Below are 55212 nucleotides of genomic sequence, written 5' to 3'. Positions count from 1 at the left end.
GCCGACTGGCCGGGCAAGGACTGCGGCATGTTCAACCAGGAGACGAACACCTGCGTGCAGGCCCAGTCGAACTATTGATCCAGTCCGTGGGCGGTCGCGCCGCCCCCTTTTTTTCCGGGAACGCACCCATGATCCGCCCGCTGATCGCACTGGCCCTGACGCTGCTTCTGGCCATGCCCGCCAGCGCGAACCCCGCCCTTGAAGCGGTCATCGCCGACAATCTGGACCAGATCGAAAAGCCGTCCCGCCGCACGGTCGAACCGCTGGTGGCCCAGATCGCCGCCACCGGGCCGGAAGGCCTGGCGCTGCTTCAGGCCTGGTCGGGCCGCGCGCTTGGGGTGACGGATGACGGGCGGCTGCTGATCGTCGATGGCGACACCGCCACCGATGCCGTGACCGGCGCGGCGGTGACGGACGCCGAGCCCAAGATGCTGCGCCCCAATTCCGGCGTGCGCGGCGTCATCGAATCCGCCCTGGTCGCGGGCGAGATTTCCAGCCCCGACCCCGCCCGCCGCGCCGCCGCCCTGGCCAGTATCGCCCGCGACGGCACTGCCGAACACCTGGCGGCCCTGCGCGCCGCCCCGGCGGAACCCGATCCCATCCTGGCCCGACAGCGCCAGCGTGTCACCAACCTGCTGGCGATCCGCTTCGATGCAGAACCTGCCGCCCGGGTCGCCGCGATCGAGAGGATGGCGGGCGATGTGGGCCTTGATTTCCGCGCGGCGCTGAACCCGCTGCTGGCGACCAGCCGCATCGCCGCGCCCGCCGAGCCGGACGCCAACATCGCCCGCGAGTTGAGCATTGGCGCGGACGACTTCCCGCGCGATGCCGCCATCGCCCTGCTGACCAGCCAAGGCGTCCTGCAACCCCGCCTGACCCCCGCCGATCAGCGCAACGCGCTTGCCGCGAACGTCACGGGCGGCACCGTTGGCGGCATCCCGGTCGCGGATCTGTTCGATCCCGCCGCCCGCGACCGCGCCTATGAGGCGCTGGAGGCTTCTGGCGCCGTTCCCCCCGCCGCAACCGAGGCCGAGGCGGATGCCGCCCTCGAGTCCCACCGCTTCTTCGAGGTTTATGCCGAACCGAACCCCGACGTGACCGACGCCGCCCGCGCTGCCCAGACCCGCGCGCAGGTGCGGCTGGCCGCGATGACCGGCATCGACCTGGGGCTGGACGCGCTGTCGCTGGCCTCGATCTATTTCCTGGCGGCCATCGGACTGGCGGTCACCTTTGGCGTGATGCGCGTGATCAACATGGCGCATGGCGAATTCATCATGATGGGCGCCTATACCGGCTATGTGGTCCAGACGCTGATCGCGAACCGCACCCTGTCGCTGGTCGTTGCCCTGCCTCTGGCCTTCGCCGTGACCTTCGGGGCAGGCGTTGTGCTTTACCGGCTGGTCATCCGCCACCTGGCGCACCGTCCGCTGGAAACCCTGCTGGCGACCTTCGGCGTGTCCATCGCGCTCCAGCAGCTTGCCAAGAACATCTTCGGCACCCAGGCCCGTCCCCTGACCGCCCCGGCCTGGCTGGAGGGCGCGGTCACGATCAACGACGTGATCTCGATATCCTCAATCCGGGTGGCGATCTTCGTGCTGGCGCTGCTGTTCCTGGGCCTGTTCCTGTTCATCATGAAGCGGACCCGCCTTGGGCTGGAGGTCCGCGCGGTGACCCAAAACCCCGGCATGGCGGCATCCATGGGCATCAACCCCGACCGCATCGCGATGATGACCTTCGGCCTGGGATCGGGCATCGCGGGCATCGCGGGCGTGGCCATCGGACTGTTCGCGCAGGTCACGTCCGAACTGGGCCAGCAATACATCGTGCAAAGCTTCATGACCGTGGTCGTGGGCGGCGTCGGCAACATCTGGGGCACGCTGGCGGGGGCCGCGCTGATCGGCGGGCTGTCCAAGGTGATCGAGTTCCTGAACCCCGCGAACACCCTGGCCGCCCAGACCTTCATGATCCTCTTCATCATCATCTTCATCCAGTTCCGACCGCGCGGCATCATCCCGCAGCGCGGCCGCGCGGCAGAGGCGTGACCCCATGACCGAAAAGCTGACCCGGCAGCCCTTCATCCTGCGCAACCCACAGGTCCTGGTGGTGCTGGCGGTGCTGGCGGTCTTCACCGTCGCCGTCACGCTGCTGAGCCAGGCATATGGCAGCGGCGTCATCCCGACCTCGACCGTCAAGGTGCTGGGCAAGACCCTGTGCCTGGCGCTTGCGGCGGTGGCGATGGATCTGGTCTGGGGCTACCTGGGCATCCTGTCGCTGGGCCAGATGGCCTTCTTCGCCCTTGGCGGCTACCTGATCGGCCAATGGCTGATGTATGCGCGCACGGAATCCATCGTCGCGGCCAGCTTGGCCCAGAACCCGATCCCGCCCACGCCGGCCGAGTTGCAGGAAGGCGTCGCCAACCAGATCTTCGGCGTCGTCGGATCGGCCGATCTGCCGCTGGTCTGGTCCTTCGCCCATTCGCTGCCGATCCAGCTGCTGCTGGTTCTGGCCGTGCCCGGCCTGCTGGCCCTGGTCTTCGGCTGGCTTGCCTTCCGCAGCCGCGTGAACGGGGTCTACCTGTCGATCCTGACCCAGGCGATGACGCTGGCGCTGGCCCTGTGGCTGTTCCAGAACGACAGCGGCTTTCGCGGCAATAACGGATTGTCGGGCCTGCAGAACATCCCGGGCCTTGACGGCATCGACCAAGCCACCCTGTCGGTCTGGTTCCTCTGGGCATCGGCCCTGGCCTTAGCACTGGCCTATGTCCTGGCGGCCTGGCTGGTCAGCGGCAAGTTCGGCAGCGTGGTCCGCGCCATCCGCGACGATGAAACTCGCGTGCGCTTCCTCGGCTACCCGGTCGAGGGCTTCAAGCTGGTGGTCTTCACCCTGGCCGCGATGATCACCGCCGTCGCGGGGGCGCTGTATTACCCGCAGGCCGGGATCATCAATCCGGCGGAACTGATGCCCATCGCCTCGATCTATCTGGCGGTCTGGGTGGCGATCGGCGGGCGCGGCAGGCTTTACGGCGCCATCATCGGCGCGGTTGTCGTGTCGCTGCTGTCAAGCTGGTTCACCGGCGGACGGGCACCCTCGATCCACCTGCCGGGCTATGTGGTCAACTGGGTGGACTGGTGGCAGGTGGCGCTTGGCCTCAGCTTCGTGCTGGTCACGCTGTTCGCGCCCAAGGGCATCGCGGGGATCTTCGATCGCTTGGGCGGCATCCTGCCCCCGCAGCGGCATGGCCGCGACCTTGGCCCCGACCAGGGCGCATTGCAGGAACAGGAGGCCAAGGCATGAGCGCGCTTCTTGAGGTGGACAGCATCTCGGTCAGCTTCGACGGCTTCAAGGCCATCAACAACCTGTCTTTCAACATCGGCGAGGCGGAGTTGCGCGCCGTGATCGGCCCCAACGGCGCGGGGAAGACGACCTTCATGGACATCGTGACCGGCAAAACCCGCCCCGATGCGGGCGACGTCAAATGGGGCACGCCGCCGAAATCGCTGCTGCGGATGAACGAGGCGCAGATCGCGCGCGAAGGCGTGGGGCGCAAGTTCCAGCGGCCCACCGTCTTCGAGGACCAGACGGTGGCCGACAACCTGACCATGGCGCTGAAGGCCAGCCGCAACCCCTTTTCGGTGCTGGGCTGGCGGCCGTCCGCGGCATCGGACGACAAGGTGGCCGACCTGGCGTCCGAGGTGGGCCTGGCCCAGCAGGTCGGCCGCAAGGCGGGCGAGCTGTCGCATGGCCAGAAGCAGTGGCTGGAGATCGGCATGCTTCTGGCGCAGGAACCGCGCCTGCTGCTGGTCGACGAACCCGCCGCCGGGATGACGCTGGCCGAACGCGAACAAACCACCGCGCTGCTGGTCAGGCTGGCGCAGACGCGGGCGGTCGTGGTGGTGGAACACGACATGGACTTCGTGCGCCGCCTGAACTGCAAGGTGACGGTGCTGCACCAGGGTTCCGTGCTGGCCGAAGGGTCGCTGGATCATGTGACCCGCAATCCCGACGTGATCGAAGTCTATCTGGGGCGATAGGACATGCTGGAAGCCAAGAACCTGACCCTGCATTACGGCGGCAGCCAGATCCTGCACGGGATCGACATCGCCGCGCGTCCCGGTTCCGTGACCTGCGTGATGGGCAACAACGGCGTGGGCAAGACATCCCTGATGAACCTGCTGGCCGGGCGGCATCCGCGAACCGGCGGCACGATCCGCTTCGACGGCAAGGATCTGGGCCGGATCACCGCGCAGCAGATGGCGCGGCGCGGAGTGGGCTATGTCCCGCAGGGCCGCGCGATCTTTCCCATGCTGACCGTGCGCGAGAACCTCGAGACCGGCTTCGCCTGCCTGCCCCGCGATCAGCGCCGAATCCCGGATACGATCTTCGACAGCTTTCCCGTCCTGGCGGAAATGGCGCATCGCCGCGGCGGCGACCTGTCGGGCGGCCAGCAGCAGCAGCTTGCCATCGCCCGCGCGCTGATCACCAGGCCGCGCGTGCTGCTGCTGGACGAACCGACCGAGGGCATCCAGCCCAACATCATAGCAGGTATCGGCCGGGTCATCGCCGCGCTGCGCGACCAAGGCGACATGGCCATCGTCCTGGTCGAGCAGTTCTTCGACTTCGCCTGGGATCTGGGGGACGACTTCCTGGTGCTGGAGCGGGGCCGCGCAGTGATGTCCGGCCCCAAGGCCAGCCTGCGGCGCGCCGACCTGCACGCCCGGCTGGCCGGCCACGCGGCGGCCTGATCAGCGCGCCGCCTGCCCCCGCAGCAGGTCGACCGCCAGGAAGAAGGCCAGGCTGACCCCCAGCACCGGCAGCGCCCAGCCAAGCGCCGCCGCAAGCGCCGCCCATGCCAGTTGCTGGCCGGGCGACAGGCGCCGCCAGCTTGCCCACAGCGGTTCTGCCGGCTTGGGGCGACGGGTCCACCACATCCGGTAGCCATAAACGATCGTGACCATCAGCCCCAGGGCGACCGCCGCCATCAAGGCCTGGTTCGGGATGCCGAACAGAACGCCCATATGCGCGTCGATGCCCCAGCGGATCAGCTTGGGGATCAGCGTGAAGTCCGCAAAATCGGCGCGGCTGGTGATCCTCAGCGTGTCCGGGTTGATCGCCACCGTATCGACCTGCGTGGGCCAACTGCGGTCATATTCGCGCACCACCCATGCCTGATCGGGCTTGGGCAGGCGGATTTCCATCATCGGCGAATCCAACCCGCCCGCGCGGGCGGCACCGGCCACCGCGTCCAGCCCCTCCAGGCGGTCCTCCCTTGCGGCGGGGTCGTGGGACATGTGCGCGGCGTGATCGCCATGTCCCGCATGTTCGCCCGCGGGATCCGCAGCCCCGTCAAGCGCCGCACTGGCCGAGGGCGTGACCCAGCCCAACTGGCCGCGCAGCGCGTCGATCCGCGCGCCGCCCTGCTGGGACCAGGTCAGCCCGGTCACCGACACGAACAGCAGAACCACCGACAGCACGGTGCCGATCGTGCCATGCAGCCAGCGGCGGCGCTGCGGGGACGGCATTTCGGCCAGCCTGCGACGTCTGCGCGGCCCCGTCGCCCACAAGGCGACGCCGCCCAGCACCGCCACCCACAGCCAGGACGCGGCCAGTTCGCTGTAATACCGGCCCAGGTCGCCCAGCAGCATGTTGCGGTGCAGGTAGTCCAGCGTGGTGCGGAACGGCAGGATCCCCGAAGTGCCATAGGTCGTCAGGTCGCCCCGCACCTCCAGCGTGACGGGGTCGACGAACAGCGTCCGGTTCTCGGACGGGCCAAGCGCGGGGTCCGAAAACATGATCCGCGTGGTCCGGCCCGGCCCGGTCGCCGGGCGCACGGCGGATACCGCCAGGTCGGCCCCCAGGGCCTCGCGCGCGGCCCGGGCCTGGTCGGTCAGGCTGCGCGGCGTGCCGGCAGAATCGGTGAACAGCGCGTCGCGATAAAGCCAGGTCTCGATCTGCGGGGTCAGGACATAAAGCAGCCCGGTCAGGGCGGCGACGAAGATGAAGGGGCCGACGAACAGCCCGGCATAGAAATGCATCCGCAGCAGAAAGGGACGCAGCGTGGTGCGGGCGGCATCGGCCCGCGGGGTATCGATCAGATGTGTCATGGATGGAACCTGAAAGGACAAGGCTGTGCCGCCCGTTTGGGGCGGCGGCGTCATTCAGGTCAGGGCCGGTGGTCCGCGCTTGGGGAGGGCGGGATCGCGGGCCCGCCCCTCGGCCCGTCGGATCTGGGGCAGCACGATGCGGGCCAGGATCCGCTGGTCGGCATCTGTCAGCGACGGGGCGACCGCAGGCAGCCCCGGCGGCGCGGTCAGGTTGCACAGCGGGCAATGACCATCACCGTGGCCCAGGTGGCCCGCGCCGTGGTCCTCGCACAGGATGTCGTCCAGGCTGACGCCCGACAGGACCCAGGCCTGAAGCCGCAGGTCCATCTCGGTCGGGACGGGACTTGCGGAAAGGCCGGTGGCCAGGGCAAGCACCGTCAGGGCCAGAAAGGCCAGGCCGAGGATCCGGGGTGAACGCTTGCGCCGCATGACCGTGGCGATGCCAGATCCCGCGCGCTCCGCGCAAGGGTCAAGTTGCCGCAAGGCCTATCGCTTGCGTTCCCAGCGGCCGCCTTCCTCGGACCAGTATTCGGCGGCCACCCCCGCGCCGGTCAGCGCCCGCCACTGGTCACGGGCCCGGGCGGTGGCAGCCCCGTCGCCACCGTCGAAGATGATGCAGGTGCGGGTCAGCGCCTGGCATTCGGCGGGCGCGACCTCGGCCCCGTCCAGCGCCATCAGGCAGGCGGGGCCGTTCGCGGCCCCCTGGCCCGCCACCGTCAGCAGGACCGGCTGGCGCGAGTCATGCGGCCCGCCCGCCAGCCCGTGCGGCAGGAAACCGTCGCCCTGCCACAGATGCAGGTCCAGCCGCTCCATCCGGGCCGGATCGGTGCCGCGCAGTTCCACCTGCCAGCCCGCCGCCAGCGACTTGCCGATCAGCTGCGGCAACAGGCTTTCGGCGGGCGAGCGGGTCAGGTGATAGAACAGCGCGTTGCCCATCGGGCCTATTTCGCCTCGTAGCGGTCGCGGATCAGGCGGTCGAGCGTCATCACCCCCCAGCCGGTCGCCCCCTTGGGCGCAAGATCGGTCGCGCCGGGCGGCAGCGCCACGCCCGCGATGTCGATATGCGCCCAAGGCTGGCCCTTGCGGATGAAGCGTTGAAGGAACTGCGCCGCCGTGATCGACCCCGCCGCACGGCCGCCGGTGTTCTTCATGTCGGCCAGGCGCGACTTGATGAGGTTGTCGTAGGGCTGGCCCAGGGGCAGCCGCCACGCGCCCTCGCCTTCCGCCCTGGCAGCGGACAGCAGGTTGTCGGCAAGCGCGTCGTCATTGGCAAAGACGCCTGCGTTGTCATGGCCAAGCGCGATGATGACGGCCCCGGTCAGCGTCGCCAGGTCGATCACGGCAGGCGGGTTGAAGCGCGTCTGCGCATACCACAGCACGTCGGCCAGCACGAGCCGGCCTTCGGCATCGGTATTGATGACCTCGATCGTGTCGCCCTTCATCGACTTCACGATATCGCCCGGGCGCTGCGCCTTGCCGTCGGGCATGTTCTCCACCAGGCCGACCAGGCCCACGACATTGGCCTTGGCCCGGCGCAGGGCCAGCGTGCGCATGACGCCCGCCACGACCCCCGCGCCGCCCATGTCCATGGTCATCTCCTCCATCCCGGCGGCGGGCTTGATGGAAATGCCGCCGGTATCGAAGACGACGCCCTTGCCGACCAGGGCCAGCGGCGCTTCGTCCCCGCCGCCGTTCCAGTGCATCACCACGACCTTTGACGGGCTTTCCGACCCCTGCCCCACGCCCAGAAGCGCGCGCATTCCCAGTTCGGCAAGCTGGTCTTCCTCCAGCACCTCGACGGTCAGGCCGATCTCCTCCATCGCCTTCAGGCGGTCGGCGAAATCGGTGGTGGTCAGGACGTTGGCCGGTTCGTTGACCAGGTCGCGGGTGAAGAACACGCCCTCGGCCACCGCCGCGGCGTCCTGCGCGGTCCTTGCCAGCGCCTCGGGATCCTTGACCATGAAGGTCACGCGGGCCTTTTCCGACACCGGCTCGTCCGGCGCCTCGGGTGCGCTGTCGGCCTGGGCGTCGGCCATCACCGCATTGTCGGCCTCGTGCGTGACGCTTTGCGGAATGGGGTCGGCGCCCGCCTCCTGCCCGTCCTCGGACGGCTTCGTCTGATAGACCGAGAAGTCATAGCCCCGCAGCGCGATGCCAAGCGCGATCTCGCCCGCCAGCTTGTGCCCGCCCGCCAGCACCAGCGTATGGGTCTTGCCCAGCTTGGCGCCGATGGCGGCGCCGGCCTTGCGCGCCTCGGCGATGGTGGCCCCGCCCGGCAGCGCCACCAGCGTCAGGGCCTCGGCGGCCATGCCGGCCGGGAAGGCCAGCTCCAGCGCCGCGCCGGGCTTCAGTCCCTTGCCCGCCTTCGACTCCAGCGCCCGCTGCGCGGCCTCGCGCGCCGCGCGCGGCAGGCCCGAGGGCAGCCTGCCCCCCGGCTGGACGATCATCGCCACCCGGCCCTCGTGGCTGGCCAGCCGGTCGGCGGCGATTTCGGTAAAGGTAATCTCGACGGGGTGGGTCATGGCGTCCTCATCTTTCGCGAAGTGCAGCCTAGTCGGCCCGCGCACCCTTTTCCAGAGCCGCCCTTGCGGCTAAGCAGGACGTGACCGCAGCCCCCGACATGCCTCCAAGGACAGCCCCGCGACATGCCCCGGATCGACCGATACATCCTCAGCCAGTTGCTGACGCTGTTCGGCTTTTTCGCGCTGGTGCTGGTGTCCGTCTATTGGATCAACCGCGCCGTCAGCCTGTTCGACGACCTGCTGAGCGACGGGCAGACCGCCCTGGTGGTGCTGGAATTCACGGCGCTGACGCTGCCCCTGGTGATCTCGGTCGTGCTGCCGGTCGCGGCCTTCGCGGCGACGGCTTACGGCGCCAACCGGATGTCGGGGGAATCGGAGCTGGTGGCCATGCAGGCGGCGGGGCTGTCGCCCTGGCGGCTGGCGCGGCCGGTGCTGGTCTTCGGCGTCTTCGTGGGGGTGATGGTCGCGGTGCTGGTCCACGGGCTGGTGCCCATGGCCCGCGCGCGCCTGGCCGAGCGGCAGGCGGAACTGGCCCAGGACGTGACCGAGCAGTTCCTGCGGCCCGGCACCTTCCAGTATCCGGCCGAGGGCATCACCCTGTTCATCCGCGACATCGCCAGCGACGGCCGCCTGCTGGACCTGTTCATCGAGGACGCGCGGGATCCGGCCAACCAGACGATCTACACGTCCGAAGAAGCGCTGGTGGTCCGCGCGGACACCGGGCCGGTGCTGATCCTGCTCAGCGGCATGTCGCAGAACCTGCGCCAGACGGACGAGCGCCGATCGCTGGCGGTGACGCGGTTCCGGGAATTCAGCTATGACATCGGCGCGATGCTGACCGGCGGCGCGCGAAAGGGCCGCGACCTGCGCGACTATGGCACCCTGCGGCTGCTGAACCCCGATGCCGACCTGCTGGCCGCGACCGGCGCCAGCCCCGCCGACGCCAGGCGCGAGGCGCATGAGCGGATCGCCCAGCCCCTCTTGTCGCCCATTGCCGCCATGATCGGCTTTGCGACGCTGCTGATCGGCGGCTATTCGCGCTTCGGCGTCTGGCGGCAGGTGTTGTGGGCGATCCTCGGGCTGATCGTGGTGCAGTTCCTGACGAATGCGGCCGCCAACCAGGTCGGGCGCGATCCCGGCCTGTGGCCGGTCCTGTACCTGCCCGCGCTGATCGGCGCGGCGCTGTGCTGCGGGCTGCTGTGGGTGGCCGCCAAGCCCCGGCGGCTGCGGCACGGTTCGCATCGGGGGGGAACCGCCGCATGATCCTGGCCCGCTATGTCGCGCGGCGCTTCCTGCGGTCCTTCGTGACCATCGCGGGCGTGTTCCTGCTGATCCTTCTGCTGATCGACATGATCGAGATGATCCGCCGCTTCTCCGACCGCGACATCGGCCTGGGGGGCGCCTTCAGGCTGGCCGCGCTGAACGTCGCCTCCAGCTTCTACTCGATCCTGCCGCTACTGACCGTGCTGGCGGGGATCGCGCTGTTCCTGAACCTTGCCCGCACCTCCGAGATGGTGGCGATCCGCGCCTCGGGCCGGTCGGCGTTGAAGGTGGTGACCGCGCCCGCCGTCACGGCGGTCCTTGTCGGGGCGCTGACGGTCGCCTTCCTGAACCCCCTGGTCGCCGTCACCGGCGCGCGCTTCGACGAGGCCGTGGCCGATATCGAACGCGCCAGCCGCCAGACGGTCTCGGTCGGCGACAGCGCCGTCTGGCTGCGGCAGGCCGTGGTGGAGGGGGCCGAGGAAGCAGGCCAGATCGTCATCCGCGCCCGCCGCGCCAGCCCCGATGCGACGACGCTCTATGACGCGACCTTCATGGTCTTCCACGAAACCCGCGGTCCCGTCCGGCGGGTCGAGGCGCGCGAGGCCCGGCTGGTTCCCGGCAAGTGGGACCTGACCGATGTGCGCGACTATCCCCTGACCGAGCCGAACCCCGAGGCCGCCGTCAGCGCCGTCGCCCGGATGGATCTGGCCTCCGACCTGACCGCTCAGCGCATCCGCGAGGGCTTCGGCCGCCCCGAGGCCGTGCCGGTCTGGCAATTGCCGGGCTTCATCGCGGGCCTGGAACGGGCGGGCTTTTCGGCGGCGCGCCACAAGGTCTGGCTGCAGATGGAACTGGCGCGGCCCTTCCTGATGGCCGCAATGGTGCTGATCGCAGCCGCCTTCACCATGCGCCACATGCGCGGGCGCAGCACCGGAGGCGCGGTGCTGCTGGCCTTCGGCGCCGGGATCGGGCTGTTCTTCCTGCGCAACCTGGCGCAGGTTCTGGGCGACAACGGGCAGGTGCCGCCCCTGCTGGCAGGCTGGACGCCGCCGCTGGTCGGGGGGCTTCTGGCCATGGCGATGATCCTTGCGCGGGAGGACGGATGAACGGCCACAAGCTGAAAGGCTGGGCATTCGGGCTGGCCCTGCTGCCGGGCATGGCGCTTGGCCAGACGGTCCTGAGCCGGGATCCGGGCCTCGGCGCGGGCAGTCTCGGCGGTCCCGGAACCTTCGAGTGGAGCGACGAGGCCGCCCTGGCCCCGGCCGCCACGCCCCTGGGCAACGACATCCTGGGCGACCGCACCCCCGAGGCCGCCGAGCTTCAGGCCGCGGCCCCGGATGTCGACGTGACCCTGCCCGGCCGCGACACCGGCGGGCCGGCCGACGACGCGGCGACCGTTCTTGCCGACAGCATGGTGCTGCAGGGCGACCAGACGCTGATCGCGGCGGGGGGCGTGGTCGTCTGGTACCAGGGCGCGCGGCTGGTGGCCTCGCGCATCGTCGTGGACGGCGTTTCGGGCAACCTGACCATCGAGGGTCCCATCCACCTGTCCCGCCCGGGCGCCGCCGACCCGGAAGCCGAGGCGGTGCTGATCGCCGACAGCGGCCAGCTTGACCGCGAATTGCAGGACGGCATCATCCGCGGCGCGCGGCTGGTGCTGGCCCGCGAATTGCAGCTTGCGGCAACGGAACTGACGCGGACCGGAAACGGACGCATGACCAACCTGCGCCATGTCGTGGCGTCCTCGTGCCAGATCTGCGCCGGCGACCCGACGCCCTTGTGGGAAATCCGCGCCCGCAACATCACCCATGACGCGGAAACCCGGCTGATCACCTTCGACCATCCGCAGTTCCGCGCCTTTGGCATCCCCCTGGCCGCCGCGCCCTTTGCCCTGACCGCGCCCGACCCCACGGTTGAACGCCGCACCGGTTTTCTTAGGCCGGAATACCGCACCACCTCGAACCTGGGCTTCGGGATCAAGCTGCCCTACTTCATCACCCTTGGCGATCATGCCGACCTGACGGTCACGCCCTATGTCGCGGCCAGCCGGACGCGGACGCTGGAACTACGCTATCGCCGGGCCTGGGCCAATGCCGTGACCGAATGGAATGGCGCCATCACCCGCGACGACATCGAGCCGGGGGAGACGCGGGGATATGTCTTCGGCAATGCCCTGGTCGACCTGCCGCGCGGTTATCGCCTGGGGGTGCAGGTGCAGGCCGCATCCGACAGGGGCTATCTGCTGGACTACGACATCACCGAGGCCGACCGGCTGTGGAGCGGCTTCACCCTGGACCGCATCACCCGCGAGAGGCTGTTCTTCGGGCGGGTCGGAAACTATCACTCCCTGCGGGACGACGAGGACAACAGCACCTCGCCCGCGCAGGTGGCCGACGTGATCTGGCAGCGCCGTTTCACCCCACGCCACATCGGCGGGCAGGCATTGCTGGAATGGTCGGTCCATGCCCATCGCCGCCCCTCGGACCAGGATCAGGTGGGGCGCGACATGGCCCGCGCCTCGGTCGGGCTGGACTGGCAGCGCAGCGAGATCCTGCCGGCCGGCGTGGTCGGCGCGGCCTTGGCAAGCATCGACACCGACATCTATCGCATCGTGCAGGACAGCCGCTATGACAACCTGGTGGCCCGGGCCACCCCCACGGCAGGGGTGGAACTGCGCTGGCCGCTGATCGGCGGGGCGGGGGGCGCGACCCACATGGTCGAACCCGTGGCGCAGATCCTTTATTCCCCGCCCGACAGCGACGACGACATCCCGAACGAGGACAGCCCCCTGATCGAGTTCGACGAGGGCAACCTGTTTTCCGAAAACCGCTTTCCCGGATGGGACGCGCGCGAAAGCGGGCTGCGCGCCAACCTGGGCGTGACCTGGACGCGAATCGACCCCACGGGATGGTCCCTGGCCCTGACCGGCGGCCGCGTCCTGCGCGCCGAGCCGGACGAGGCCTTTCCGGAAGGCTCGGCCCTGTCGGGAACGCGGTCGGACTGGCTGGTCTCGGCGCAATACGACAGCGGCACCGGCCTTGCCATCGCCAACCGGGCGCTGTTCGACGACAACCTGGACATGTCGCGCAACGAATTGCGCCTTGGCTGGCTGCGCGAGGACCTGCAACTGTCGGCAGGCCATCTGTGGCAGGATGACGACAACCAGGACGAGGCCGAGCTTTCCGACATCAGCGAACTGGCCGCCAACATCGGCTGGCAGATTCGCGAGGGCTGGTGGGGCAGCGCCGAAACCCGCTATGACTTCGTGGCCGACCGGGCGCAGCGCGCATCGCTGGACCTGACCTATCGCAACGAATGCCTGACGGTCGAGATGGGCGTTTCGCGCCGGTTCACCAGTTCGGACAGCGTGCGGCCGGAAACCAGCGTCGGACTGTCGTTCCGGCTGGGCGGCTTTGGCACCAGTCAGGAAGACTTGCCGGGCACGGTGGCGCGCCGGTCCTGCATGCGCTAATCTCCGCGCCAACAAACGATAGAAGGGGCAGCAGATGCGGCATTTCCTTTCCGGCTTCGCCCTGGCGGCAGCCCTGATGGCAGGCGCGCCCGCGCCGCTCCTGGCGCAGAACCTGTTCGAGCCGGTGATCTATATCAACAACGCCGCCATCACCCGGTACGAGGTCGGGCAGCGCCAGCGCTTCATGCAGATCCTGGGCGCGCCGAACACCACGGCCGAGGACGCGCAGAAGGCGCTGATCGACGACCGGCTGCGCAACCATGCCGCCCGCCAGCTTGGCATCGAGCCGACCGAGGAAGAACTGCAGAACGGGCTCGAGGAATTCGCTGCCCGCGCCGGCATGTCCGCCGCCGAATTCACCGCGGCCCTTGAAGGCGCAGGCATCGAGTCCCAGGCCTATCGCGATTTCGTCAGCGCCGGCCTTGTCTGGCGGTCGGTCATCCGCCAGCGCGTCGTGCCGCAGATCGACGTTTCGGACGCCGAGGTGGACCAGGAACTGCGCAAGCAGGTCGAAACCCCGGTCCTGTCGCGGGTGCTGATTTCCGAACTGATCATCCCGGCCCCTCCGGGGCAGGAACAGCAGGCCATGAACCTGGCGCGGCAGATCGCCGGGGCGAACCTCGGCTCGGACGAATTCGAGGCGGCGGCGCGGGAATATTCCGCCGCCGAATCGGCCCAAGCGGGCGGGCGGCTGGCCTGGGTGAACATCGACAACCTGCCCCCTTCCCTGCGCCAGGTCATCGGCGCCCTGCAGCCCGGCCAGACGACGCAGCCCCTGACCGTCGAGGGCGCGGTCGTCCTGTTCCACCTGCGCGACAGCCAGGGCACGCTGCGCCCCGGCGCGACCGAACAGGTCATCGACTATGCGACGCTGCGCCTGCCCTCGGCCGCGGATGCGGCGGCCCTGGCCGCGCGGACGCGCAGTTGCGACGATCTTTACCTGCAGGCAGGCCCGCAGGCGGCGGCGCAGGTCCAGCGCCAGACCATTTCGCAAGGCGCGATCCCCACGCTGATCGCCACGCGGCTGGCGACGATGGACCGGGACGAGGCCGGCGTCGTCGATTACGGCAATGGCGCGGATCTGGTGATGCTGTGCTCCCGCCAGCCGGCGCTGGTGGCGGATATGGCGGATGACGTGGCCACGACCGCCCTGCCCGACGACGGGGTCGAGGCCGCGGTGCCGAACGCCGACGCCCTGCCGACGCGCGATGCGGTCCGGGACGAGATCTTCAACCGCAAGGCCAATGCCGGGGCCGAGGCCTATCTGGCCGAGCTGCGCGCCCAAGCCGTCATCCGCCGCCCGTGACGTCGCCGACATGACCCTGGGCCGCATCATCCTGACCTGCGGGGAACCGGCGGGCGTCGGCCCCGAACTGGCCCCGCAGGCCTTGGCCTCCGGCGTGGATTTCGCCTGGATGGGCGATCCGCGCCACCTGCCTGCGGGAACGGCCTTCATGGAAATCGCAGCGCCCGGCGATACGGTGCCTGCGGGCCACCTGCCCGTGCTGCGCCACGACTTTGCGGCGCCTGCCGTGCCGGGGCGTCCCGACCCCGCCAACGCGGCAGGCGTGATCGAGGTCATCGCCCGCGCGGTCGATCTGGCGATGCGCGGACAGGCCGCCGGCATATGCACGCTGCCGATCAGCAAGCAGGCCCTGAAGGAAGGCGCAGGTTTCGCCTTTCCGGGCCATACCGAATACCTGGCCCATCTGGCGGGCGATGTGCCGGTGGCGATGATGCTGGCTTCCACCACGGTGACGCCTCCCTGCCGCGTGGTGCCCGCGACGATCCACATCCCGCTGGAGGACGTGCCCGCCGCCCTGACCGATCAGGTCCTGGAACAGGCGATCCGCATCACCCATGCCGCGATGATCCGCGATTTCGGCATCCCCGCGCCGCGCCTGGCGGTCGCAGGCCTGAACCCCCATGCGGGCGAAGGCGGCAGCATGGGCCGCCAGGAAACCGACCGCATCGCCCCCTTGCTGGACCGGCTGCGGGCCGAAGGCTTCGACCTGACCGGCCCCCTGCCCGCCGACACGATGTTCCACGCCCCCGCCCGCGCCCGATACGACGCGGCGGTTTGCGCCTATCACGACCAGGCGCTGATCCCGATCAAGACGCTGGATTTCGCGGGCGGCGTGAACGTGACCCTGGGCCTGCCCTTCATCCGCACCTCGCCCGACCACGGCACCGCCTTCGACATCGCGGGCCAGGGGATCGCGGATGCGGCCTCCACCATCGCGGCCCTGCGCATGGCCCGCGACATGGCACGGTCGCGGCCATGAGCACCATCGACAACCTTCCCCCCCTGCGCGAGGTGATCGCCCGCCACGATCTGCGCGCCAAGAAGCAACTGGGCCAGAACTTCCTTCTGGATCTGAACCTGACCGCCAAGATCGCGCGGCAGGCGGGCGACATGAGCCAATGCGACGTGCTGGAAATCGGCCCCGGCCCCGGCGGCCTGACGCGAGGGCTACTGGCCGAGGGAGCGCGGCACGTCCTGGCCATCGAAAAGGACGCCCGCGCGCTGCCCGCGCTGGCCGAAATCGCCGACCGTTATCCGGGCCGCCTGACCGTGATCCACGGCGACGCGCTGGAGATCGACCCGCTGGCGCACCTGACCCCGCCCATCCGCATCGCGGCGAACCTGCCCTATAATGTCGGCACCGAACTCTTGATCCGCTGGCTGACGCCCCCGGACTGGCCGCCTTTCTGGCAGTCGCTGACGCTGATGTTCCAGAAGGAAGTCGCCGAGCGCATCGTTGCCGCGCCCGGCAGCAAGGCCTATGGCCGCCTTGCCCTTCTGGCGCAATGGCGGTCGGATGCGCGGATCGTCATGACCCTGCCGCCCGAGGCTTTCGTGCCCGCGCCCAAGGTCCATTCGGCGGTGGTCCATCTGACGGCGCTGCCCGCGCCCCGCTATCCGGCGGATCCGGCCATCCTGTCGCGGGTCACGGCCGCGGCCTTCAACCAGCGCCGCAAGATGCTGCGGGCATCGCTGCGGGGCCTGCATCCGCAGATCGAGTCGCTGCTGGACCAGGCGCAAATCCCCCCGACCGCCCGGGCCGAGGAGATCGACCTGGAACGGTTCTGCGCCCTGGCCCGCGCGCTGCAGGCCGCAAGGGACGCGCAATGAAAAGGGCCGCTGGCTGATCGCCGCGGCCCCGTTTCCTTATTCCTCGCTGGCGGCAGGCGTTTCCTCGGCCTTTGCCTGATCCTCGGGCGCCTTGCGCCGCCGCGGAGCCCGGGGCGTTGCCGGTTTTTCGGCCCTAGGCGCGCGCGGGGCGCGGCTGCGGGCGGGCTTGGCCCCGGATTCCGGCGTCTCGACCGGACCCGCGGCTTCCTCCTCGGAGGTCGTCACGGCATCCGGCAGGCCCTCGGGCTGCAACTGCAGCTCGGGCTGCGGCGCGGGGGCCGGTTCAGGCTGCCGCGCGGGCCGGTCATCCTCGCGTTGTTCGGCAACGGGTGCGGAACGCGGCTGTTCGCGGCTGCCCTGGTCGCGGGCACCCTGGTCACGTTGCTGGTCACGATTGTCGCGATAGCCGTTGTCGCGCTGACCATTGTCGCGCCCGCCGTTTTCACGACCGCCGTTCTCGCGCGGGCCATTGTCCCGGCGGCTGTCGTCGCGTCCGCCCTGGTCGCGTCCGCCCGCCTCACGATATTGATGGCCGTTATTGCCGTTCGGCTGGCCTTCGCGGCCTTCCTCGCCATCCTGGCGGCTCTGGTGGAACTGCTGGCGCTCGGCCATTTCGCGCTGCGCCTCGCCCAGCATCCGGGTGTAATGCTCGGCATGCTGCAGGAAGGCCTGCTCGGCCACGCGGTCGCCCGACAGCTGCGCGTCGCGGGCCAGCGTCAGGTATTTGTCGATGATCTGCTGGGGCGTTCCGCGCACCTTGCCCTCGGGGCCCGAGCTGTCGAAAACGCGGTTGACGATATTGCCAAGCGTACGCTGGCGGTTCGACTTGTTGCGCGAGCGGGATTTCGATGATCTCATCAGTCTGTCTGTATATGGTTCCAGTGTGATCTGGGTTTCCAGGGATCTGGACGGCTTCGCGGGCGGCAGCGGCGGCGCGGGACGCGCTTCGCCGTTCAACCCGCGCCTGTGCCCGAACGAACGCATCCACGTTCCCCAGGAAACCGGCTTTTCCAGGCTGACCCGTGCGCGGGCATCGCTGCCCCCTGCACAAGGGCGACTAATCACGCCAAAGGCAGGCTGACAAGCGAAATCGTGTGGCAGCCCTGCAATTCCCGGCTTTCAGGCCGGAAACCGCGCCAGGACGACACGATCGCGCCCGTCCAGGTCGGAAATCACCCTTGTTTCCGCTCCGGCACCTGCAAAGAGGATCGACACCGCCGACCCTTGGGCCGGACCGATTTCGACCAGCACATGCCCGCCGGGATTCAGGTGATCCCGCGCCCCTGCCGCGATGGCGTGATAGGCGCTCAGTCCGTCCGCACCGTCGGTCAGGGCTCCATGCGGTTCCCATTCCCGGACATCGGGGGCGAGTTCCGCCATTTCCGAAAGCGCGATATAAGGCGGGTTCGAGACGATCAGGTCGAAGCGGCCTGTCACCCCCTCATACCAGTCGGCCAGGACAAAACCCGCCGTCACACCGATGATCTGGGCATTGTCCCGCGCCACGTCAAGGGCCGCGCCCGAGATGTCGGTGCCCAGTCCCACGGCCCCCCGGCGCGCCGCCAGAAGCGAGATCAGGATCGCCCCCGTCCCCGTCCCCATGTCCAGCACGCTGTTCCAGGGCAGATCCAGCGCCGCCTGGACCAGGACCTCGGTTTCAGGGCGCGGGTCCAGCGTGTCGCGCGTCACGCGGAACCGATGCGCGTAGAAGTCGCGGAAGCCCACGATCTGGGCTACCGGCTGGCGTGCGGCGCGGGCGGCAAGGCCCTGGTCCAGCCCGGCCAGTTCTTCCGCCGTCAAGGCGCGATCCAGAAGCCGCAGCCGCCCGGGCTCGACCACCAGGACGGCGGCCAGGATCCGGTCGGCGTCGCGCGCCGCGCCCTCGATGCCGGCAGCCGCCAGGCGCCGGGCGGCACCGGCGCGTGCCTCGGGAAGCTTCATGCTTCGGCAGCCAAACGCGCGGCCTGGTCATGGGCGGTCAGCGCGTCGATGATCTCCCCCAGGTCGCCCGCCATGATCCGCTCCAGCGCGTAAAGCGTCAGGTTGATGCGGTGATCGGTCATCCGCCCTTGCGGAAAGTTGTAGGTGCGGATCCGTTCGCTGCGGTCGCCGGACCCGACCTGGGACTTGCGGTCGGCCGCCCGTTCCGCATCGGCGCGGCTGCGTTCCATGTCGTAAAGCCGCGCGCGCAGCACGGCCATGGCATTGGCGCGGTTCTGGTGCTGGGACTTTTCGCTGCTGGTGACGACGATCCCGGTCGGCAGGTGGGTGATGCGCACGGCCGAGTCGGTCGTGTTCACATGCTGCCCGCCCGCGCCGCTGGCGCGCATGGTGTCGATGCGGATGTCGTTGGCGGGGATGTCGATATCGACCTCCTCGGCCTCGGGCAGCACGGCCACGGTCGCGGCGCTGGTATGGATGCGCCCGCCCGATTCGGTCTCGGGCACACGCTGGACGCGATGAACGCCGGATTCGTATTTCAGCCGGGCAAAGACGCCCTCGCCCTCGACCCGCGCCACGGCTTCCTTGACGCCGCCCAGTTCGGTTTCGGTCAGGTCCAGCATCTGGAAGGACCAGCCCTGCTGTTCGGCATGGCGGCGATACATCGACAGCAGGTCGCCCGCGAACAGCGCGGCCTCGTCCCCGCCCGTGCCGGGGCGGATCTCGATGATGGCCGGGCGCGCGTCCGCCGCGTCCCTGGGCAGCAGGGCAATGCGCAGCGCCTGTTCCAGCGTGGGCATCTCCTCGCGCAGCCGGGCCGCCTCGTCCTCGGCCAGTTCGCGCATCTCGGGATCGGCCAGCATGGCCTCGGCCTCGGCCAGGCCGTCGCGGGCCGCGCGCCAGCGGGCGATCTGGTCCACCACGGGCTTCAGCTCGGCATATTCGCGGCTGATGCGGGCGATCTGATCAGGGGCCGCGCCGGCATTCAGCTGCGCTTCGAGAAACTCGAACCGCTGGACGATCTGGGACAGGCGATCTTCGGGCAACATGGCGGGGGATTACCCGCGCCGCGTCCAGCCGTAAAGCGCGATCAGTTCGGTCGCCACATGCGCTCCCGCGATGGCCGTGGCCCCGGTCGTGTCATAGGGGGGCGAGACCTCGACCACGTCGCCGCCGATCAGGTCCACCCCCGCCAGCCCGCGCAGCAGCGCCGCCGCCTGCCAGCTTGCAAGCCCGCCCCAGACCGGCGTGCCGGTTCCAGGCGCGAAGGCCGGGTCCAGCGCGTCGATGTCGAAGGTGATATAGACCGGGCGGTCCCCGATCACCTGCCGGATCCGGGCCAGCGTGGCATCCACCCCGTCGCGATGCACGCCCGCCGCGTCCAGGATGGTCACGCCCAGCGTGTCAGGGTTCTCGGTGCGGATGCCTACGCTGACGCTGGCCTGCGCGTCCACCGCGCCCTCGCGGATCGCCTTGTAGAGAAACGTCCCGTGGTCGATCCGGCCGGGATCGTCGTCCACCCAGGTATCGGAATGGGCATCGAACTGGATCAGCGCCACGGGGCCGCGCCGGGCCGCCACCGCGCGCAGGATCGGCAGGGTGATGGAATGGTCGCCCCCCAGCGTCACCGGGGCCGCGCCCGCGTCCAAGATGGCGCCGACATGCGCCTCGATCCGCGCCGGCACCTCGCGGGTGTTGGCGTAGTCGAAGGCCATGTCGCCGTAGTCGATCACCGTCAGGGCCGACAGCGGATCATAGCCCCAGCCATAGGGCGGGTCATAGGGCTGCAAGGTCGAGGCCTCGCGGATGGCGCGCGGGCCGAAGCGGGTGCCGGGGCGGTGCGTCACGGCCTGGTCGAAGGGGATGCCGGTCACCGCCACGTCCACGCCCGCCAGATCCTTGGCATAGCGCCGCCTCAGGAAGCTGGTGGCGCCGCCAAAGGCGTTCTCGAAGGACAACCCGCGCGGGTCCCTTCGCGTAAAGGCCTGATCCACCTGGTTCTTCGCATCTTCCAGCGCCATCGCCGTTCCCCGCCATTGCCTGCCGCCATGGTGGCGCGGCGGGACGCAAGCCGCAAGCGCCCCCGCCTGATCTGCATCAGGGGGCGCCGCCCCCATCGGCCAGACCTCGTCCGAGACATCGGGATTGCTCTGGCAGGCTCCTCAAGGCGTGCCGGCGCCCGAATCACCTTGCATCCGCAGCATTCGCCGCTATAAGGCCGCATCCTTCTGCCGAGATCTTGCAACCGGCGCAGCCTCTCGTGACGGGTGCGGAAGGGTTGGCCCGTCGATGAAATGCGCCTGATAACCGAAAGGGATGCCATGCCTCTGTACGAGCATGTGCTGATCGCCCGCCAGGACCTGTCGAACACGCAGGCCGAAGGGCTGATCGAACATTTCTCGACCGTGCTGGCCGACAACGGCGGCCGCGTGATCGAAAACGAATACTGGGGTGTCCGCACCCTGGCCTACAAGATCAACAAGAACCGCAAAGGCCACTATGCCTTCCTGCGTTCGGACGCGCCCTCGGCCGCCGTGCAGGAGATGGAGCGCCTGGCCCGCCTGCATGACGACGTGATGCGCGTCATGACCGTGCGCGTGGACCAGCACGAGGAAGGCCCCTCGGTCCAGATGCAGAAGCGCGAAGAGCGCGGCGAGCGTGGTGACCGCGGCGACCGTGGCGACCGCCCGCGTGGCGACCGTGGCGACCGTGACCGTGGCGACCGTGACCGTGGCGACCGCGGCGATCGTGGTGGTGACCGCGGCGAGCGCCGCGAGCGGACTGAAAGGATCTGATCATGGCCAACAAACCGTTCTTCCGCCGCCGCAAGGTTTGCCCCTTCTCGGGCGAGAATGCCCCGGCGATCGACTACAAGGACACGCGCCTGCTGCAGCGTTACATTTCCGAACGCGGCAAGATCGTGCCCTCGCGCATCACCGCCGTCTCGGCCAAGAAGCAGCGTGAGCTGGCCCGTGCCATCAAGCGCGCCCGCTTCCTGGCCCTGCTGCCCTATGTCGTGAAGTAAGGAAACGGGGACATGCAAGTCATCCTGCTGGAACGCGTGGCCAAGCTTGGCCAGATGGGCGAAGTCGTCCGCGTCAAAGAAGGCTACGCCCGCAACTTCCTGCTGCCGCAAGGCAAGGCGCTGCGCGCATCCGAAGCCAACATCAAGTCCTTCGAGAACCGCAAGGTTCAACTGGAAGCGCAGAACGCCGAATCCAAGGCCGAAGCGCAGAAGATCGCCGACAAGCTGGACGGCCAGACCTTTGTGGTCATCCGTTCCGCGTCCGACGCCGGCGCGCTTTATGGTTCCGTGACCACCCGCGACGCGTCCGATGCCGCGACCGAGGCGGGCTTCACGCTCGACCGCAAGCAGGTCGTGCTGAACCAGCCGATCAAGGAACTGGGCCTGCACGAGGTCAGCGTCGTGCTGCACCCCGAGGTCGAGGCGACCATCGTGCTGAACGTCGCCCGTTCGGCCGAGGAAGCCGAGCTGCAGGCGCAGGGCAAGTCGATCCAGGACCTGGCCGCCGAGGCCGATGCCGCTGCCGAATTCGAGATCGCCGAACTGTTCGACGACATCGGCGGCGCCTCGAACGACGAAGACGGCGACCGCGGCTGAGCCGGCCCGCGCACGCAAATATCAGGACCGCGGCGGGAAACCGCTGCGGTCCTTTTTTCGTTCCGGTGCAAATTGTTTCCCATCGGAACCAGACGTATCATGGACTTGATGATTGGTAGCCGTCCCTGGACGGAGCTTTCCCATTTCACCCGGGGTTATCAGATGCCGGACCCGTTGAGCCAGCTTCTTGCCAGCCGCGCATGGCTGATGGCTGACGGAGCGACCGGGACCAACCTGTTCAACATGGGCCTGCCGTCGAATGTCGCGCCCGAATTGTGGAATGCCGACCAGCCCGATAAGGTGCGCAGCCTGTACCGGGATTCGGTGGCAGGCGGGGCCGACCTGTTCCTGACCAACACCTTTGGCGGCAATGCCAGCCGCCTGAAGCTGCAGGGCGCGGCGCATCGCGTGCGCGAACTGAACCTGGCGGGCGCCGCCATGGCGCGCGACATCGCCGACGCTTCCGGGCGCAAGGTGATCGTGGCGGGCAACATCGGCCCGACTGGGGAAATCATGGCCCCCATCGGCAGCCTGTCCCACGCCCGCGCGGTCGAGATGTTCCACGAACAGGCCGAGGCGCTGAAGGAAGGTGGGGCCGATGTGCTCTGGGTCGAGACCATCAGCTCGGCCGAGGAATTCCGCGCCGCCGCCGAGGCCGCGCATCTGGCCGACATGCCCTGGTGCGGGATGATGAGCTTCGACACCGCGGGCCGCACCATCATGGGCGTGACCTCGGCCCAGCTCTCGGCGCTGGTGGAACGCCTGCCGAACCCGCCCCTGGCCTATGGGGCGAATTGCGGCGTGGGGGCGGCGGACCTTCTGCGCACGGTGCGCGACTTCGTCGCCTCGGGCAACGAACGGCCGATCATCGCCAAGGGCAACGCCGGGATCCCGCACCTCGAGGACGGGCACCTGCATTACGACGGCACGCCCGCCATCATGGCCGATTACGCCTGCCTGGCGCGCGACCTGGGGGTGCGGATCATCGGCGGCTGCTGCGGGACCACGCCCGCCCATCTGCGCGCCATGCGCGAGGCGCTGGAAACGCGTCCCGCAGGCCCGCGTCCCTCGCTGGAGGAAATCGCGGCGCGCCTTGGCGGGTTCAGCTCGGTCGGGGGTTACTAGAACTTCGGTCCTGGGCTGACAGTCAGCGGCCCGCGCGCTAGACCATGGGCATGACACGACGACATCGCATGACCCGTCCCTTCGTGGCAGCCAGGGTTCTCGTCAGCCACCGCCGTTCGCAGGCCAGCGATTTCATCCTGGCGCTGTTTCTGGCGGGGATCGCGGGGGCCTCGAACGCGGGCGGGTTCTTCGCGCTTGGGCAATACACATCCCACATGACCGGCTATCTGTCGCAGGTCGCCGACAGCCTGGTGGCGGGCAACCTGCTGATCATCGCGTCCGCGCTGCTGGCGATTGCTGCCTTCACCACGGGCGCGGCGTTCAGCACCTTTCTGGTCAACTGGGCACGGCAGCGGATGGGGCGGCGGCAATTCGCATTGCCTTTGGCGGTGCAGGGCGCCTGCCTTGGCTGCTTTGCCTTCGGCGGCATCTTCACCGCCCCGTCGGGTCGGTTGTTCGCCTTGGCCTGCCTGTGCTTCATCATGGGGATGCAGAACGCCACGATTACCAAGATTTCGGGTGCACGGATCAGGACCACGCATGCCACCGGCATGATCACCGATATCGGCATAGAATGCGGCCGTGCGCTCTATCGCCTGTTCCAGCCGCATAGCGCGGTGCGGGCGGATAGGGCGAAACTGCGCATCCTTCTGTCCCTGGTGGGAACCTATGTGCTGGGCGGCATCGTTGGTGCCTTGGGCTATGCGGTAGCGGGGTTCTATTTCTCGTTGCCGCTGGCGGCATTGCTGCTGGCTCTGGCGATGCCCGCCTTTGCCTCGCCACCCCGGCGGCGCCGGCACGGCGTCCACCGACCAGGAATCCAACCGCAAAGGCCAGGACCATGACCGAGCAACGCGACAGCAGGACGGCCATCGGCCGCGGCCTGATGAACAAGTGTCCGAACTGCGGCAAGGGAAAGCTGCTGCGCGGATATCTGGGCGTCCCGGTCGAATGCGAGGTCTGCCACGCGCCCCTGGGCCGCTATCCGGCGGCCGATGGCCCGGCCTTCTTCACCATGACGATCATGCTGCTTCTGCTGATCCCGCTGCTGGGCTTTACCTGGGTGCTGTTCCGCCCTTCGCCGATGATGCTGCTGGTGATCACCGGGCTGGTGACGACGATCGTGACGCTGATCCTGCTGCGCTTCGTCAAGGGCGCGTTCATCGGCTATCTTTGGGCCAAGAACGAACAGGACCGCGGCGCCTGAGGGCCGAAGCCTAGAACAGCGACAACTGTTCGCCCGCCTTGGGCGGCGCGCCGAAGCAGCTGCAATCCAGTGGCGCCGCATCCTTGTGATAGCCAAGCCGCCTGCGCGCCAGGCGAAAGCGTTGCAGCGCCAGATCGGCCTCGATCCCCTGTCCGCGAAAACGGTGGCCAAAGCGCGGATCGTTGTCCTTGCCGCCCCGCATGGCCTGGACCCGGTTCATGATGTGCGCGGCCATGCCGGGGCGGTGGCGGTCCAGCCAGTCCCGAAACAGCGGCGCGACCTCCAACGGCAGGCGCAGGGGGATCATGCTGGCGGTGGTCGCGCCTGCCTCGCGCGCGGCGGACAGGATCGCCTCGATCTCGGGCTCGGTCAGGACGGGAATCACGGGGGCGACCATGACCCGCACGGGGACGCCCGCGGCCGCCAGGTCGCGGATCATCCGCAGGCGCGTCGCGGGCGCGGGCGCGCGGGGCTCCATCGCGCGGGCAAGGCCCGGGTCCAGCGTGGTGATGCTGATGCCGACCGCCGCCATGTCCTTGGCGGCCAGTTCCGCCCACAGGGCGATGTCGCGCAGCACGGTCTGGCCCCGCGTGACCAGCGTCACCGGATGGTTCCAGTCCGACAGCACCCGCAGGATCCCCGGCATGATCGCCAGCTTCGATTCGACCGGCTGATAGGGATCGGTGTTCGTGCCCAAGGCGATCGGCGCGGGGCGATAGGACGGCCGCGCCAGTTCGCGCGCCAGCAGGTCGGCCGCGTCCGGCTTGGCGGTGATCTTCGTCTCGAAATCCAGGCCCGGCGACAGGCCCAGCCAGGCGTGGGTCGGGCGGGCATAGCAATAGATGCAGCCATGCTCGCACCCGCGATACGGGTTGATCGAGCGGTCGAAGGAAATGTCGGGCGAGCTGTTGCGCGTGATGATGCTGCGCGGTCGTTCCGTCACGACCTCGGTTCGCAGCAGGCTGCCCTCCTCGGGGATGTCCCAGCCGTCGGATTCGCGGCTCCTTCGATGCGCTTCGAACCGCCCTTCGGGACGGCTGGCGGTGCCTCGGGCCTTCAGGCGCTCGTCGGGGTTGCGGGGCGGCAGCATGTTGTCATGTTAGAACAAGTCGCGAACATATGCCAATGTTTTGCCGGTTGATGTTCCCGCCGCCTGCCCGCATCCTGCCACCGACCCAGCTTCAGGAGGCGTCATGGCCGACGACTACATCCCACCCAAGGTCTGGACCCAGAAGGCTGCCAATGGCGGCCAATTCGCCAGCATCAACCGCCCCGTGGCCGGCCCGACCCACGACAAGGAGCTGCCGGTGGGCCAGCACCCCCTGCAGCTTTATTCGCTGGCCACGCCCAACGGGCAGAAGGTCACCATCATGCTGGAGGAGTTGCTGGAAGCGGGCCTTGACGCCGAATACGACGCCTGGCTGATCCGCATCAACGAAGGCCAACAGTTCGGCAGCGGCTTCGTGGCGGTCAATCCGAATTCCAAGATCCCGGCGCTGGTGGACCATTCGGTGACGCCGCCGCGGCGGGTCTTTGAATCGGGATCCATCCTGGTCTATCTGGCCGAGAAGTTCAGGGCCTTCCTGCCCGCCGATCCCGCGGCACGGACCGAGGCGATGAACTGGCTGTTCTGGCAGATGGGCTCGGCCCCCTTCCTGGGCGGCGGCTTCGGGCATTTCTACGCCTATGCGCCCCTGAAGATCGAATATGCCATCGACCGCTACACGATGGAGGCCAAGCGTCAGCTGGACGTGCTGAACCGCCACCTGGCCGACAGCCGCTTCATGGCGGGCGAGGAATACTCCATCGCCGACATGGCGATCTGGCCCTGGTACGGGCAGGTCGTGGCAGGAAAGCTTTATGGCGACGCGGCGACCTTCCTGGATGCGGGCATCTATGCCAATGTCCGCCGCTGGCATGACGAGATCGCGGCCCGTCCCGCCGTGCAGCGCGGGATCATGGTCAACAAGACCTCGGGCGAGCCGTCGGAACAGTTGTGGGAACGCCACGACGCGTCCGACTTCCAGACGCGGACGCAGGACAAGATCGGAACGGAATGAAAAAAGGGGGCGTTGCCCCCCTCCTTCGGACTCCCCCATGATATTTCCGGTCCGCCGCAGGCCTGCCTTGGACAACAAGTATCCTCGGGGGTCCGGGGGTGGAAAACCCCCGGCCTTCGTCCAACGGATCAGTTCCGCGCGCGGTCGACCATCTTGCCCTTGGAAATCCAGGGCATCATCTCGCGCAGCTTGGCGCCGACCTGTTCGATCTGGTGTTCGTCGTTGGCGCGGCGCGATGCCTTCAGTGTCGGCTGGCCAACGGCGTTCTCCAGCATGAAGTCGCGCACGAACTTGCCGCGCTGGATGTCCTCCAGCACCGCCTTCATGCGGGCCTTGGTTTCCTCGTAGGGCAGGATGCGCGGGCCAGTGACATACTGGCCGTATTCCGCCGTGTTCGAGATCGAATAATCCATGTTGGCGATGCCGCCTTCATAGATCAGGTCCACGATCAGCTTCACCTCGTGCAGGCATTCGAAATAGGCCATCTCGGGGGCATAGCCCGCCTCGACCAGGGTTTCGAAGCCGCAGCGGATCAGCTCGACCAGGCCGCCGCACAGGACCGCCTGCTCGCCGAACAGGTCGGTTTCGCATTCCTCGCGGAAGTTGGTCTCGATGACGCCCGAACGGCCGCCGCCGATGGCCGAGCAATAGGACAGCCCGATTTCCAGCGCCTTGCCGGTGGCGTCCTGATGCACGGCGACCAGGCAGGGCACGCCGCCGCCCTTGACGTATTCGCCGCGAACCGTGTGGCCCGGACCCTTTGGCGCCATCATGATGACATCGACGCCCGGCTTCGGCTCGATCAGGCCGAAATGCACGTTCAGGCCATGGGCGAAGGCGATCGCCGCGCCTTCGCGCAGGTTGTCGTGGACATATTTCCTGTAGGTCTCGGCCTGCAGTTCGTCCGGCATGGTGAACATGATCAGGTCGGCCCAGGCGGCGGCCTCGGCGATGCCCATGACCTTCAGCCCCTCGCTCTCGGCCTTTTTGGCCGAGGGAGAACCCTCGCGCAGCGCGACCACAAGGTTCTTGGCGCCCGAATCGCGCAGGTTCAGCGCATGGGCATGACCCTGGCTGCCATAGCCCAGGATCGCGACCTTCTTGTCCTTGATCAGGTTCACGTCGCAGTCGCGGTCATAGTAAACGCGCATTTCAAAGTCCTCTCATTCAGTTGGATATCTTCTACGGGATGACAAGCGATGATGTCCGCGTGCCTGACGCGATATTCAGGCCACTTTCCGAAAAGTTCATGCCGTGTTAGGGCTATTTTTATGAATTTCATGCCCGACAGCATTGATCGCCGCATCCTGCGCCAGCTTCTGGCCGAGCCCGAGGCATCGAATGCCGCCTTGGCCGACCGCGCCGGCGTCACGCCCGCCGCCTTGTGGCGGCGGCTGGAGCGGATGCGAGAAGCAGGCGTCCTGAAGGGGGTGCAGGCGCGCATCGACTGGCGCGCGATGGGCTGGGCGGTCGAGGTCAGCCTGCGCTTCACCCTGGACAAGACGAACCCGCGCGCCTTCGACGAATTCCTGGCAGCCCTCCGCCAGGTGCCCGAGGTCATCGAGATACAGTCCTTTCTTGGCAGCGTGGACTGGCGCGCCTCTGTCATCGCGCGCGACATGGCGCATTGGCAGCAGGTTTATCGCGACCGCATCCTGACCCTGCCCCATATCTCGGAACTGGATGCGCTGATGCTGGTCGCCACCATCAAGGACAGCGGGGAACTGGCGCTGTGACCGATGTGGACGCGACCGACCTGGCGATCCTGCGGGTGCTGGCGGCCGATGGCACGCGCAGCGCCGCCGATGTGGGGCGTGCCGTGGGGATCGGCCAGCCCGCCGCCTGGCGGCGCATCAAGCGACTGACCGACGAGGGCGTGATCGCCGGGCGGCGGGTGGTGCTGGACCAGGCCGCGCTTGGCTTTGGGGTCACGGTCTTCCTGGGCATCAAGCTGGCCGCCAAGGGCCGCACCGGGCTAGAGGATTTCGAGCGCGCCGTGACCGCCATCCCCGAGGTTCAACTGGTCCAGCACGTTCTGGGTCAGTTCGATTATCGCCTGCGCATCACCGCGCGCGACATCAGCGATTTCGAACGCATCCTGCGCCGCCGCATCATGACCCTGCCCGGCGTGGGCCAGGTGGAGGCCAACGTGATGCTGTCCGAGGAACGCAGGCCGGGACCCCTTGGCTGCTGAGATGCGTTTCGTCTGGCCCCGCCCCTTGTCCCGCGCTACAGATCCGCCATGCAAAAGATCACGCTTCCCGAACGGCCCAACTGGCGCGACACCGCGAAAGAGGTGGGCTTCACCTTCGCCGACATGCATGGCGAGCCCTATTGGGACGAAAGCTCGGCCTATCTGTTCACCCTGCGCCAGGTCGAGGACGATATCGAGGAGCCCGCGACCGACCTGCACGCCATGTGCCGCGACGCCGTGGCCGAGATCGTCACAAGCGAACAGATGATGGACCGGCTGGGCATCCCGCCCCAGCACCGGGACTTGGTCGCAGACAGCTGGCGCCGCAACGAGCCCGAGATCTATGGCCGGCTGGACCTGGCCTATGACGGCAAGGGTCCGGCGAAACTGCTGGAATATAACGCCGACACGCCGACCTCGCTTTACGAAAGCGCGTCCTTCCAGTGGCAGTGGTTGGAAGACCAGCTTGCGGCGGGCGTGCTGCCGCGCGGCGCGGACCAGTTCAACGGCATCCACGAGGCGCTTGTCGAACGCTTCCGTGCGTTGTTTCCCAAGAACACCGACATCCACTTCACCGCGATGGCGAACAACCCCGAGGATTACGCCACGGTCGAGGCGATGGCCTGGGCCGCGCGCGAGGCCGGCATGGGGGCGCATTACAGCGACCTCGACAAGCTGGGCGTGACCAAGCAGGGCCAGTTCGTCGATGCCGAGGACCGGGTGATCGGCACGCTGTTCAAGCTGTACCCTTGGGAAGACCTGCTGCGCGACGATTACGCGCGCCACATCAAGGCATCGGGCTGCCTGTTCCTGGAACCGGCCTGGAAGGCGCTTGTGTCGAACAAGGGTATCCTGCCGGTGCTGTGGCAGATGTTCGAAGGTCATCCGAACCTGCTGCCCGCCTTCTTCGCCGACGACGTGGCCGACGCGCTGGTGGCGGGGGGGCGTCCGGTGCCCGCCGCGGCCGCGGCCTTCGACAAGGTGGCCGACCAGTTCAAGCGCGGCCATGTGGTGAAGCCGATCTTTTCGCGCGAAGGCGCGGGCGTCAGCATCGTCGAGGCTGGCGATGTGACCGAGGCCTCCCCAAATACCGATTACGACCAGCATCCGCGCATCGTCCAGGCCTATGCGCCCTTGCCCGATTTCGACGGTTTCCGGCCGATCGTCGGCGCTTGGATCGTGGGCGACCGCTGCGTGGGGATGGGCCTGCGAGAGGACCGGGCGCGCATCACGCAGGATCTGTCGCGCTTCAAGCCGCATTTCATTGCGGACTAAAGGGGGAAAGACATGAGGAAACGCTCCAGGACCGTGGCCCTGACCATTCTGGGCGCAGCCAGCTTCGCCATCGCCGGCTGCCGCGAGGAACAGGTCGACGCGCAGGCCTTTCCCGACCTGAACGCCTGCCTTGCCGCCGCCGACCAGGGAGGGCTGTTCACCCCCGACGAGTGCCGCCAGTCCTTCGCCGAGGCCGAGCAGCTGCACGTCGAATCCGCGCCCCGCTATGACAGCCTGCAGGTCTGCGAGGAACAGCACGGCGTCGGCAATTGCGGGTCCGAGGACCAGCAGGTCTCGAACGGCGGGTCGGGCAGCATCTTCATGCCGCTGCTGGCGGGCTATCTGATCGGCTCCATGCTGGGGGGCGGCGGATTGTCGCGGTCCCAGCCGATGTATCGCACGCCCCAGGGCGGCTACACGAATGCCGCGCGGACCAGCACGTTTTCCAGCAATACCGGGCGCGCGGCGCTGAACAGCAGCCAGTTCGCCCGGCCTGCCGCCACGGCCGGACAGCCGCCGATGTCGCGGGCCACGGCCGCCTCGCGCGGGGGGTTCGGCTCGTCCGCTGGCAGCCGCAGCTTTGGCGGTTGACCCGTTGAATTTTTTAGGGGAACCCTGATTGGGCCGGGGCGTCTTGCCCATGTCCCCTTGTCAGGAGTTTCGCCATGACCCGTCTTGCCCCGCTTGCCGTCACCTTGCTGATGGCGGCAACGCCCCTTGCCGCGCAGGATATCGTCGTCTCCTCCAAGATCGACACCGAGGGGGGGCTTCTGGGCAACATGATCCTGCTGGCGCTGAAGGATGCCGGGCTGCCGGTGCAGGACCGCCTGCAGCTGGGCGGCACGCCGATCATGCGCGACGCCATCGTGGCGGGGCAGATCGACATCTATCCGGAATACACCGCCAACGGCGCCTTCTTCTTCAACGAGGCCGACAGCGCGGTCTGGAAGGACGCCGCCAAGGGCTATGCCCGCGTGGCGGAGCTGGACAAGCAGCAGAACGACATCGTCTGGCTGACGCCGTCCCCCGCCAACAACACCTGGGCCATTGCCCTGCGGCAGGAGGTGGCCGAGGAGAACGGCCTGACCACCATGACCCAGATGGGCCAGTGGATCGCGGGCGGCGGGCAGGTGAAGCTGGCGGCGTCCAGCGAATTCGTGACCTCGCCCGCCGCCCTGCCCGCCTTCCAGGAAACCTATGGCTTCATCTTGAAGCCCGACCAGCTTGTGCAGCTTGCGGGCGGCGACACGGCCGCCACCATCGCGGCGGCGGCGCAGCAGACCTCGGGCGTGAACGCGGCCATGGTCTATGGCACCGACGGCGCGATCGCCGAGGCCGGGCTGTTGGTGATGGAGGACGACAAGGCCGTCCAGCCCGTTTATCAGCCCGCGCCCATCGTCCGGGCAAAGGTGCTGGAGGCCCATCCCCGGATCGCCGAGGTGCTGGAGCCGATCTTCACCTCGCTGACGCTGCAAACGCTGCAGACGCTGAACGGCCGCATCCAGGTGGGCGGCGAACCCTCCGCCGCCGTGGCCGAGGACTATCTGAAACAGGCTGGTTTCCTGGACTGATCCGGTGGCGCGGGTCCAGCCGCCTGCCGTTCTGTTCGCCCTGATCGGGCTGGCCGGGCTGGCGCTGCCGCTGGTCCAGTTCAAGCCGAACCGCATCGTCCCGGGCGAGGGCCTGGGCCTTGCAGCCTTGCCCGGTGGCCTTGCGGCGATGCTTGCCCTGGGCGCCGTCCTGGCCGCCGCCTGCTGGTCCGGCTGGCCGGCCGTCCTGCGGCTGGCCGCGGCGATGGTTGCGCTGATCGCGGTCACGCTGTCGCTGGGCGCGGTGGCGGCGCATCTTGTGCCGCCGGGGAATATGCTGGCGCGGGTCGCGCCCGCCTCGGGCTTCTGGCTGCTGCTTCTGGCCTTCGGGTTGATGCTGGCCGATGCCGTGAACCGACTGCGTCCCTCTCTGGCCGTGCGCTGGCTGATGCTGGGGGGCGCGGTGGCGCTGGCGGGAACGATCCTCGGCTCGGGCGCCCTGGACGGCGTGTCGGTCATGCGCGAATACGCCACCCGGCGCGAGCTGTTCGGGCGCGAGGCGCAGGCCCATCTGGCGCTGGCCTTCGGTTCGCTGGGCGCGGCGCTGCTGGTGGGCATCCCCGCCGGCATCGCCATCTTCCAGTCGCCGCGCCTGCGCGGGCCGGTGCTGGGCGTTCTGAACATCCTGCAGACCATCCCCTCGCTGGCGCTGTTCGGCATCATGATCCCGATCTTCGGCTGGGTCGCCGCAACGGTGCCGGGTGCGGCGCGGGCCGGCGTTTCGGGCATCGGCGTCTTTCCGGCGCTTGTGGCGCTGTTTCTCTATTCCCTGCTGCCGGTCGTGTCGAACACGCTGGCCGGGCTGTCGGGCGTTCCCGCCGCCACGCGCGATGCCGCCTTGGGCCTTGGCATGACCCGCGCGCAGCTAATGGCCGGGGTGCTGATGCCGCTGGCGCTGCCGGTGCTGCTGGCGGCGGTCAGGATCGTGCTGGTCCAGAACATCGGCCTTGCGGTCATCGCAGGCCTGATCGGCGGCGGCGGCTTCGGCACCTTCGTCTTCCAGGGGCTGAACCAGACGGCGATGGATCTGGTGCTGCTGGGCGCGCTGCCCACCATCGCGATGGCCCTGGTGGCGGGGATCGCGCTGGACCTGCTGGTCCAGTCCGCCCGGAGGGACACGGCATGATCGAGATCCAGAACCTGACCCGCCTTTACGGCGACCTGCGCGTGGTGGACGATGTCAGCCTGACGGTGGCCAGGGGCCAGGTGATGGTGCTGGTCGGCACCTCGGGGTCTGGCAAGACCACGCTTCTGCGGATGATCAACCGCCTGGTGGAACCGTCGTCCGGCCGCGTCCTGATCGAGGGCGTGGACACCGCCACCCTGCCCCCGCATCTGCTGCGCCGCCGGATCGGCTATGCCATCCAGGGCCACGGGCTGTTCCCGCATCGCACGGTCGCGCAGAACATCGCCACCGTGCCGCGCTTGCTGGGCTGGCCGCGTGCGCAGATCGCCGCGCGCGTCGATGAATTGCTGGACCTGTTCCAGATGGACCCGGCGACCTTCCGGGACCGGATGCCGCACAAGCTGTCGGGGGGCCAGGCGCAGCGCGTGGGCGTCGCGCGCGCCTTGGCTGCCAAGCCCGACCTGCTGCTGATGGACGAACCCTTCGGCGCGCTGGACCCGCTGATCCGCGCCAAGGCGCAGGCCGACCTGAAGGCCATCCAGCGGCGCCTTGGCACCACGCTGATCCTGGTCACCCATGACATGGCCGAGGCGACGGCCCTGGGCGACCGCATCGCCGTCATGGACAAGGGCCGGCTGCTGCAGGACGATACGCCCGCCCGCATCCTGACCGATCCGGCAACGCCCTTCGTGGGCGAATTGATCGGCACGGCGGACCGGGCGCTGCGGCTCTTGTCGCTGATCCCCGTCGCCGACATCGCCATGCCCGGCGAGGCCGCCGGTCCCGCCATCGCCCCCGGCGCGAGCCTGCGCGACGCCCTGGCCGAATGCCTGTGGAGCGGCCGGGCCGCCCTTCCCGTCGAAGGCGGCGGCGTGGTGACGCTGGACGCCCTGCGCACCCAGGCCCGGCACCCATGACCGGCCGGATCCTGCTGGCGGCGTCGGGGCTGTTCCTGCTGGCCTTCCTGATCTCGCCCGCCAGCTTTGCGCCGCTGTTCCAGCCCTTCACCCGGAACGGCGCGCCGGCGATCTATACGCAGACAAGCCTTCTGTCGCTGACCCTGTCGCATCTGGCCATCGTGGCGGCGGCAGTTGCGGGTTCGACGATCGTCGGGCTGGTCTTGGCGATCCTGGTGACGCGGCGGACGGGACGCGAGTTCCTGCCCCTGGCCCGCACCGTCACCGCCGTCGGCCAGACCCTCCCTCCGGTCGCGGTGCTGGCGCTGGCCGTGCCGGTGATGGGCTTCGGCACCGGTCCGACGCTTGTGGCGCTGTTCCTTTATGGCCTGCTGCCCGTGTTCGAGAACGCCCTGGCCGGTCTGACCGGCCAGCCGCCCGCCGTCACCGAGGCCGCGCGCGGCATGGGCCTGACGCCGGGCCAGCGGCTGCGGCAGATCGACCTTCCCCTGTCCCTGCCCCTTCTGCTGGCGGGGATGCGTCTGACCGCCGTGATCTCGCTTGGCACGGCGACGATCGGATCGACGGTCGCGGCCCGCACCCTGGGCGAGGTGATCATTGCCGGGCTTCTATCCTCGAACACCGCCTTTGTGCTGCAGGGCGCGCTGGTGGTCGGCATCCTGGCCGTGCTGATCCACCACGGCTTCCAGGCATTGGAGACCCGCGCGCGGCAGCGGACAGGCCTGGACTAGGCCGTTCCGTCAGATGGCGACGGGCAGCACATGCCAGATGTCGGTCATGTATCCCCGGATCGTCCGGTCCGAGGAAAAGAAACCCGACCGCGCGATGTTGAGCGCCGCCATCCGGTCCCAGGTCGCGCTGTCGCGATAGGCGGCGTCCACCCTGCGCTGCGTGGCGAAGTAGTCGTCGAAGTCGCTGGCGACCAGAAAGGGATCGTCGTTCCAGGTCCGGTCCAGCAGCGCGTAATAGCTTTCGGCCCGGCCAAAGCGGCCCTCGGCGATCAGGTGCAGCGCGGCCCACAGATCCTCGCTCTTCTCGATGGCGGCGCGGGCATGGCCGGGGGTGGCGGCCTCGGCTGCGGCCTCCTCCGTCGTCAGGCCGAACAGGAAGAAGTTCTCGGGCCCGACCAGGCTGCGGATTTCGACATTGGCCCCGTCAAGCGTGCCGATGGTCAGCGCGCCGTTCATGGTGAATTTCATGTTGCCGGTGCCCGAGGCCTCTTTCCCGGCGGTGCTGATCTGTTCGGACAGGTCCGCGGCGGGTATCAGATCCTCGGCCATCGAGACGTTGTAGTTCGGCGGATAGGCGATCTGGAGGTATTTCGACGTGACCGGATCGTTGTTGATCGTCGCCGCCACGTCGTTGATCAGATGGATCACCGATTTCGCCAGCCAGTATGCCGGCGCCGCCTTGCCGCCGAAGATCTTGACGCGCGGCGTCCAGTCGCCGTTCGGATCGTCATGGATCCGCTTCCACAGGGCGATGGCTTCCAGGATGTTCAGAAGCTGGCGCTTGTATTCGTGGATGCGCTTGACCTGGATGTCAAAGATCGCGTCCGGATCGGCCTTCAGCCCCATGCCCGCCAGAAGGCCGTTCGACAGCCAGACCTTGTTGGCGCGCTTGACCTGGCCAAGCGCCTCGCGGAAGGCCCCGTCCTCGGCATGGGGTTCCAGCAACCGCAGCTGTTCCAGGTCGGTGGTCCAGCCCTCGCCGACGGTGTCGTCCAGAAGCTGCGCGAGACCCGGATTGGACATGCGCAGCCAGCGGCGCGGCGTGACGCCGTTGGTCTGGTTCACGATGCGGTCCGGGTGCAGCTTGTGCAGGTCGGCGAAGACCGTGTCCTTGACCAGTTCGCTGTGCAGCGCCGAGACGCCATTCACCTTGCCCGACATGATGAAGGCCAGTTCCCCCATCCGCACTTGGTCGTTCTGGACGATGCCCACATGCGCGGGACGCCCGGTCGCGGCGCGGTGGTCATCGTCGATCATCTGGATGATCTGCAGGTGACGCGGCAGGACGCCGCCCATCAGCCAGGTGGACCAGCGCTCCAGCGCCTCGGGCATCAGGGTGTGGTTGGTATAGTTCAGCACCCCCCTGGCCAGGTCGCGCGCGACCTCGAAGGACAGCCCGTGATCGTCCATCAGCAGGCGCATCAGTTCCGGCCCGGCGATGGCCGGATGCGTGTCGTTCAGCTGGATCGCCACCTTCTTGGGCAGCAGTTGCAAGTCTCCATGCTCCTGCAGGAAGCGCCGCAGGATGTCCTGCAAGGATGCCGAGGTCAGGAAATATTCCTGCTTCAGGCGCAGTTCCTTGCCCGCGTCGGTCGTATCGTCGGGGTAAAGGACGCGCGACAGGGTCCGCGCCAAGGCTTCGGGTTCCGCCGCCGCCGTGTGGTCGCCCGCATTGAAGCGGGGCAGATCCAGCAGCGTCGTCGGATGCGCGCCCCACAGGCGCAGCGTATTGGCCCAGTTGCCGCCCCAGCCGATCACCGGCGTGTCATAGGCCCGCGCGATCACGCTTTCGCCCGGGCGCCAGATGGCGCGGCCATCCACGGTTTCCACATGGCCCTTGAAGCCGACGGTATAGCTGTAGTCGATCTTCACGAATTCCCAGGGGTGGGGCTGGTTCAGCCAGTCCTCGGGCGTCTCGACCTGCTGGCCGCCCTCGAAGCGCTGGCGGAACAGACCGTGTTCATATCGGATGCCAAAGCCGAAGGCCGGGCATTGCAGGGACGACAGCGATTCCATGAAGCAGGCCGCCAGCCGCCCCAGCCCGCCATTGCCAAGCGCCGCGTCGGGTTCGTTGTCCAGAATCTCCTGCCGGTCGAGGCCCAGCATCCGCAGCGCCTCGTCCATGGGCTTTTCCAGCCGCAGGTTGATGATCGCGTCGTCCAGGATGCGCCCGATCAGGAACTCCATGGACAGATAGTAGACCCGCTTGGCCCCTTGGTCGCGCGCGGCGCGGAAGGCGTTGATCCAGGTCCCGGCCATCAGGTCGCGCACCGTATAGCTGACCGCCATCCGCCAATCGAAGGGCGTGGCGAATTCAGGCCCCCGTCCCTGGCTGTGGGTCAGGTGGTGCAGGATCTGGTCGCGCAGGTGCAGGGCCGAAGGAGGAGTTTTCAAGATCGGGCCTTTCGGGCGGAAAAGAATCACGCGTCTGCCGCTGGCCGCCAGAATATCGCTTGGCGGTTAATTTTTGTTGCCAAGTTTCCATACGGTTGAAAAGGGCCGGACGCGCGATTCTATGCTGTGTATCACGGATGCCCGAAATTGTGATCGGCTGCGCCTGCCTCAGGCATCCGCCGTCAGGTCGCACAACACGAAAGCCACCACACTTGCCGCGACGATCCATTCGACCTTTCCCGCCCGTTGGTCTGGCATGGCGTCGCGCGCGCTGTCCAGCCGCCTGCGCCAGTGGCCACCCTGCGCGGGCTGGGGCAGATGCACCCTGGCATCGGGACCGTTGTTGAAGACCAGAAAGACCGCCCCCGGCAGCGCAGCATAGGCGGGCGTCCCCGAGGCCATGCGCATTTCCGCCGCCAGCAGCCGCCCCTGGGGGTTCGACCAGTCGGCGGGCGTCATCGGCTGGCCGTCGGCGCGGCGCCAGAACAGGTCGGGCAACCCGTCCTGTTCGCGCGACTGGCTGTGCAGGAACCGGCGCTGGCGCAGGATCGGATGGGCCTTGCGGAAGGCGATCACCTGGCGGCAGAAGTCCAGAAAACCCCGGTCCGCGCCTTCCCAGTCCACCCAGCCCAAGGGGTTGTCCTGGCAGTAGGCATTGTTGTTGCCGTTCTGCGAATTGCCAAGCTCGTCCCCCGCCAGGATCATGGGGGTGCCCTGGCTCAGCAGCAGGGTGGCAAACAGGTTGCGGCGGCGGCGGTCGCGGCGGGCCCGGATGGCGGGATCCCCGGTCGGGCCTTCCACGCCCATGTTGTCCGACAGGTTGTGGTTGTGCCCGTCGCGGTTATCCTCGCCGTTCGCCTCGTTGTGTTTCCTGGCGAAGCTGACGGTATCCATCAGCGTGAAACCGTCATGGGCGGCGATGAAGTTGACCGAGGCGGTGGCCGCCCGCCCGTCATGGTCGAAGCGCGCCGCCGATCCGGCGATGCGCTTGGCCAGATGGCCGATGTGGCCCGCGTCGCCCCGCCAGAAGGCGCGCACATCGTCGCGGAAGCGGTCGTTCCATTCGCAGAAGGGCGCAGGATAGGCGCCCAGTTGATAGCCTCCCTCGCCCAGGTCCCACGGCTCGGCGATCAGCTTGACGCGGTTCAGGACCGGATCCTGCCTGACCGCGCGAAAGAACGGCCCGTCGCGGTCAAAGACGCCGCGCGTGCGGCCCAGAACCGAACACAGGTCGAAGCGGAAGCCGTCCACATGCATCACCTCGACCCAGTAGCGCAGCGAATCCACCACCAGCCGCAGCGCGAAGGGACTGTCGAGATTCAGGACATTCCCCGTCCCCGCGTCATTCGCGTAAAAGCGCCGGTCCTCGGCCAGCCGGTAATAGGCGGCGTTGTCGATGCCGCGAAAGGACAGGGTCGGGCCAAGGTGGTTGCCCTCGGCGGTGTGGTTGTAGACCACGTCCAGGATCACCTCGATCCCGGCCTGGTGGAAGCGGGCGACCATCTGCTGGAATTCCGCGATGTCGTCTGCCTGCATGTAGCGTGGCTCGGGCGCGAAGAAGCCATAGGACATGTAGCCCCAGTAGTTCGACAGTCCCCGGTCGGTCAGGAAGCGGTCGTCGGCGAAGGCGTGGACCGGCAGAAGCTCGATGGCCGTGACACCCAGGCCGTTCAGATGGTCCAGGATCGGGTCCGAGGCCATGGCAAGGTATGTCCCGGGATGCCGCACCTCCGGGTGCAGCATGGTCAGGCCCTTCACATGCGCCTCGTAGATGACGGTTTCCGTCAACGGGCGGCGCAGCGGCTGGTCGTCGCCCCAGCTGAAGGCGGGATCCACCACGACGCAGCGCGGCATGTGCGCGGCGCTGTCGCGGCGGTCGAAGGACAGGTCCGAATCGTGATGCCCGGCGCGGTATCCGAACAGCGCGTCATGCGGACGCGGGCTGCCCGTCAGGCGCTTCGCATAGGGGTCGATCAGCAGCTTGTTCGGGTTGAAGCGATGCCCCTCCCGCGGGCGATAGGGCCCATGGACGCGGAAGCCGTATCGCTGGCCCGGCGCCAGCCCGGCGATGTATCCGTGCCAGATGTGGCCTTCGCGTTCCGGCAGCGGGATACGCGTTTCGCGGTGCTTGTCGTCGAACAGGCACAGCACCACCTGGTCGGCATGCTGCGAGAAAATGGCGAAGTTGACCCCGCCCCCGTCGAACGAGGCGCCAAGCGGAAACGGATGCCCCGCCGTGATCGTGTGGTTCATCTGCCGGCCGTCAGCCGGGCATAAAGCGCGGCATAGGCCCGTGCCGACTGGTCCCAGCCGACGGGCTGCGCCATCGCGTTCGCGACCAGCCGGGACCATGTGTCCTTGTCCCGGTAAAGCTGGCACAGCCGGGTCAGGGCGTTGCGCAACGACTCGGCCGTCACGGGCGAGAACTGGATGCCCGTCGCCACCCCTTGCGCCAGGCTGGCGGGGGATGCGTTGATGACGGTATCGGCCAGCCCGCCGGTCAGGCCCACCACCGGCACCGTGCCATAGCGCAGCCCGTACATCTGCGTCAGCCCGCAAGGCTCGAACCGCGAGGGAACCAGGATCGCGTCGCCCCCCGCGATCATGCGGTGCGACAGCGCCTCGTCATAGCCGATGCGCACGGCGACATGGGGGTTCTGTTCGCCCAGGCGGCGGAAGGCATGTTCAAGCGCCGGTTCGCCCGACCCCAGAAGCGCAAGCTGCCCGCCATGATCCAGCAGCGCGGGCAGCGCCTCGGCCACCAGATCCAGGCCCTTCTGGTGCGTCATCCGGGACACGACCACGCAAAGCGGGCCGTCCGCTTCCGGCAGGCCCATCTCGGCGCGCAGGGCGGCCTTGCTGGGGGCCTTGCCGGGCAGGCTGTCATAGGGCCGGATCGCGGGATCGGTCGCGGGGTTCCAGGCGTGCAGGTCGATGCCGTTCAGGATGCCGGTCAGCGCTTCGCGCCGAAACCGCATCACCCCGTCCAGGCCCATGCCGAATTCGGGGGTCATCAACTCCTCGGCATAGGTGGGGGACACGGTGGTCAGGGCATCCGCCTCCATCAGCCCGGCCTTCAGCGCCGAGATGCCGCCATAGAACTCGTAGCCATCCATCTGGAAGCGCCAGGGATCGAGGCGGAGCGACTGCATCCGGCCGGCATCCGTCGCCCCGGTGAAGGCGATGTTGTGGATGGTCAGCACCGTGGCGGGACCGCCGCCCATCTGGCGCAGGTATTCGGGGACGAAACCCGCCTGCCAGTCGTGGCCATGCAGAACCTGCGGATGCCAGCCCGCCGCGCCATGGATCCCGACATGCGCGCCGACCCAGGACAGCGCGGCAAAGCGTTCGGGATTGTCGGGCCAGTCCCGCCCGTCCGGGCCCAGATAGGGATTGCCCGGCCGCGAGAACAGGTGGGGGGCGTCGATCACCAGCAGATCCAGCCCCGCCGCCCAGCCGGTCAGAAGCCGTGCCGGGGCGCCGAACAGGTCATCGAAGTGCGCGGCCTCGGTCCAGTCATGCAGGGCGGCGATCACGGCGGGATAGCCGGGCAGCAGGGTCCGCATCTGGACCCCCTGGGTCCACAGGGCGGCGGGGAGCGCGCCCGCCACATCCGCCAGCCCGCCCGTCTTGACCAGCGGCGCGCATTCCGAGGCGATGGACAGGACCCGCGTCACAGGCTGGCCGCCCGGCGGTCCAGCATGTCCTGGGTGATCAGGGTGATGCCTCCTTCGCTGACGCGGAACCACTTGGCGTCCTCGGCGTGATCCTCGCCCACGACCAGGCCCTCGGGGATGACCACGCCCCGGTCGATCACCGCGCGGGTCAGGCGGGCACGCCGCTGGACGGTGACGTAGGGCAGCACCACGACATGATCCAACGACGCATAGCTGTTGGTATGGACCTGCGTGAACAGCAGCGAGTTGCGGATTTCCGTGCCCGAGATGATGCAGCCCCCCGACACCATGGACGACACGGCAATGCCGCGCCGGTCCTTTTCGTCATGGATGAATTTCGCGGGCGGCGCGCTTTCGGAATAGGTCCAGATGGGCCATTCGCGGTCCCACAGGTTCAGTTCGGGGGTAAAGTCGGTCAGGTCGATATTGGCCTTCCAGAAGGCATCCACCGTGCCCACGTCCTTCCAATAGGCGGGCGCGCCCGGATCGCGCACGCAGGACACATCGAAGCGGTGCGCCATCGCCTTGCCCCTGCGCACGATCTCGGGGATCAGGTCGTTGCCGAAATCATGGCTGGAATTCGGATCCTCGGCATCCCTCAGCAGCAGATCGCGCAGGAAGGGCCAGCTGAAGACATAGATCCCCATGGAGGCCAGCGCGCTGTCGGGATCGTCAGGCATCCCCGGCGGATCGGAGGGTTTTTCCAGGAACGAGGTGATGCGCCCGGTTTCGTCCACCGCCATGACGCCAAAGGCCGTCGCCTCCATCCGGGGCACGGTCAGGCAGCCGATGGTCACGTCCGCGCGGCTTTCGCAATGCTCGCGCAGCATGATCTCGTAATCCATCTTGTAGATGTGGTCACCCGCCAGGATCACGATGTAATCGACGTCATAGCTGTCCACGATGTCGATGTTCTGGGTCACCGCATCGGCGGTGCCGCGATACCAGTGTTCCTCTGACATGCGCTGGCTGGCGGGCAGGATGTCCATGAATTCGTTGCGCTCGGCCCGGAAGAAGTTCCAGCCCCGCTGCACATGGCGGATCAGGCTGTGGGCCTTGTACTGGGTGGCGACCGCGATCTTGCGGATGCCTGAATTCATCGCGTTCGACAGGGCAAAGTCGATGATGCGGGTCTTGCCACCGAAATAGACCGCCGGTTTGACGCGGCGGTCGGTCAATTCCTTCAGGCGGCTGCCCCGCCCGCCGGCCAGCACGAAAGCCATCGCGCGCCGGGTCAATCTTGCCTCGGACATCCAACATCCTCCCCTTGAATACGTTCGCCTGCAACAAGGATCACGACCGACAAGGGCGGCAGGGTGATCACCATCGAGGCGGGCTGGCCGTCCTGCGGCTTGTCCGTGGCCTCGACCCCGCCAAGGTTGCCCATGCCGCTGCCGCCATAAAGGGCCGCGTCGGTATTGATCGCCTCCCGCCAAGGGCCCGCCTGCGGGACGCCGATGCGGAAACCGGGCCGCGGCACCGGAGTGAAGTTGCAGGCGACGACCACCGGGGGATCGCCCGGCTCGCCCCGGCGGATCCAGACATAGGTCGATTGCGCCGGATCGGTCGCCACCCACTGGAAGCCGTCGGGATCCGCATCCTTGCGGTAAAGCGCGGGGGTTTCTCGATAAAGCCGGTTGAGGTCGCGCACCAGCGCCTGCACGCCCTGGTGCCGGGGCTGGGCGGCGGCGGGCCAGTTCAACTCGCCATTGTGGTTCCACTCCTCGGGCTGGCCGAACTCGCAGCCCATGAACAACAGCTTCTTGCCCGGATGGCCCCACATGAAGCCGTAATAGGCGCGCAGGTTGGCGAATTGCTGCCATTCGTCGCCCGGCATCTTGCGCAGCATCGACCCCTTGCCGTGGACAACCTCGTCATGACTGATCGGCAGGATGAAGTTTTCGGAAAAGGCATACATCAGCCCGAAGGTCATCAGGTCGTGGTTGTATTGCCGGTGCACCGGATCGCGCTGCATGTAGCGCAGCGTGTCGTTCATCCAGCCCATGTTCCACTTGAAGCCGAAGCCAAGCCCGCCCGCGTCCACGGGGGCCGATACCTTGGGAAATGACGTGCTTTCCTCGGCCACGGTCATGATGCCGGGGCTTTCGGCATAGGCCGCGACATTCATGGCCTTGAGGAAGTCGATCGCCTCCAGGTTCTCGCGCCCGCCATGCTTGTTGGGGATCCACTGTCCTTCGGACCGCGAATAGTCGCGGTAGAGCATGGAGGCCACCGCATCCACGCGCAGCCCGTCGATGTGGTATTCCTCCAGCCAATACAGTGCATTGGCGATCAGGTAGTTCCGGACCTCGGTCCGGCCATAGTTGTAGATCAGCGTGTTCCAGTCCTGATGAAAGCCTTCGCGCGGGTCGGCATGTTCGTAAAGCGCGGTCCCGTCGAAGCGCGCCAGACCATGGGCGTCCGTGGGGAAGTGGCCTGGCACCCAGTCCAGCAGGATGCCCAGTCCCGCCTCGTGCGCGGCCTCGACCAGGTCGCGGAATTCGTGGGGCGGGCCGAAGCGGATCGTCGGCGCATACATCCCCACCGGCTGGTATCCCCAGGATCCGTCGAAGGGAAACTCGCTGACCGGCAGCAGTTCCAGATGCGTGAAGCCCATGTCGGCGGCATAGGCCACAAGGTCGCGCGCCAGTTCCTTGTAGGACAGCGGCCGCCCGCCCTGGTCCAGCCGCCTGCGCCAGGATCCCAGATGCACCTCATAGATGCTGATCGCCGCGCGGCGGTCCTGGACGGCGGCCCTGCCCGCCATCCAGTCGCCGTCCTTCCAGCCATAGCCGGTGATGTCGCGCACCACGCTGGCCTTTTCCGGTGGGTGCTGGCTGCCAAACCCCACCGGGTCGGCCTTCATCAGCAGCCCGCCCTGAGCATCGAGGATCTCGTATTTGTAAAGCGCCCCCTCGGCCACGCCCGGCAGGAAAATCTCCCACACGCCGCTGCCGCCGATGCGCCGCATCGGGTTGCGGCGGCCATCCCAGGCATTGAAGGGGCCGACCACCGAAACCCGCCGGGCATTCGGCGCCCAGACCGCGAAATGCGTGCCGGCGGCGCCTTCATGCACGATGACATGCGCGCCAAGCGCCTGCCACAGCCGGCGATGCATGCCCTCGCCCAGCAGATGCAGGTCAAGCTCGCCCAGGACCGGGCCGAAGCGATAGGGATCGTCGAACTGCCATTCGGCCCCGCCCGCCGTGCGGGCCTTCAGCCGATAGGGGCCGGACACCCGCCCCTGGAACAGGTCGCCGAAGACACGCTCCAGCGGCACATCGCCCGCATCCGTCACGGCGCCGAGGGCGGCCAGGTCGGGATGATAGACGGTCAGCCAGCCGTCATGCGGTCCCAGGATATCGAAAGGGCGGTCGCAGCGCCCGCCTGACAGGGCGGCGATATCGTCGTTCGTCAAGCGCAGAAGATCGTCAGGCGTTTGTCCCATGAACCCACTCTAACCGGCCCGCCGTTGGGGGCAATCTGTCTTGTAACGCCGAAATCGTCTTTCCGGTGCCACACCCGTCGTGTTCTATCGGCGCCAAGGCGATCCAACAGGAGAAACGGATGACCGAATGGTGGCGCGACGCGGTGATCTACCAGATCTATCCCCGCAGCTTTCAGGACAGCAACGGCGACGGGATCGGCGACCTGCCGGGCATCACCCGTCGGCTGGACCACGTGGCCTCGCTGGGCGTGGATGCGATCTGGCTGTCGCCCATCTTCACCTCGCCCATGAAGGACATGGGCTATGACGTCAGCAACTACTGCGACATCGACCCGCTGTTCGGCACGCTTGCCGATTTCGACGCGCTTGTGGCGCGTGCGCACGAACTGGGCCTGAAGGTTATCATCGACCAGGTCCTCAGCCATTCCAGCGACCGCCACCCGTGGTTCGCCGAAAGCCGGTCCAGCCGCGACAACGACAAGGCCGATTGGTATGTCTGGGCCGATCCGAACCCCGACGGCACGCCGCCGAACAACTGGCCCTCGGTCTTTGGCGGCCCGGCCTGGGAGTGGGAGCCGCAGCGGCGGCAGTATTACCTGCACAACTTCCTGATCGAGCAGCCCGACCTGAACCTGTGGAACCGCGACGTGCAGGACGCGCTTCTGGGCACGATGCGCTTCTGGCTGGAACGCGGCGTGGACGGCTTCCGGCTGGATACGGTCAACTTCTACTTCCACGACGCGCGGCTGCGGAACAACCCGCCCAATCCCGACAGCGCCGCGCCCGACACCTACAACATGCAGCGCCATGTATATTCGAAGAACCGGCCCGAAAATATCGCCTTCCTGAAGCGGATGCGCAAGCTGACCGACGAATACGACGCCCGCATGATGGTCGGAGAGGTGGGCGAAAGCGGCGATACCTCGATCCACATCATGGCCGAATACACCGCCAGCACCGACCGGCTGCACATGTGCTACAGCTTCGAGATGCTGAGCCACCAGTTCACCGCCCGCCATTTCCGCCACACGATCGAAGGTGTCCACCAGGACGCGCCCGACAGCCATGCCTGCTGGTCCTTTTCCAACCACGACGTGTTCCGCCACGTCACCCGCTGGCTGCCCTATGCCGAAAGCGCCGAGGCCCTGGCCCGGCAATCGGCGGCGATGCTGCTGTCCTTCCCGGGCACCATCTGTCTTTACCAGGGCGAGGAACTGGGCCAGACCGAGACCGAGCTGGTCTACGAGGAACTGACCGATCCCCCTGCCCTGCGCTTCTGGCCCGAGGTCAAGGGGCGCGACGGCTGCCGCACGCCGATGGTTTGGGACGAAAGCCCGAACGCGGGCTTTTCGACTGCCAAGCCCTGGCTGCCGGTCAAGGACGCACAGGCGGCGCGCGCGGTGGCGGGCCAGCAATCCGACAATGACAGCGTGCTTTCGGCCTATCGCGCGACCATCGCCTTCCGCAAGTCGCAGGTGCCGCTGCGGATGGGCGAAACCTCGTTCCTGGACCTGCCCGAGCCGATCCTGGCCTTCTATCGGGGCATCGAGGGGCTGGCGCTGACCTGCGTCTTCAACCTGTCCGCGGAATCCCAGCGGCTGACCCTGTCGGACGGCGCGGACCTGGTCGGCCCATCGCAGGCCACGCTGTCCGAGGGCGTGCTGGACCTGCCGCCGAACGGCTTTGCCTGGCTGGACCGCGCGGTCAGGCTATCCGCGTGAATCAGTCGGGCTTGCGCCGTACGAACAGCTCGAAGGCCAGATAAAGACCGGCAGCCCCCGACAGAAGCGCCCAGAAGGGGTTGCCCGTGTAAAGCTCGACCCCCGCCCAGATCAGGGGCGTGGCGACGCAGGCCACCCGCACCCAAAGCTGACGGAAAAACGGCGCATTCGGATCAACCAGCATCTGTCACGGCTCCTGCGTTGGACTGCAAATATCCCGGGGGTCCGGGGGCTGGCCCCCGGTCTTTCTACAACCCCGCCAGCCATGGCGCCGCCCCGGCAAAGGCCCCGGCCACATGGTCGATGAAGGCGCGCGTCTTGCGCGGCATCGGCCGGACCGGCGGCCAGACCACGCTGACGGGCAGGGACCGCTGCGGCAGATGGGGCAGCAGCCGCACCAGCCGCCCGTCGCGCAAGGCATCATGGACAATGAACATCGGCAAAAGCGCCAGCCCGAGACCCCCGATTGCCATGTCGCGGATCGCATCGCCATTGTTCGCCGTGATCCGCCCCGGGGGCGGGGGCGCCACGTCCGGGCCAAAGGGCCAGAGATCCCCCATCCGTGCATTCAGATAGCCGATGGTACGATGCCCGGCCAGATCGCGAGGCGCCCCGATGGCCCCATGCACCGCCAGATAGTCGGGGCTGGCGACCAGGACGCGCGGATCCTCGCAAACCCTTCGCGCCATCAGGCTGCTGTCCTTCAGCTCGCCGATGCGCAGGCCGACATCGAAGCCCGCCCGGCCCAGGTCGGTCAGCTGGTCGTCGTAATCCAGCACGATCTCCAGCCCGGGATGGGCGCGGGCGAAACCCGCGATCACCGGGCCCAGGTGGCGGATTCCGAAGCTCATCGGGGCGGCGATGGCCAGGCGGCCCCGCAGATCCGCCTGCCCGCCCACGCTTTCGGTCGCGGCGATCAGTTCCGCCAGGGCCGGGCGCAGCCGGTCGGCCAGGGCCAGGGCATTGTCGGTGGGCGCGATCCGGCCCGCATGGCGCACGAACAGCGCCACGCCAAGCGCCGCCTCGAAATCGCTGATCCGCTTGCTGACCACTGATTTCGACAGATCGGCCCGCGCCGCCGCGCCGGAGATGCTGCCCGCGTCCAGCACGGCCAGGAATGTGCGAATGTCGTTGATCGACCAGTCCATCGGCGCACCATAGCCGGGATGGCATCGTTCGCAAGAACCGAACGCCGCTTTGCCGCGGCGGCGGCTGCCCCGAACGGTGCGTTTGCGCCATATTGGCATCAAGCAAAGGGAAAGGAGCAGCACCCATGCAGCTGACCGGCATCCACCACCTGACCGCCATCACCGCCGACGCGGCGGGCAACAACCGCTTCTACACCGACAGCCTTGGCCTGCGCCGGGTGAAGAAGACGGTGAACCAGGACGACATCTCGGCCTATCACCTGTTCTTCGCGGACGGGGCGGGCACGCCCGGCACCGACATCACCTTCTTCGACTGGCCGGTCGGCCGCGAAGGGCGCGGCACCCATTCGATCAGCCGCACCGGCCTGCGGGTGGCCGAGGACAGCCTCGACTGGTGGGCCGCGCGGCTGACCGGCCTTGGCGTGTCCACCGGCAAGGTCGCCACGCTGGACAACCGCGCCAGCCTGGACCTGGAAGACCCCGAAGGACAGCGCCTGCGCCTGGTCGCCGCGCCCGATCCCGCAGGGCAGCCCTGGGATCAAAGCCCCGTGCCTGCGGAACACCAGATCCGCGGCCTGGGCCCGATCACGATCTCGGTGCCCGAACTTGCGCCGACCGAGGCCGTGCTGACCGAAGTCATGAACATGACGCGGGTGCGCGACTATGCCAGCCCGGATGGGCAGGGGCAGGTCCATGTCTTCCAAATGGGCAATGGCGGGGCGGCCGCCGAACTGCATGTCGCGGTCCAGCCCGGCCTGCCCGCGGCCCGGCAGGGCGCGGGCGGTGTCCACCACGTCGCCTTCCGCGTGCCCGATCCGGCGGCGCTTGCCGAATGGGCCGCCCGCCTGCGCGGGTTCCGCGTCCCCAATTCGGGCGAGGTCGAGCGGTATTATTTCCGCTCGCTGTATTTCCGCGAACCCGGCGGCAACCTGTTCGAACTGGCGACCGACGGGCCGGGCTTCGACGTGGACGAACCGCGCGAAACGATGGGCCAGGGCCTGTCGCTGCCGCCCTTCCTGGAAGGCCGTCGCGCCGCGATCGAGGCGGGCCTGAAGCCGCTGGACTGATGGCCGCGCCAAGGGCACCCTTGCCCCCGGCACTTCACGAAGGGATTTCGCATGACCACCATTCTTGGCCTTTCGGGCAGCCTGCGCCGCGCCTCGTTCAACACGGGCCTTCTGCGCGCCGCGCATGAGAAGGCGCCCGAGGGCGTGCAGATCGTCATCGGCGATATCTCCGGCGTGCCGCTGTATAACGGCGACGAGGAAGCCGCCCATGGCACGCCGCCGGCGGTCGCCACGCTGAACCGGCAGCTGGCCCAGGCCGACGGCCTGCTGCTGGTGACGCCCGAATACAACAACGGCATCCCCGGCGTCTTCAAGAACGCCATCGACTGGATGTCCCGCGGCGAGGGGCTGGCGCTGTTCGCGGGCAAGCCCGTCGCGGTGATCGGCGCCTCGCCCGGCGGGTTCGGGACCACGCAGGCGCAGACGCATTGGTGGCCCGTGCTGCGGACGCTGAAGACCCTGCCCTGGTGGGAGGGCCGGTTGATGGTGTCGCGCGCGCGCGGGCTGTTCGACGCGGACGGCACCCTGACCGACGACAAGACCCGCGAACAGCTGGCGGAATTCGTCGCGGGCTTTGCAGCCAGTTTGCGAAAGGACAAGCCATGACCCCCGCCATCGACCATGTCGTCCTGACCGTGCGCGACTTGCCGGGCATGACGGCTTTCTACCGCGACGCAATCGGCCTGTCCCCGCTGGGCGGCGACAACGGCAGCGCACGCCTGGGCGCGGGCAATCGCACCCTGCTGGAACTGCGCGCCGAACCCGCCGCCCGGCCCCGCGATCCGCGCCAGGCGGGGCTGTTCCACACTGCTTTTCTTTTGCCCGACCGCGCCGCCCTGGCCCGCTGGCTGCGCCATGCGGCCGACAGCGGGGTCCGGCTGACCGGCGCCAGCGACCACGGCGTCAGCGAGGCGCTCTATCTGGACGACCCCGAGGGAAACGGCATCGAGATCTATCGGGACCGTCCCCCATCAGACTGGACCCGCGACGGCAGCCGGATCCTGATGTTCACCCGCAGGCTGGATCTGGACGACCTGCTGTCTGCGGCGGACGTCCCCTGGACCGGCGCGCCCGAGGGCAGCAGCATCGGCCATGTCCACCTTCAGGTGGGCGATCTGGACCGGGCCCATGATTTCCTCGCGGGCGACCTGGCCTTGACGCGGACCTTCGACGGCCAGGGTGGAGCCTGGTATGGCTGGAACGGCTATCACCACCATCTGGCCGGCAATGTCTGGAACAGCCGGGGCGCGGGTCCCCGTGACGCGGGAATGGCGGGCCTGGCCGAGGTCGTCATCGCGGATCCCCGCCGCGCCGGGCAGGCGATCGGCGACCCTTGGGGCACGCGCTTCCGCTTCGTGTAAGGCCCGGGCAAGACCCCGCCCTAGGGCTCGACGCGTTCGCCCGGCGCGGTGGCGAAGGCATCCGCCCAGTCGGGATGCTTGGCATAGCGCGACAACACATAGGAGCACAGCGGAAGGATCCGGAAGCCCGATTTCCGCGCATCCGCGACCATGTATTCGACCAGCGCGCCCGCCGCGCCCGTGCCGCGCAGTTCGGCGGGCGCGCCGGTGTGATCGGCGCTGATCCGATCCGGGCCGCGGCGGGTGAAGGTCAGTTCCGCCTCGGCAGCCGTGCCCGCCATCCGCGCGACATAGCGGCCGTGGCGGGCGTCGATCTCTTCCTTGGTGATGGTCAGGTCAGGCATCCGTTATCCCCTTCATCCAGTCAGTGGCGGCAGTCAGGTCGTCGGCCACGATGTCATGCCCGGCCTGGACGACGCGGGCATCCAGGGCTGCGCCCCGGGCGGCCAGCCATTCGTTCAGGCGCGGCGCATGGGGGCCGTAAGGGTCGCGCGCGCCCGTCAGGGTCAGCACCGACACGCCGGTCAGGTCGGCCTGCGGCAGATCCTCCAGCACCGCCATCGGCCGCATCAGGATCGCGCGCCGGATCAGTCCCGGCTGCAGGCCCATGATGGCGGCGGCGAAGTTCGCGCCGTTGGAATAGCCCATCACCGTGATGCGCGCGGGATCCAGGTCATAGGCCGCCAATGCGCCCTTCCAGAAGGCGGCAAAGGCCTGCGCCTCGTCGCGGATGTCCTGCTGATCGAAGCTGGTCATGGAGGTGCGACGGAAGAACCGCGCCACGCCCTCCTCGGTCGAACGGCCGCGCACGCCCAGCAGCGTTGCATGCGGCGCGATCCGGTGGGCCAGCGGCATCAGATCGGCCTCGTTCCCGCCGGTGCCGTGCAGCAGCACCATGGCCGAGCCGTCGGGCTCGTCGGGCTGGCGAAGCCGGTGAACGAAGGGAAGTTCTCTCATCCGTATCCTTTCCTCGCCCGGACGGGCGAATTGCGGCAAGCGCAGCCGCAGGTCGGCAGTGTCGGCCAGATGCGGGGGAATCATCAGGGCCCGGCCCAGACTATCCGCATCCTCGTCCACCGCCATGCCCGGACCATCCGTCGCAAGCTCGACCAGCGTATCCCCCGGTTCGCGGACGTAAAGCGACGTGAAATACCTGCGGTCATGCACCGCCAGCTCGCCCGCGTTGCGCGTTTTCAGGGCATCGTGGTGGCGCTGCAATGCCGCAGGATCGGGCACCCGCAGGGCGACATGGTCGATGACGCCGGTCCCGGGAATGCCCGGCACGAAGCCCGAGGCATCGCGGATGTCGACGGCATCGGTGTCCGACAGCAGCCGGGTCAGCCCGCTCTCGGCCGGGCCCGCGCGATAGCCGAAGGGGCGCAGGAAGGCGGCGGTCTGCCCGGGCATGGCGGACCAGATCGTGACGGCGCGGATCCGGCCGGGCGCGGCGGGCCAGCCGGTATCGGCCATGTCGGTGCCCACCAGCTTGACGATGATGCCGTCGGGATCCTTCAGCCGCAGCACGGGCTCGCCGAACTCTCGCACCGGGCCTTCGACGCGCAGGCCGCGCTGCATGGCGCGGGTCAGCCAGTCGCCGATCCGCGCGCGGGGAATCGCCAGCGCGATCTCGGCCACGCGGCCATGGCCCACGCGGCCCGGCGCGCCGTCCTGCCAGACAAGGAAGCTGACAAGGCTGCCGGGGGTGCCCGCCGGATCGCCATAGAACAGGTGCAGTTGCTCGGCATCCTCGAAGCCCGCGGACTGCTTGACCAGCGACAGGCTCAGAAAGCCCATCCAGAAATCGACATTCGCCTGCACGTCGCGGGTGATTGCCGTGACATGATGGATTCCGCTGGTCATCGCACACCTCTGGTTTCGCAAAACTTCCCACGAAGAATGCGGTTCCTGCCGGCCCTGCGCCATCCCCGCGGCCGCCAACCCGGTGTTCGGCGCAGGCGAACGCGTCCATGCCTGGCAGTTCGCAGTCCACGGACCTGCCCCGAGGACCAGATCAGGGAGAAGATGCATGATCTGGAACCCTGCACCCGCTTCTCCCGCCAATCACAAGGATCGCGGCCTCCACGTCACCGAAGGGTTCATCCGCATTGCCGGACGGGAAATCGGTGCGGGGCAGACGAGGGGCTTGCGCCCGGGCAACGCGATCGCGGTGCAGGCGGGCGACCGTGGCGATGGCGCCTGGCAGGGAAACGCTGGACGGGCCGCGCGATATCTGGTGGAACGTCATGGCATCCTCTTGCGAACGCATCGAGGAGGCGAGACGCCAATGGCGGGCGGAACACCGGGGCCGGGGTCCGTTCGACCTGCACCCACCGACCGCGCCAGGCATATCCGCTGCCGGAAAGGAACCGAGGAATGACGATCAGGACCGCTCAGGACGTGCTGGACTTCTGGTTCTCGGAGGAGATGGAGCCGCACTGGTTCGCCAAGTCGGACGAGATCGACGCCCGCATCCGCGACGGCTTCGCCGACACCTATCACGCCGCGCATCGGCGCGAGTTGGACAACTGGGCCAGGACGCCCGACGGCGCACTGGCCCTGATCGTCGTTCTGGACCAGTTCCCGCGCAACATCTTTCGCGGCACGGGGCGCACCTTCGAATCGGACGACATCGCCCTGGAACATGCCCGCGCCGCGGTGGATGCGGGCTTTGACCAGCAGATCGACGCCAAGCGGCGGGTGTTCCTCTACCTGCCCTTCGAGCATAGCGAGGATCTGCCCGACCAGACCATGTCGGTCGAACTGTTCGAGGCCCTGGGCGACCCAGGCTATCTGGACTATGCCATCCAGCACCACGACATCATCGAGAAGTTCGGCCGCTTCCCGCATCGCAACACCCTGCTGGACCGGCCGAATACACCGGACGAGGAAGAGTTCCTGAAGACCCACAAGGGGTTCTGAGCCGGGACAACCCAGGCCCAAGGCCAGGTCAGGGGCGGCGCGCTCCTATCCTGCCCGGCCGATCTGCTGGATCGCAGTGAAGCCTTCGAAGCGGGGCCCGCCCACGTAAAGCTTCTTCGTCTCGCCCGCGCGGGCATGGGCGTCGCGGAACTGCTGGCTGCGGGTCCAGCCGCGGAAATGCTCCTCGGATTCCCAGACGGTGTGCGAGGCGTAAAGGCGGCGGCCGTCCTCCTCGGGGCCTTTCAGCATGTGGAATTCGACGAAACCCGGCAGCTCGTTCAGCTTGCTGTCGCGGGACAGCCACAGGGCCTCGAATTCGGCGGCATTCTCGACCGGCACGGTGAAGCGGTTCATGGCGATGAACATGGGCGTCCTTTCTGACTGGCGATCCTGAAGGCATCTTCCCGCCGCTCAGGCGCGGGCGACAGCCCTGTCACGCGGTTGTGAGCCGCGTGGCGCGCTGCGGCTTTGGGCCGGGGGCGGATCCACGCTAGCCTTTCCGCGTCACGCCAGGGGGATGTCATGCGCCTTGCGATCCTTGCCGCCCTGTGTCTCGCCATGCCCCTGGCCGCCCAGGCACAGGACCGGCGGCCCAGCCATTGCATCGCCATCGCCGGGGGGCCGGAGCGGGTCCGGCAGGCCGCCTGGACGGACCCGGTGCCCGAACGCTCGGTCCGGCTGTCCTATCTGGGCCATTCGATGTTCCTGATCCAGACCGAAGGGGGCCTGGACATCGTCACCGACTACAACGGCGCCCTGCCCGCCGGCGTCCCCGCCCCGGACGTGGTGACGATGAACCATGCGCATTCGTCCCACTGGACCGACGCGGTCGAGGGCATCCCGCATGTCCTGCGAGGCTGGTCCGACCAGTTCGGCATCGCTGCCGACCATTACCTGACCCTGGAGGATACGCTGATCCGCAACGTGCCGACCGACATCCGGTCCTGGGGCACGGTCGAGGAAAACGGCAACTCGATCTTCGTCTTCGAGGCGGGCGGGTTGTGCATCGGCCATCTGGGGCACCTGCATCACGAGCCGACCGACGAACAATACGCGGCGCTTGGCCGGGTCGATGTGCTGCTGGTGCCGGTCGATGGCAGCTACACGATGGAGCAGGCGGTGATGATGCGGGTGGTCAGCCGGCTGAACAGTTCCGTCGTGATCCCGATGCACTGGTTCGGCCCCGCCCGGCTGGAAACCTTTGTGGCGGGCATGGCCGACCAGTTCGACATCCAGCGGCCGGGGGGCAGCGAATACCTGGCTTCCTTGCGCGGGCTGCCCGACCGGCCGACGGTTGTGGTGCTGGAGCCGCTGTCCTTCGGGGGGCGCTGGCGGTGACGGGTCGGCAGGGTGATCAGGTCTGCCGGGCGAACAGCCAGAAAGATGCCCCTGCGGCGAGCCTTTGTGACCTCTGTGCCCGCCATCCCCCTGCCCGCGTCAGGGAACGACCTGATCCGTGCAAACGCATGCGCTTCCTGACACCGCCCATGCCGATATCAACCCCCCTGGCGCGACCCCGCCCCCGTGGCGATCTGAAGCGTCGCCCATTCCTTGGCCGCCGCATTGCGCGCCTGCGCGGTGGCCAGCCGGGCGCTGGCGCGGGACCGGTCAGCCTCCAGCAGATCGACCAGCGCCAGGGCGCCGGCCTCGAAGTTCTGCCGGGCCAGGCGATAGGCGCGATCGTATGACGCGGCAGCCCCTTCGAGCGTCGCGGCCCGCTGGCGATAGCGGCGCAGGTTGGATTGCGCCGTCTGCACATCCTCGACAGCGCCGGCGATGGAGGATTTCCAGGCGATCTCGGCCTGGCGCGCCTCGGACAGGCGGCGGCTTCGGGTGGCCTGCAAGGCGCCCTGGTTCAGGACCGGCAGCGACAGCCCGGGGCCGAAGCCCCAGGCATTCGCGCCGCCCTGGTCCGTCACCGTCCCGGTCAGCGAAATCGCGGGCAGCAGATCCGCCGTCGCCACACCCACGGCTGCCAGAGCCGCGGCATAATCCTGTTGCGCCACGCGGATGTCGGGCCGCGACCGCAGCAGGTCGGCGGGGACGCCCGTGCCGGGTCCGGGCGGGGTGCGCAACTGCGCCGACCCGCGCCGCATCTGCGCCATCAGGGGCGCGGCCTGCGTGTTCAGCAGCGTGGACAGGCGATACACCTGGGCGTTGAACTGCGCCTCATAGTTCGGCAGGTCGGCGCGGGCAGTCTGCAGCAGCGCCTCGGTCTGGGCGACGTCGTAATCGGTGGCGATGCCCACGGACTGGCTGTTCCGCGTCACCTCCAGCGTGGCCTCGCGGGCGCTGATGGTGTCGCGGGTCAGCGCCAGGGCCTGCTGATGGAAGCGCGCGTCGGCATAGGCCGCGATCACCTCGGCCAGCCAGGCCAGGCGCACGGTCTGCGCCTCGGCTTGGGCAGAGCGCAGGCTGGCACGCGCCCCTTCCCTGCCGCGCCGGGCTCCCCCGAACAGGTCGAAGACCAGGCTGGCCGACAGGGCGGCGGAGTTGGACGTTGAAACGCCCATCCCGTCGCCGCCCGCGCGTTCGCGCCCCACGGTGCTTGTTCCGCCGACCTGCGAGGCCAGCACGCCCCTGCCCGCCAGATCGGCCTGGGCCGCGCGGATGCGTTCGTTGGCGGCCATGATGTCGAAGCTCTGGCCCATGCCCTGCCCGATCAGGCGGTTCAGGGCCGCGTCGTCATAGCCCGACCAGAAGGCCGCCTGCGCGGGTGTCGCTGTGCCGTCGCCTTCGGCGAAACCGGCCGGGACGGCAGGCGTCGGCAATGCGTCCGGATCCGGGCCGACCGCCGCGCAGGCCCCCAGGGCCAGGACCGATCCCAGCAGCGCGCGGCGGTGCATTCCATTCGTCATGCGGGTCTTACCCTTCTTCTTGTCACAAGCTCGACCGTCTTCAGAACGGCCACATAGAAGACCGGCACCAGGAAGATGCCGATCACGGCGGATGAGGCCATGCCGCCCAGAACCCCGATCCCGATCGAGTTCTGCGCCCCCGCCCCCGCGCCGCTGGCGATGGCCAGGGGCAGCACGCCCAGCATGAAGGCGAAGGTGGTCATCAGGATCGGACGCAGGCGCATCTTGGACGCCTCGATGGCGGCCTCCAGCAAGGGGCGCCCTTGGCCCACCAGGGCCTGCGCGAATTCCACGATCAGGATGGCGTTCCGCGCGGCAAGGCCGATGGTGGTCAGAAG

The 55212-nt window shown here is 68.2% G+C and carries 55 protein-coding genes (2 of these 55 only partly in view); 33 read left to right on the top strand and 22 right to left on the bottom strand.

Annotation, left to right across the window (positions count from 1 at the left end; all coding sequences use genetic code 11):
• The 5 genes in view from urtA to urtE are tightly spaced (at most 53 nt apart) and all read left to right on the top strand, a layout consistent with a single transcriptional unit that may run on beyond the window.
• Positions 1-78, top strand: partial view of an urea ABC transporter substrate-binding protein gene (gene urtA / locus OU682_RS00565; protein WP_268940116.1) — the end only. 1206 nt of this gene lie to the left of the window's left edge; the window shows 78 of its 1284 coding nt (coding positions 1207-1284); the start codon falls outside the window, past its left edge; it ends in the stop codon at positions 76-78.
• Positions 79-131: 53 nt separating this feature from the next.
• Positions 132-2042, top strand: a complete 1911-nt coding sequence (urtB, locus tag OU682_RS00560) for an urea ABC transporter permease subunit UrtB (protein ID WP_442952593.1) — start codon at positions 132-134, stop codon at positions 2040-2042.
• Positions 2043-2046: 4 nt separating this feature from the next.
• A complete protein-coding gene (urtC, locus tag OU682_RS00555) occupies positions 2047-3294 on the top strand; it encodes an urea ABC transporter permease subunit UrtC (RefSeq protein ID WP_268940115.1) in 1248 nt (415 codons plus the stop codon).
• Complete coding sequence (gene urtD, locus OU682_RS00550; RefSeq protein WP_268940114.1) at positions 3291-4031, top strand: urea ABC transporter ATP-binding protein UrtD; 741 nt, start codon at positions 3291-3293, stop codon at positions 4029-4031. The genes urtC and urtD overlap by 4 nt, the downstream gene beginning before the upstream one ends.
• 3 nt (positions 4032-4034) lie before the next feature.
• Positions 4035-4742: an urea ABC transporter ATP-binding subunit UrtE gene (gene urtE, locus OU682_RS00545; RefSeq protein ID WP_268940113.1), complete on the top strand. Its 708-nt coding sequence runs from the start codon at positions 4035-4037 to the stop codon at positions 4740-4742.
• On the opposite strand, the gene OU682_RS00540 is transcribed toward urtE, so the two are convergent.
• The 4 genes from OU682_RS00540 to OU682_RS00525 are packed head-to-tail and all read right to left on the bottom strand — an operon-like array spanning position 4743 to position 8623.
• Positions 4743-6101 (bottom strand): PepSY-associated TM helix domain-containing protein, encoded by a 1359-nt coding sequence (locus tag OU682_RS00540; protein WP_268940112.1) that lies wholly within the window; start codon positions 6099-6101, stop codon positions 4743-4745. It lies immediately after the preceding gene.
• Positions 6102-6155: 54 nt separating this feature from the next.
• On the bottom strand, positions 6156-6584 hold the full coding sequence (locus OU682_RS00535; RefSeq protein WP_268940111.1) for a hypothetical protein: 429 nt from the start codon (positions 6582-6584) through the stop codon (positions 6156-6158).
• 3 nt (positions 6585-6587) lie between these two features.
• The gene (locus OU682_RS00530) at positions 6588-7037 is read right to left on the bottom strand and encodes a DNA polymerase III subunit chi (RefSeq protein ID WP_268940110.1); all 450 of its coding nucleotides are present in this window, start codon (positions 7035-7037) and stop codon (positions 6588-6590) included.
• Positions 7038-7042: 5 nt separating this feature from the next.
• On the bottom strand, positions 7043-8623 hold the full coding sequence (locus OU682_RS00525) for a leucyl aminopeptidase (protein ID WP_268940109.1): 1581 nt from the start codon (positions 8621-8623) through the stop codon (positions 7043-7045).
• Positions 8624-8746: 123 nt separating this feature from the next.
• Between OU682_RS00525 and lptF the strand changes: the two genes are divergently transcribed.
• From lptF to rsmA, 6 genes are read left to right on the top strand one after another with little or no spacing between them, the layout of a single operon-like run.
• Positions 8747-9886 carry an LPS export ABC transporter permease LptF gene (lptF, locus tag OU682_RS00520; RefSeq protein ID WP_268940108.1) on the top strand — a complete coding sequence of 380 codons (1140 nt, stop codon included), beginning with the start codon at positions 8747-8749 and terminating at the stop codon, positions 9884-9886.
• Entirely contained in the window at positions 9883-10992 is a 1110-nt protein-coding gene (gene lptG / locus OU682_RS00515; protein WP_268940107.1) for an LPS export ABC transporter permease LptG, read from the top strand. Before lptF ends, lptG begins: the two co-directional genes overlap by 4 nt.
• Positions 10989-13358 (top strand): LPS-assembly protein LptD, encoded by a 2370-nt coding sequence (locus tag OU682_RS00510; protein ID WP_268940106.1) that lies wholly within the window; start codon positions 10989-10991, stop codon positions 13356-13358. Before lptG ends, OU682_RS00510 begins: the two co-directional genes overlap by 4 nt.
• Before the next feature lie 34 nt (positions 13359-13392).
• Positions 13393-14664 carry a peptidylprolyl isomerase gene (locus tag OU682_RS00505; protein ID WP_268940105.1) on the top strand — a complete coding sequence of 424 codons (1272 nt, stop codon included), beginning with the start codon at positions 13393-13395 and terminating at the stop codon, positions 14662-14664.
• Positions 14665-14674: 10 nt separating this feature from the next.
• Positions 14675-15643: a 4-hydroxythreonine-4-phosphate dehydrogenase PdxA gene (gene pdxA, locus OU682_RS00500; protein WP_268940104.1), complete on the top strand. Its 969-nt coding sequence runs from the start codon at positions 14675-14677 to the stop codon at positions 15641-15643.
• Positions 15640-16494, top strand: a complete 855-nt coding sequence (gene rsmA, locus OU682_RS00495; RefSeq protein ID WP_268940103.1) for a 16S rRNA (adenine(1518)-N(6)/adenine(1519)-N(6))-dimethyltransferase RsmA — start codon at positions 15640-15642, stop codon at positions 16492-16494. The genes pdxA and rsmA overlap by 4 nt, the downstream gene beginning before the upstream one ends.
• A 36-nt stretch (positions 16495-16530) precedes the next feature.
• Here the strand turns inward: rsmA and OU682_RS00490 are convergent, their stop codons facing one another.
• The gene (locus tag OU682_RS00490) at positions 16531-17352 is read right to left on the bottom strand and encodes a DUF4167 domain-containing protein (protein ID WP_268940102.1); all 822 of its coding nucleotides are present in this window, start codon (positions 17350-17352) and stop codon (positions 16531-16533) included.
• Positions 17353-17377: 25 nt separating this feature from the next.
• Here OU682_RS00490 and OU682_RS00485 point away from each other — a divergent pair, with 25 nt between their 5' ends.
• Entirely contained in the window at positions 17378-17575 is a 198-nt protein-coding gene (locus OU682_RS00485) for a hypothetical protein (protein WP_268940101.1), read from the top strand.
• A 38-nt stretch (positions 17576-17613) separates the two neighbouring features.
• On the opposite strand, the gene prmC is transcribed toward OU682_RS00485, so the two are convergent.
• The 3 genes from prmC to speB are packed head-to-tail and all read right to left on the bottom strand — an operon-like array spanning position 17614 to position 20456.
• Positions 17614-18435 carry a peptide chain release factor N(5)-glutamine methyltransferase gene (gene prmC / locus OU682_RS00480; RefSeq protein WP_268940100.1) on the bottom strand — a complete coding sequence of 274 codons (822 nt, stop codon included), beginning with the start codon at positions 18433-18435 and terminating at the stop codon, positions 17614-17616.
• Entirely contained in the window at positions 18432-19484 is a 1053-nt protein-coding gene (gene prfA / locus OU682_RS00475; RefSeq protein ID WP_268940099.1) for a peptide chain release factor 1, read from the bottom strand. Before prfA ends, prmC begins: the two co-directional genes overlap by 4 nt.
• 9 nt (positions 19485-19493) lie before the next feature.
• Entirely contained in the window at positions 19494-20456 is a 963-nt protein-coding gene (gene speB / locus OU682_RS00470) for an agmatinase (protein ID WP_268940098.1), read from the bottom strand.
• A gap of 300 nt (positions 20457-20756) precedes the next feature.
• Here speB and rpsF point away from each other — a divergent pair, with 300 nt between their 5' ends.
• The 6 genes from rpsF (at position 20757) to OU682_RS00440 (ending at position 24389) form a co-directional block, all read left to right on the top strand.
• Complete coding sequence (gene rpsF / locus OU682_RS00465) at positions 20757-21230, top strand: 30S ribosomal protein S6 (RefSeq protein ID WP_268940097.1); 474 nt, start codon at positions 20757-20759, stop codon at positions 21228-21230.
• 2 nt (positions 21231-21232) lie between these two features.
• The gene (rpsR, locus tag OU682_RS00460; RefSeq protein ID WP_103173059.1) at positions 21233-21460 is read left to right on the top strand and encodes a 30S ribosomal protein S18; all 228 of its coding nucleotides are present in this window, start codon (positions 21233-21235) and stop codon (positions 21458-21460) included.
• A 12-nt stretch (positions 21461-21472) separates the two neighbouring features.
• Positions 21473-22057 (top strand): 50S ribosomal protein L9, encoded by a 585-nt coding sequence (gene rplI / locus OU682_RS00455; protein WP_268940096.1) that lies wholly within the window; start codon positions 21473-21475, stop codon positions 22055-22057.
• Between the two features lie 162 nt (positions 22058-22219).
• The gene (gene bmt, locus OU682_RS00450; RefSeq protein WP_268940095.1) at positions 22220-23182 is read left to right on the top strand and encodes a betaine--homocysteine S-methyltransferase; all 963 of its coding nucleotides are present in this window, start codon (positions 22220-22222) and stop codon (positions 23180-23182) included.
• A gap of 68 nt (positions 23183-23250) precedes the next feature.
• Positions 23251-24027, top strand: a complete 777-nt coding sequence (locus OU682_RS00445; RefSeq protein WP_268940094.1) for a YoaK family protein — start codon at positions 23251-23253, stop codon at positions 24025-24027.
• A complete protein-coding gene (locus OU682_RS00440) occupies positions 24024-24389 on the top strand; it encodes a DUF983 domain-containing protein (protein WP_268940093.1) in 366 nt (121 codons plus the stop codon). The genes OU682_RS00445 and OU682_RS00440 overlap by 4 nt, the downstream gene beginning before the upstream one ends.
• Before the next feature lie 10 nt (positions 24390-24399).
• On the opposite strand, the gene OU682_RS00435 is transcribed toward OU682_RS00440, so the two are convergent.
• Positions 24400-25479 (bottom strand): PA0069 family radical SAM protein, encoded by a 1080-nt coding sequence (locus OU682_RS00435; RefSeq protein WP_268940092.1) that lies wholly within the window; start codon positions 25477-25479, stop codon positions 24400-24402.
• A 103-nt stretch (positions 25480-25582) separates the two neighbouring features.
• On the opposite strand from OU682_RS00435, the gene yghU reads away from it, so the two are divergent.
• On the top strand, positions 25583-26449 hold the full coding sequence (gene yghU, locus OU682_RS00430; RefSeq protein ID WP_268940091.1) for a glutathione-dependent disulfide-bond oxidoreductase: 867 nt from the start codon (positions 25583-25585) through the stop codon (positions 26447-26449).
• Between the two features lie 128 nt (positions 26450-26577).
• Here yghU and ilvC read toward each other — a convergent pair whose 3' ends face one another.
• Entirely contained in the window at positions 26578-27600 is a 1023-nt protein-coding gene (gene ilvC / locus OU682_RS00425) for a ketol-acid reductoisomerase (RefSeq protein ID WP_268940090.1), read from the bottom strand.
• Between the two features lie 129 nt (positions 27601-27729).
• Here ilvC and OU682_RS00420 point away from each other — a divergent pair, with 129 nt between their 5' ends.
• The 8 genes from OU682_RS00420 (at position 27730) to OU682_RS00385 (ending at position 34281) form a co-directional block, all read left to right on the top strand.
• Positions 27730-28185 carry an Lrp/AsnC family transcriptional regulator gene (locus tag OU682_RS00420; protein WP_268940089.1) on the top strand — a complete coding sequence of 152 codons (456 nt, stop codon included), beginning with the start codon at positions 27730-27732 and terminating at the stop codon, positions 28183-28185.
• Positions 28182-28643 carry an Lrp/AsnC family transcriptional regulator gene (locus OU682_RS00415; RefSeq protein ID WP_268940088.1) on the top strand — a complete coding sequence of 154 codons (462 nt, stop codon included), beginning with the start codon at positions 28182-28184 and terminating at the stop codon, positions 28641-28643. The genes OU682_RS00420 and OU682_RS00415 overlap by 4 nt, the downstream gene beginning before the upstream one ends.
• Positions 28644-28691: 48 nt before the next feature.
• The gene (locus tag OU682_RS00410; protein WP_268940087.1) at positions 28692-29918 is read left to right on the top strand and encodes a glutathionylspermidine synthase family protein; all 1227 of its coding nucleotides are present in this window, start codon (positions 28692-28694) and stop codon (positions 29916-29918) included.
• A 12-nt stretch (positions 29919-29930) separates the two neighbouring features.
• A complete protein-coding gene (locus tag OU682_RS00405; protein WP_268940086.1) occupies positions 29931-30509 on the top strand; it encodes a DUF1190 domain-containing protein in 579 nt (192 codons plus the stop codon).
• A gap of 74 nt (positions 30510-30583) precedes the next feature.
• Positions 30584-31489: a glycine betaine ABC transporter substrate-binding protein OsmF gene (osmF, locus tag OU682_RS00400; RefSeq protein ID WP_268940085.1), complete on the top strand. Its 906-nt coding sequence runs from the start codon at positions 30584-30586 to the stop codon at positions 31487-31489.
• A 4-nt stretch (positions 31490-31493) separates the two neighbouring features.
• Entirely contained in the window at positions 31494-32633 is a 1140-nt protein-coding gene (locus OU682_RS00395; RefSeq protein ID WP_268940084.1) for an ABC transporter permease, read from the top strand.
• On the top strand, positions 32630-33550 hold the full coding sequence (locus tag OU682_RS00390) for an ABC transporter ATP-binding protein (protein WP_268940083.1): 921 nt from the start codon (positions 32630-32632) through the stop codon (positions 33548-33550). The genes OU682_RS00395 and OU682_RS00390 overlap by 4 nt, the downstream gene beginning before the upstream one ends.
• Complete coding sequence (locus OU682_RS00385) at positions 33547-34281, top strand: ABC transporter permease (RefSeq protein ID WP_268940082.1); 735 nt, start codon at positions 33547-33549, stop codon at positions 34279-34281. The genes OU682_RS00390 and OU682_RS00385 overlap by 4 nt, the downstream gene beginning before the upstream one ends.
• A 9-nt stretch (positions 34282-34290) precedes the next feature.
• Here the strand turns inward: OU682_RS00385 and OU682_RS00380 are convergent, their stop codons facing one another.
• The 5 genes from OU682_RS00380 to glgB all read right to left on the bottom strand — a co-directional run bounded on the left by OU682_RS00380 (position 34291) and on the right by glgB (position 43800).
• A complete protein-coding gene (locus tag OU682_RS00380; protein ID WP_268940081.1) occupies positions 34291-36675 on the bottom strand; it encodes a glycogen/starch/alpha-glucan phosphorylase in 2385 nt (794 codons plus the stop codon).
• 168 nt (positions 36676-36843) lie between these two features.
• A complete protein-coding gene (glgX, locus tag OU682_RS00375; RefSeq protein WP_268940080.1) occupies positions 36844-38928 on the bottom strand; it encodes a glycogen debranching protein GlgX in 2085 nt (694 codons plus the stop codon).
• Positions 38925-40352 carry a glycogen synthase GlgA gene (gene glgA / locus OU682_RS00370; RefSeq protein WP_268940079.1) on the bottom strand — a complete coding sequence of 476 codons (1428 nt, stop codon included), beginning with the start codon at positions 40350-40352 and terminating at the stop codon, positions 38925-38927. Before glgA ends, glgX begins: the two co-directional genes overlap by 4 nt.
• Positions 40349-41605, bottom strand: a complete 1257-nt coding sequence (gene glgC / locus OU682_RS00365; RefSeq protein ID WP_268940078.1) for a glucose-1-phosphate adenylyltransferase — start codon at positions 41603-41605, stop codon at positions 40349-40351. The genes glgA and glgC overlap by 4 nt, the downstream gene beginning before the upstream one ends.
• Complete coding sequence (gene glgB, locus OU682_RS00360) at positions 41587-43800, bottom strand: 1,4-alpha-glucan branching protein GlgB (RefSeq protein WP_268940077.1); 2214 nt, start codon at positions 43798-43800, stop codon at positions 41587-41589. Before glgB ends, glgC begins: the two co-directional genes overlap by 19 nt.
• 119 nt (positions 43801-43919) lie before the next feature.
• On the opposite strand from glgB, the gene OU682_RS00355 reads away from it, so the two are divergent.
• Complete coding sequence (locus tag OU682_RS00355) at positions 43920-45521, top strand: alpha-glucosidase (RefSeq protein ID WP_268940076.1); 1602 nt, start codon at positions 43920-43922, stop codon at positions 45519-45521.
• A gap of 1 nt (position 45522) precedes the next feature.
• Here OU682_RS00355 and OU682_RS00350 read toward each other — a convergent pair whose 3' ends face one another.
• Both OU682_RS00350 and OU682_RS00345 read right to left on the bottom strand, forming a co-directional pair.
• Entirely contained in the window at positions 45523-45705 is a 183-nt protein-coding gene (locus tag OU682_RS00350) for a hypothetical protein (RefSeq protein WP_268940075.1), read from the bottom strand.
• Positions 45706-45769: 64 nt separating this feature from the next.
• Positions 45770-46669: a LysR family transcriptional regulator gene (locus OU682_RS00345; RefSeq protein ID WP_268940074.1), complete on the bottom strand. Its 900-nt coding sequence runs from the start codon at positions 46667-46669 to the stop codon at positions 45770-45772.
• 125 nt (positions 46670-46794) lie between these two features.
• Here OU682_RS00345 and OU682_RS00340 point away from each other — a divergent pair, with 125 nt between their 5' ends.
• The 3 genes from OU682_RS00340 to OU682_RS00330 are packed head-to-tail and all read left to right on the top strand — an operon-like array spanning position 46795 to position 49097.
• Positions 46795-47736, top strand: coding sequence for a ring-cleaving dioxygenase (locus OU682_RS00340; protein WP_268940073.1), 942 nt, complete (start codon positions 46795-46797; stop codon positions 47734-47736).
• A 51-nt stretch (positions 47737-47787) separates the two neighbouring features.
• Positions 47788-48342: an NADPH-dependent FMN reductase gene (locus OU682_RS00335; protein WP_268940072.1), complete on the top strand. Its 555-nt coding sequence runs from the start codon at positions 47788-47790 to the stop codon at positions 48340-48342.
• Positions 48339-49097, top strand: a complete 759-nt coding sequence (locus OU682_RS00330) for a VOC family protein (protein ID WP_268940071.1) — start codon at positions 48339-48341, stop codon at positions 49095-49097. The genes OU682_RS00335 and OU682_RS00330 overlap by 4 nt, the downstream gene beginning before the upstream one ends.
• A 20-nt stretch (positions 49098-49117) precedes the next feature.
• Here the strand turns inward: OU682_RS00330 and OU682_RS00325 are convergent, their stop codons facing one another.
• Together OU682_RS00325 and OU682_RS00320 are read right to left on the bottom strand one after the other, a co-directional pair.
• Positions 49118-49441 (bottom strand): GNAT family N-acetyltransferase, encoded by a 324-nt coding sequence (locus OU682_RS00325; RefSeq protein ID WP_268940070.1) that lies wholly within the window; start codon positions 49439-49441, stop codon positions 49118-49120.
• A complete protein-coding gene (locus OU682_RS00320) occupies positions 49434-50957 on the bottom strand; it encodes a VOC family protein (protein ID WP_268940069.1) in 1524 nt (507 codons plus the stop codon). Before OU682_RS00320 ends, OU682_RS00325 begins: the two co-directional genes overlap by 8 nt.
• Positions 50958-51470: 513 nt before the next feature.
• On the opposite strand from OU682_RS00320, the gene OU682_RS00315 reads away from it, so the two are divergent.
• Positions 51471-52016: a DUF924 family protein gene (locus OU682_RS00315; RefSeq protein ID WP_268940068.1), complete on the top strand. Its 546-nt coding sequence runs from the start codon at positions 51471-51473 to the stop codon at positions 52014-52016.
• A gap of 45 nt (positions 52017-52061) precedes the next feature.
• Here the strand turns inward: OU682_RS00315 and hmuQ are convergent, their stop codons facing one another.
• Positions 52062-52382 (bottom strand): heme-degrading protein HmuQ, encoded by a 321-nt coding sequence (gene hmuQ / locus OU682_RS00310; RefSeq protein WP_268940067.1) that lies wholly within the window; start codon positions 52380-52382, stop codon positions 52062-52064.
• A 156-nt stretch (positions 52383-52538) separates the two neighbouring features.
• Between hmuQ and OU682_RS00305 the strand changes: the two genes are divergently transcribed.
• The gene (locus OU682_RS00305; protein WP_268940066.1) at positions 52539-53354 is read left to right on the top strand and encodes an MBL fold metallo-hydrolase; all 816 of its coding nucleotides are present in this window, start codon (positions 52539-52541) and stop codon (positions 53352-53354) included.
• A 158-nt stretch (positions 53355-53512) separates the two neighbouring features.
• Here the strand turns inward: OU682_RS00305 and OU682_RS00300 are convergent, their stop codons facing one another.
• Both OU682_RS00300 and OU682_RS00295 read right to left on the bottom strand, forming a co-directional pair.
• The gene (locus OU682_RS00300) at positions 53513-54874 is read right to left on the bottom strand and encodes an efflux transporter outer membrane subunit (protein ID WP_268940065.1); all 1362 of its coding nucleotides are present in this window, start codon (positions 54872-54874) and stop codon (positions 53513-53515) included.
• Positions 54871-55212: the final stretch of an efflux RND transporter permease subunit gene (locus OU682_RS00295; protein WP_268940064.1), read on the bottom strand. The gene runs 2769 nt beyond the window's last position; 342 of the gene's 3111 nt are visible here — the last part of the coding sequence; its start codon lies beyond the right edge, outside the window; the stop codon is at positions 54871-54873. Before OU682_RS00295 ends, OU682_RS00300 begins: the two co-directional genes overlap by 4 nt.

This window comes from Paracoccus benzoatiresistens (genome assembly GCF_026913015.1).
GTDB classification, from domain to species: domain Bacteria; phylum Pseudomonadota; class Alphaproteobacteria; order Rhodobacterales; family Rhodobacteraceae; genus Paracoccus; species Paracoccus benzoatiresistens.
This window is presented reverse-complemented; position numbering and strand designations above follow the sequence as displayed.

Excerpts from the sequence above, each read along its gene's own strand:
- yghU (WP_268940091.1), top strand. The coding sequence starts at position 25,583 with ATGGCCGACGACTACATCCCACCCAAGGTCTGGACCCAGAAGGCTGCC.
- OU682_RS00335 (WP_268940072.1), top strand. The coding sequence starts at position 47,788 with ATGACCACCATTCTTGGCCTTTCGGGCAGCCTGCGCCGCGCCTCGTTC.
- lptG (WP_268940107.1), top strand. The coding sequence starts at position 9,883 with ATGATCCTGGCCCGCTATGTCGCGCGGCGCTTCCTGCGGTCCTTCGTG.
- glgX (WP_268940080.1), bottom strand. The coding sequence starts at position 38,928 with ATGAACCACACGATCACGGCGGGGCATCCGTTTCCGCTTGGCGCCTCG.
- rpsF (WP_268940097.1), top strand. The coding sequence starts at position 20,757 with ATGCCTCTGTACGAGCATGTGCTGATCGCCCGCCAGGACCTGTCGAAC.
- OU682_RS00540 (WP_268940112.1), bottom strand. The coding sequence starts at position 6,101 with ATGACACATCTGATCGATACCCCGCGGGCCGATGCCGCCCGCACCACG.
- bmt (WP_268940095.1), top strand. The coding sequence starts at position 22,220 with ATGCCGGACCCGTTGAGCCAGCTTCTTGCCAGCCGCGCATGGCTGATG.
- prfA (WP_268940099.1), bottom strand. The coding sequence starts at position 19,484 with ATGTTGCCCGAAGATCGCCTGTCCCAGATCGTCCAGCGGTTCGAGTTT.
- OU682_RS00405 (WP_268940086.1), top strand. The coding sequence starts at position 29,931 with ATGAGGAAACGCTCCAGGACCGTGGCCCTGACCATTCTGGGCGCAGCC.
- OU682_RS00490 (WP_268940102.1), bottom strand. The coding sequence starts at position 17,352 with ATGAGATCATCGAAATCCCGCTCGCGCAACAAGTCGAACCGCCAGCGT.
- OU682_RS00340 (WP_268940073.1), top strand. The coding sequence starts at position 46,795 with ATGCAGCTGACCGGCATCCACCACCTGACCGCCATCACCGCCGACGCG.
- prmC (WP_268940100.1), bottom strand. The coding sequence starts at position 18,435 with ATGAAGCTTCCCGAGGCACGCGCCGGTGCCGCCCGGCGCCTGGCGGCT.
- pdxA (WP_268940104.1), top strand. The coding sequence starts at position 14,675 with ATGACCCTGGGCCGCATCATCCTGACCTGCGGGGAACCGGCGGGCGTC.
- OU682_RS00525 (WP_268940109.1), bottom strand. The coding sequence starts at position 8,623 with ATGACCCACCCCGTCGAGATTACCTTTACCGAAATCGCCGCCGACCGG.
- urtC (WP_268940115.1), top strand. The coding sequence starts at position 2,047 with ATGACCGAAAAGCTGACCCGGCAGCCCTTCATCCTGCGCAACCCACAG.
- OU682_RS00435 (WP_268940092.1), bottom strand. The coding sequence starts at position 25,479 with ATGCTGCCGCCCCGCAACCCCGACGAGCGCCTGAAGGCCCGAGGCACC.
- OU682_RS00510 (WP_268940106.1), top strand. The coding sequence starts at position 10,989 with ATGAACGGCCACAAGCTGAAAGGCTGGGCATTCGGGCTGGCCCTGCTG.
- OU682_RS00315 (WP_268940068.1), top strand. The coding sequence starts at position 51,471 with ATGACGATCAGGACCGCTCAGGACGTGCTGGACTTCTGGTTCTCGGAG.
- rplI (WP_268940096.1), top strand. The coding sequence starts at position 21,473 with ATGCAAGTCATCCTGCTGGAACGCGTGGCCAAGCTTGGCCAGATGGGC.
- rsmA (WP_268940103.1), top strand. The coding sequence starts at position 15,640 with ATGAGCACCATCGACAACCTTCCCCCCCTGCGCGAGGTGATCGCCCGC.
- OU682_RS00445 (WP_268940094.1), top strand. The coding sequence starts at position 23,251 with ATGACCCGTCCCTTCGTGGCAGCCAGGGTTCTCGTCAGCCACCGCCGT.
- glgC (WP_268940078.1), bottom strand. The coding sequence starts at position 41,605 with ATGTCCGAGGCAAGATTGACCCGGCGCGCGATGGCTTTCGTGCTGGCC.
- OU682_RS00385 (WP_268940082.1), top strand. The coding sequence starts at position 33,547 with ATGACCGGCCGGATCCTGCTGGCGGCGTCGGGGCTGTTCCTGCTGGCC.
- osmF (WP_268940085.1), top strand. The coding sequence starts at position 30,584 with ATGACCCGTCTTGCCCCGCTTGCCGTCACCTTGCTGATGGCGGCAACG.
- OU682_RS00390 (WP_268940083.1), top strand. The coding sequence starts at position 32,630 with ATGATCGAGATCCAGAACCTGACCCGCCTTTACGGCGACCTGCGCGTG.
- OU682_RS00350 (WP_268940075.1), bottom strand. The coding sequence starts at position 45,705 with ATGCTGGTTGATCCGAATGCGCCGTTTTTCCGTCAGCTTTGGGTGCGG.
- rpsR (WP_103173059.1), top strand. The coding sequence starts at position 21,233 with ATGGCCAACAAACCGTTCTTCCGCCGCCGCAAGGTTTGCCCCTTCTCG.
- OU682_RS00330 (WP_268940071.1), top strand. The coding sequence starts at position 48,339 with ATGACCCCCGCCATCGACCATGTCGTCCTGACCGTGCGCGACTTGCCG.
- glgB (WP_268940077.1), bottom strand. The coding sequence starts at position 43,800 with ATGGGACAAACGCCTGACGATCTTCTGCGCTTGACGAACGACGATATC.
- OU682_RS00410 (WP_268940087.1), top strand. The coding sequence starts at position 28,692 with ATGCAAAAGATCACGCTTCCCGAACGGCCCAACTGGCGCGACACCGCG.
- OU682_RS00420 (WP_268940089.1), top strand. The coding sequence starts at position 27,730 with ATGCCCGACAGCATTGATCGCCGCATCCTGCGCCAGCTTCTGGCCGAG.
- OU682_RS00530 (WP_268940110.1), bottom strand. The coding sequence starts at position 7,037 with ATGGGCAACGCGCTGTTCTATCACCTGACCCGCTCGCCCGCCGAAAGC.
- OU682_RS00320 (WP_268940069.1), bottom strand. The coding sequence starts at position 50,957 with ATGACCAGCGGAATCCATCATGTCACGGCAATCACCCGCGACGTGCAG.
- lptF (WP_268940108.1), top strand. The coding sequence starts at position 8,747 with ATGCCCCGGATCGACCGATACATCCTCAGCCAGTTGCTGACGCTGTTC.
- OU682_RS00300 (WP_268940065.1), bottom strand. The coding sequence starts at position 54,874 with ATGACGAATGGAATGCACCGCCGCGCGCTGCTGGGATCGGTCCTGGCC.
- urtD (WP_268940114.1), top strand. The coding sequence starts at position 3,291 with ATGAGCGCGCTTCTTGAGGTGGACAGCATCTCGGTCAGCTTCGACGGC.
- ilvC (WP_268940090.1), bottom strand. The coding sequence starts at position 27,600 with ATGCGCGTTTACTATGACCGCGACTGCGACGTGAACCTGATCAAGGAC.
- urtE (WP_268940113.1), top strand. The coding sequence starts at position 4,035 with ATGCTGGAAGCCAAGAACCTGACCCTGCATTACGGCGGCAGCCAGATC.
- OU682_RS00325 (WP_268940070.1), bottom strand. The coding sequence starts at position 49,441 with ATGCCTGACCTGACCATCACCAAGGAAGAGATCGACGCCCGCCACGGC.
- OU682_RS00355 (WP_268940076.1), top strand. The coding sequence starts at position 43,920 with ATGACCGAATGGTGGCGCGACGCGGTGATCTACCAGATCTATCCCCGC.
- hmuQ (WP_268940067.1), bottom strand. The coding sequence starts at position 52,382 with ATGTTCATCGCCATGAACCGCTTCACCGTGCCGGTCGAGAATGCCGCC.
- OU682_RS00505 (WP_268940105.1), top strand. The coding sequence starts at position 13,393 with ATGCGGCATTTCCTTTCCGGCTTCGCCCTGGCGGCAGCCCTGATGGCA.
- speB (WP_268940098.1), bottom strand. The coding sequence starts at position 20,456 with ATGGCGCTGGAAGATGCGAAGAACCAGGTGGATCAGGCCTTTACGCGA.
- OU682_RS00305 (WP_268940066.1), top strand. The coding sequence starts at position 52,539 with ATGCGCCTTGCGATCCTTGCCGCCCTGTGTCTCGCCATGCCCCTGGCC.
- OU682_RS00440 (WP_268940093.1), top strand. The coding sequence starts at position 24,024 with ATGACCGAGCAACGCGACAGCAGGACGGCCATCGGCCGCGGCCTGATG.
- OU682_RS00345 (WP_268940074.1), bottom strand. The coding sequence starts at position 46,669 with ATGGACTGGTCGATCAACGACATTCGCACATTCCTGGCCGTGCTGGAC.